Annotated in this window: 53 protein-coding genes (2 of these 53 cut by a window edge); 16 read left to right on the plus strand and 37 right to left on the minus strand. The window is 61.6% G+C overall.

The genetic code is table 11. The annotated features are described in order from the left end of the window. Positions 1-3,101 carry the 5' portion of a transglutaminase family protein gene (locus KHO31_RS28825; RefSeq protein WP_211624660.1) on the minus strand. 382 nt of this gene lie to the left of the window's left edge, so only the first 3,101 of its 3,483 coding nucleotides appear in the window; it begins with the start codon at positions 3,099-3,101; its stop codon lies beyond the left edge, outside the window. A 389-nt stretch (positions 3,102-3,490) separates the two neighbouring features. Here KHO31_RS28825 and KHO31_RS28830 point away from each other — a divergent pair, with 389 nt between their 5' ends. Beyond that, positions 3,491-4,747: a zinc-binding metallopeptidase family protein gene (locus KHO31_RS28830; protein ID WP_211624662.1), complete on the plus strand. Its 1,257-nt coding sequence runs from the start codon at positions 3,491-3,493 to the stop codon at positions 4,745-4,747. 106 nt (positions 4,748-4,853) lie between these two features. Here the strand turns inward: KHO31_RS28830 and KHO31_RS28835 are convergent, their stop codons facing one another. The 4 genes from KHO31_RS28835 to KHO31_RS28850 all read right to left on the minus strand — a co-directional run bounded on the left by KHO31_RS28835 (position 4,854) and on the right by KHO31_RS28850 (position 8,219). Next, positions 4,854-6,131: a DUF3443 domain-containing protein gene (locus tag KHO31_RS28835; protein ID WP_201121710.1), complete on the minus strand. Its 1,278-nt coding sequence runs from the start codon at positions 6,129-6,131 to the stop codon at positions 4,854-4,856. Positions 6,132-6,142: 11 nt separating this feature from the next. Further along, positions 6,143-6,592, minus strand: a complete 450-nt coding sequence (locus KHO31_RS28840) for a DUF2844 domain-containing protein (RefSeq protein ID WP_201077749.1) — start codon at positions 6,590-6,592, stop codon at positions 6,143-6,145. A 603-nt stretch (positions 6,593-7,195) separates the two neighbouring features. Continuing rightward, complete coding sequence (phaP, locus tag KHO31_RS28845) at positions 7,196-7,621, minus strand: phasin family protein (protein ID WP_172169820.1); 426 nt, start codon at positions 7,619-7,621, stop codon at positions 7,196-7,198. A 361-nt stretch (positions 7,622-7,982) separates the two neighbouring features. Then, positions 7,983-8,219, minus strand: a complete 237-nt coding sequence (locus KHO31_RS28850) for a hypothetical protein (RefSeq protein WP_211624664.1) — start codon at positions 8,217-8,219, stop codon at positions 7,983-7,985. A 169-nt stretch (positions 8,220-8,388) separates the two neighbouring features. Here KHO31_RS28850 and KHO31_RS28855 point away from each other — a divergent pair, with 169 nt between their 5' ends. After that, a complete protein-coding gene (locus KHO31_RS28855; protein WP_201077615.1) occupies positions 8,389-9,159 on the plus strand; it encodes a DUF4410 domain-containing protein in 771 nt (256 codons plus the stop codon). Between the two features lie 66 nt (positions 9,160-9,225). Here KHO31_RS28855 and KHO31_RS28860 read toward each other — a convergent pair whose 3' ends face one another. The 17 genes from KHO31_RS28860 to KHO31_RS28940 all read right to left on the minus strand — a co-directional run bounded on the left by KHO31_RS28860 (position 9,226) and on the right by KHO31_RS28940 (position 24,246). Continuing rightward, positions 9,226-9,837, minus strand: a complete 612-nt coding sequence (locus KHO31_RS28860) for a glutathione S-transferase family protein (protein WP_201077613.1) — start codon at positions 9,835-9,837, stop codon at positions 9,226-9,228. A gap of 162 nt (positions 9,838-9,999) precedes the next feature. Beyond that, a complete protein-coding gene (locus tag KHO31_RS28865) occupies positions 10,000-10,977 on the minus strand; it encodes a zinc-binding dehydrogenase (RefSeq protein ID WP_201108155.1) in 978 nt (325 codons plus the stop codon). A gap of 104 nt (positions 10,978-11,081) precedes the next feature. After that, a complete protein-coding gene (locus KHO31_RS28870; protein WP_211624666.1) occupies positions 11,082-11,672 on the minus strand; it encodes a TetR/AcrR family transcriptional regulator in 591 nt (196 codons plus the stop codon). 181 nt (positions 11,673-11,853) lie between these two features. Continuing rightward, positions 11,854-12,561, minus strand: a complete 708-nt coding sequence (locus KHO31_RS28875) for a hypothetical protein (RefSeq protein WP_211624668.1) — start codon at positions 12,559-12,561, stop codon at positions 11,854-11,856. Positions 12,562-12,683: 122 nt separating this feature from the next. Then, a complete protein-coding gene (locus tag KHO31_RS28880) occupies positions 12,684-14,000 on the minus strand; it encodes a vWA domain-containing protein (protein ID WP_211624670.1) in 1,317 nt (438 codons plus the stop codon). 36 nt (positions 14,001-14,036) lie between these two features. After that, complete coding sequence (locus tag KHO31_RS28885; protein WP_211624672.1) at positions 14,037-14,492, minus strand: TadE/TadG family type IV pilus assembly protein; 456 nt, start codon at positions 14,490-14,492, stop codon at positions 14,037-14,039. Positions 14,493-14,568: 76 nt separating this feature from the next. Next, complete coding sequence (locus KHO31_RS28890; protein WP_201077600.1) at positions 14,569-15,021, minus strand: TadE/TadG family type IV pilus assembly protein; 453 nt, start codon at positions 15,019-15,021, stop codon at positions 14,569-14,571. Between the two features lie 102 nt (positions 15,022-15,123). Next, entirely contained in the window at positions 15,124-16,086 is a 963-nt protein-coding gene (locus tag KHO31_RS28895; protein ID WP_201077598.1) for a type II secretion system F family protein, read from the minus strand. 48 nt (positions 16,087-16,134) lie between these two features. Then, a complete protein-coding gene (locus KHO31_RS28900; RefSeq protein WP_201077596.1) occupies positions 16,135-17,112 on the minus strand; it encodes a type II secretion system F family protein in 978 nt (325 codons plus the stop codon). A 52-nt stretch (positions 17,113-17,164) separates the two neighbouring features. Beyond that, positions 17,165-18,532, minus strand: coding sequence for a CpaF family protein (locus tag KHO31_RS28905; protein WP_201077594.1), 1,368 nt, complete (start codon positions 18,530-18,532; stop codon positions 17,165-17,167). 17 nt (positions 18,533-18,549) lie between these two features. Beyond that, on the minus strand, positions 18,550-19,758 hold the full coding sequence (locus KHO31_RS28910; protein ID WP_201077592.1) for an AAA family ATPase: 1,209 nt from the start codon (positions 19,756-19,758) through the stop codon (positions 18,550-18,552). 101 nt (positions 19,759-19,859) lie between these two features. Further along, on the minus strand, positions 19,860-20,174 hold the full coding sequence (locus KHO31_RS28915; protein ID WP_201077590.1) for a hypothetical protein: 315 nt from the start codon (positions 20,172-20,174) through the stop codon (positions 19,860-19,862). Between the two features lie 20 nt (positions 20,175-20,194). Further along, positions 20,195-22,147, minus strand: a complete 1,953-nt coding sequence (locus KHO31_RS28920; RefSeq protein ID WP_211624674.1) for a type II and III secretion system protein family protein — start codon at positions 22,145-22,147, stop codon at positions 20,195-20,197. 102 nt (positions 22,148-22,249) lie between these two features. Beyond that, the gene (cpaB, locus tag KHO31_RS28925) at positions 22,250-23,074 is read right to left on the minus strand and encodes a Flp pilus assembly protein CpaB (protein ID WP_211624676.1); all 825 of its coding nucleotides are present in this window, start codon (positions 23,072-23,074) and stop codon (positions 22,250-22,252) included. Positions 23,075-23,119: 45 nt separating this feature from the next. Continuing rightward, the gene (locus KHO31_RS28930; RefSeq protein WP_201077584.1) at positions 23,120-23,290 is read right to left on the minus strand and encodes a Flp family type IVb pilin; all 171 of its coding nucleotides are present in this window, start codon (positions 23,288-23,290) and stop codon (positions 23,120-23,122) included. 38 nt (positions 23,291-23,328) lie between these two features. Next, positions 23,329-23,871: an A24 family peptidase gene (locus KHO31_RS28935; RefSeq protein ID WP_211624678.1), complete on the minus strand. Its 543-nt coding sequence runs from the start codon at positions 23,869-23,871 to the stop codon at positions 23,329-23,331. Positions 23,872-24,075: 204 nt separating this feature from the next. Next, the gene (locus tag KHO31_RS28940; RefSeq protein ID WP_201077580.1) at positions 24,076-24,246 is read right to left on the minus strand and encodes a Flp family type IVb pilin; all 171 of its coding nucleotides are present in this window, start codon (positions 24,244-24,246) and stop codon (positions 24,076-24,078) included. A gap of 788 nt (positions 24,247-25,034) precedes the next feature. Between KHO31_RS28940 and KHO31_RS28945 the strand changes: the two genes are divergently transcribed. From KHO31_RS28945 to KHO31_RS28970, 6 genes are all read left to right on the plus strand, one after another. Continuing rightward, entirely contained in the window at positions 25,035-26,273 is a 1,239-nt protein-coding gene (locus KHO31_RS28945; protein WP_201138820.1) for a glycosyltransferase family 87 protein, read from the plus strand. Positions 26,274-26,370: 97 nt separating this feature from the next. Further along, entirely contained in the window at positions 26,371-27,432 is a 1,062-nt protein-coding gene (locus tag KHO31_RS28950) for a glycosyltransferase family 2 protein (protein ID WP_201138818.1), read from the plus strand. Positions 27,433-27,471: 39 nt separating this feature from the next. Then, positions 27,472-28,233, plus strand: coding sequence for a class I SAM-dependent methyltransferase (locus KHO31_RS28955; RefSeq protein WP_201138816.1), 762 nt, complete (start codon positions 27,472-27,474; stop codon positions 28,231-28,233). Beyond that, positions 28,226-28,600, plus strand: coding sequence for a GtrA family protein (locus KHO31_RS28960; protein WP_201077572.1), 375 nt, complete (start codon positions 28,226-28,228; stop codon positions 28,598-28,600). Before KHO31_RS28955 ends, KHO31_RS28960 begins: the two co-directional genes overlap by 8 nt. Before the next feature lie 140 nt (positions 28,601-28,740). Next, complete coding sequence (locus tag KHO31_RS28965; RefSeq protein ID WP_201077570.1) at positions 28,741-29,709, plus strand: phosphatase PAP2 family protein; 969 nt, start codon at positions 28,741-28,743, stop codon at positions 29,707-29,709. A 100-nt stretch (positions 29,710-29,809) separates the two neighbouring features. Next, positions 29,810-30,157 (plus strand): cupin domain-containing protein, encoded by a 348-nt coding sequence (locus KHO31_RS28970; protein ID WP_236060760.1) that lies wholly within the window; start codon positions 29,810-29,812, stop codon positions 30,155-30,157. A gap of 427 nt (positions 30,158-30,584) precedes the next feature. Here KHO31_RS28970 and cls read toward each other — a convergent pair whose 3' ends face one another. Continuing rightward, positions 30,585-31,856, minus strand: coding sequence for a cardiolipin synthase (gene cls, locus KHO31_RS28975; protein WP_201138815.1), 1,272 nt, complete (start codon positions 31,854-31,856; stop codon positions 30,585-30,587). A gap of 395 nt (positions 31,857-32,251) precedes the next feature. On the opposite strand from cls, the gene KHO31_RS28980 reads away from it, so the two are divergent. Further along, positions 32,252-33,154 (plus strand): YihY/virulence factor BrkB family protein, encoded by a 903-nt coding sequence (locus KHO31_RS28980; protein WP_201138813.1) that lies wholly within the window; start codon positions 32,252-32,254, stop codon positions 33,152-33,154. 221 nt (positions 33,155-33,375) lie between these two features. Continuing rightward, positions 33,376-35,088, plus strand: coding sequence for a hybrid sensor histidine kinase/response regulator (locus tag KHO31_RS28985; protein WP_201138811.1), 1,713 nt, complete (start codon positions 33,376-33,378; stop codon positions 35,086-35,088). Between the two features lie 236 nt (positions 35,089-35,324). Here KHO31_RS28985 and KHO31_RS28990 read toward each other — a convergent pair whose 3' ends face one another. The 6 genes from KHO31_RS28990 to KHO31_RS40090 form a co-directional block, all read right to left on the minus strand. Continuing rightward, the gene (locus KHO31_RS28990; RefSeq protein ID WP_201077563.1) at positions 35,325-35,984 is read right to left on the minus strand and encodes a glycosyltransferase; all 660 of its coding nucleotides are present in this window, start codon (positions 35,982-35,984) and stop codon (positions 35,325-35,327) included. After that, a complete protein-coding gene (locus KHO31_RS28995; protein ID WP_201077561.1) occupies positions 35,981-36,643 on the minus strand; it encodes an SAM-dependent methyltransferase in 663 nt (220 codons plus the stop codon). The genes KHO31_RS28990 and KHO31_RS28995 overlap by 4 nt, the downstream gene beginning before the upstream one ends. After that, positions 36,631-37,674 (minus strand): acyl-CoA dehydrogenase family protein, encoded by a 1,044-nt coding sequence (locus KHO31_RS29000; RefSeq protein ID WP_201108579.1) that lies wholly within the window; start codon positions 37,672-37,674, stop codon positions 36,631-36,633. Before KHO31_RS29000 ends, KHO31_RS28995 begins: the two co-directional genes overlap by 13 nt. A gap of 44 nt (positions 37,675-37,718) precedes the next feature. Continuing rightward, complete coding sequence (locus KHO31_RS29005) at positions 37,719-38,261, minus strand: cupin domain-containing protein (protein WP_211624680.1); 543 nt, start codon at positions 38,259-38,261, stop codon at positions 37,719-37,721. A gap of 251 nt (positions 38,262-38,512) precedes the next feature. After that, entirely contained in the window at positions 38,513-38,965 is a 453-nt protein-coding gene (locus KHO31_RS29010) for a ferritin-like domain-containing protein (RefSeq protein ID WP_211624682.1), read from the minus strand. Positions 38,966-39,348: 383 nt separating this feature from the next. Next, complete coding sequence (locus KHO31_RS40090; protein ID WP_201077548.1) at positions 39,349-39,501, minus strand: hypothetical protein; 153 nt, start codon at positions 39,499-39,501, stop codon at positions 39,349-39,351. Here KHO31_RS40090 and KHO31_RS40095 point away from each other — a divergent pair. Further along, the gene (locus KHO31_RS40095) at positions 39,488-40,213 is read left to right on the plus strand and encodes a hypothetical protein (RefSeq protein ID WP_211624684.1); all 726 of its coding nucleotides are present in this window, start codon (positions 39,488-39,490) and stop codon (positions 40,211-40,213) included. The two genes, KHO31_RS40090 and KHO31_RS40095, sit on opposite strands and share 14 nt — an antisense overlap. Before the next feature lie 2,110 nt (positions 40,214-42,323). Then, entirely contained in the window at positions 42,324-42,695 is a 372-nt protein-coding gene (locus KHO31_RS29025; RefSeq protein ID WP_211620327.1) for a YciI family protein, read from the plus strand. Between the two features lie 418 nt (positions 42,696-43,113). Here the strand turns inward: KHO31_RS29025 and KHO31_RS29030 are convergent, their stop codons facing one another. The 3 genes from KHO31_RS29030 to KHO31_RS29040 form a co-directional block, all read right to left on the minus strand. Then, positions 43,114-43,812 carry an alpha/beta hydrolase gene (locus tag KHO31_RS29030; RefSeq protein WP_211620325.1) on the minus strand — a complete coding sequence of 233 codons (699 nt, stop codon included), beginning with the start codon at positions 43,810-43,812 and terminating at the stop codon, positions 43,114-43,116. 215 nt (positions 43,813-44,027) lie between these two features. After that, positions 44,028-45,014 carry a zinc-binding dehydrogenase gene (locus KHO31_RS29035; RefSeq protein ID WP_211620323.1) on the minus strand — a complete coding sequence of 329 codons (987 nt, stop codon included), beginning with the start codon at positions 45,012-45,014 and terminating at the stop codon, positions 44,028-44,030. Between the two features lie 10 nt (positions 45,015-45,024). After that, on the minus strand, positions 45,025-45,402 hold the full coding sequence (locus KHO31_RS29040; protein ID WP_211620321.1) for a YybH family protein: 378 nt from the start codon (positions 45,400-45,402) through the stop codon (positions 45,025-45,027). A 127-nt stretch (positions 45,403-45,529) separates the two neighbouring features. Between KHO31_RS29040 and KHO31_RS29045 the strand changes: the two genes are divergently transcribed. Beyond that, on the plus strand, positions 45,530-46,423 hold the full coding sequence (locus KHO31_RS29045; RefSeq protein ID WP_211620319.1) for a LysR family transcriptional regulator: 894 nt from the start codon (positions 45,530-45,532) through the stop codon (positions 46,421-46,423). Positions 46,424-46,899: 476 nt separating this feature from the next. Beyond that, a complete protein-coding gene (locus tag KHO31_RS29050; RefSeq protein ID WP_211620317.1) occupies positions 46,900-47,541 on the plus strand; it encodes a LysE family translocator in 642 nt (213 codons plus the stop codon). A 7-nt stretch (positions 47,542-47,548) separates the two neighbouring features. On the opposite strand, the gene KHO31_RS29055 is transcribed toward KHO31_RS29050, so the two are convergent. Continuing rightward, complete coding sequence (locus tag KHO31_RS29055; protein WP_211620315.1) at positions 47,549-48,964, minus strand: aminotransferase-like domain-containing protein; 1,416 nt, start codon at positions 48,962-48,964, stop codon at positions 47,549-47,551. Between the two features lie 129 nt (positions 48,965-49,093). Here KHO31_RS29055 and KHO31_RS29060 point away from each other — a divergent pair, with 129 nt between their 5' ends. After that, on the plus strand, positions 49,094-50,422 hold the full coding sequence (locus KHO31_RS29060; RefSeq protein WP_201077528.1) for an aspartate aminotransferase family protein: 1,329 nt from the start codon (positions 49,094-49,096) through the stop codon (positions 50,420-50,422). Positions 50,423-50,559: 137 nt separating this feature from the next. Here the strand turns inward: KHO31_RS29060 and KHO31_RS29065 are convergent, their stop codons facing one another. After that, positions 50,560-51,090, minus strand: coding sequence for a DUF6496 domain-containing protein (locus KHO31_RS29065; RefSeq protein ID WP_201140209.1), 531 nt, complete (start codon positions 51,088-51,090; stop codon positions 50,560-50,562). Between the two features lie 295 nt (positions 51,091-51,385). Between KHO31_RS29065 and KHO31_RS29070 the strand changes: the two genes are divergently transcribed. Next, a complete protein-coding gene (locus tag KHO31_RS29070) occupies positions 51,386-51,637 on the plus strand; it encodes a hypothetical protein (RefSeq protein WP_115776711.1) in 252 nt (83 codons plus the stop codon). A gap of 674 nt (positions 51,638-52,311) precedes the next feature. Here KHO31_RS29070 and KHO31_RS29075 read toward each other — a convergent pair. The 3 genes from KHO31_RS29075 to KHO31_RS29085 form a co-directional block, all read right to left on the minus strand. Further along, positions 52,312-53,520 carry an ABC transporter substrate-binding protein gene (locus tag KHO31_RS29075; RefSeq protein ID WP_201084992.1) on the minus strand — a complete coding sequence of 403 codons (1,209 nt, stop codon included), beginning with the start codon at positions 53,518-53,520 and terminating at the stop codon, positions 52,312-52,314. A gap of 143 nt (positions 53,521-53,663) precedes the next feature. After that, a complete protein-coding gene (locus tag KHO31_RS29080; protein WP_211620311.1) occupies positions 53,664-57,275 on the minus strand; it encodes a molybdopterin cofactor-binding domain-containing protein in 3,612 nt (1,203 codons plus the stop codon). Then, positions 57,272-57,671 carry the 3' portion of a (2Fe-2S)-binding protein gene (locus KHO31_RS29085; protein WP_201077514.1) on the minus strand. It continues 107 nt past the right edge of the window, so the window shows 400 of its 507 coding nt (coding positions 108-507); the start codon falls outside the window, past its right edge; its stop codon occupies positions 57,272-57,274. The genes KHO31_RS29080 and KHO31_RS29085 overlap by 4 nt, the downstream gene beginning before the upstream one ends.

Below are 57,671 nucleotides of genomic sequence, written 5' to 3' on the forward strand. Positions count from 1 at the left end.
AAACCGAGCGCGCGCACTTCGAGCCTTTCCACCGACGAATCCACGTAACGCACCGTACCACCAGGCGAGCCCTCCTCCCCCATCACGTGCCAAGGTTCGAGCGCGTGGCGAATGGTCAGCGAAACGCCGTTCACTGTGGTCGCGCCGACCAGCGGGAAGCGGAATTCGAAGTGCGGCGCGAACCAGCTGCTCTCGAAGGCAAAGCCCGCCTGGTTGAGTTCGCCGAGCACGTCCTCGAAATCCATCTTCGCGAAGGTGCCGAGCAGGAAGCGGTCATGCAGTTCCGTGCCCCAGCGCGTGAGCCGCTGCGTGTACGGCGTGTGCCAGAAACGCGCCACCAGCGCGCGCAGCAGCAACTGCTGCACGAGACTCATGCGCGCATGCGGCGGCATTTCGAAACCGCGCAATTCGAGCAGGCCGAGGCGGCCGGTCGGACCATCGGGAGAATAGAGTTTGTCGATGCAGAACTCGGCGCGGTGCGTGTTGCCCGTCACATCGATCAGGATGTTGCGCAACGAGCGGTCGATCATCCACGCCGGCAGATTCGCGCTGTCGCGGCCGCCGAGCAGATCGATCTGCCGCTGCAACTCGCGGAACGCCACTTCGAGTTCATACACCTGATCGTTGCGCGCCTCATCGACGCGCGGCGCCTGGCTCGTGGGGCCGATAAAGAGCCCGGAGAACAGGTACGACAGCGACGGATGGTTGTGCCAGTACGCGATCAGACTCGCGAGCAGATCGGGGCGGCGCAGGAAAGGACTATCAGCAGGCGTCGCGCCGCCGAGCACGAAGTGATTGCCACCGCCGGTCCCCGTATGCCGGCCGTCGGTCATGAACTTCTCGCTGCTGAGATAGCTCTCGGCCGCGGATTGATACAGGTACTCGGTGTTGTCGACCAGTTGCTCCCAGCTCGAAGCCGGATGAATGTTCACCTCGATCACACCCGGGTCCGGCGTCACCTGAAGGATTTTCAGGCGTGCGTCGCGCGGCGGCGGATAGCCTTCGAGCACCACCTTCATCCGCAATTCGGCCGCCGTCGCTTCGACCGCGGCGAGCAGGTCGAGATAGTCGTCGAGTTCGGTGAGCGGCGGCATGAACACATGCAGCAGCGAGCGGCCGCTGCCGAACGCTTCGGTTTCAGCCTTTGGACCGGCGGCACGTTTAGGATCACGCGCTTCGACGCAGATCGCCGTGCGCAGCGTTTCTTTCGACGACTGCCCGCGCGCCGGTGGCTGTTGATCGCCCGGTTGAGGTGCAAAAGCCAGCACGCCGCTGCCCGGCATGCCGCTCAGCAAATCCGCGGCTGACGACGACAACGCCGCCGCGCGCCGCGCATCGGCCTCGTTCAGGGTGCGGCGGGACTCACCATCGCCGTCGTATTGCAGGCGTAACTGCGCGGCCGGGCGCAACGGCACGGGCGGCGCAAACGGGTCATGCGCGTGCTGATACGGATAGTCGGTCTTCGACACCCACGGCAGCGCATCGAGCGGCAAGCGATAACCCATCGGCGAATCGCCGGGAATCAGGAACATGCGATCGTCGCGGAAGAACCACCGGCCGCTGACCCACTTCGGCGCCTCGTTCGGCACGTCGCGTTCGCGCGCGAGCGGCAGGACAAAACCCGTCGCGCCACCCAGGCCCGCATCGAACACGCGCCGCAGACGCACGCGCTCCAGTTCGTCGTCCAGACGCGCGTCGAGCGGGTCGACGTTGACCGGCAGACGGCGCTCGCGCCACAGGTAGTACCAGACGTCTTCGTAACCGGGCTGGATGCAGTCCGTGTCGAGCGCCAGTTTGGTCGCCAGATGAGAGAGGAAACGTTGGGCGTCGCCGGCCGTGTAGGTGCCCGGCTCGCGTTCGTCGGCAAAGAGCTCGGGGTCTTGCCAGCACGGCTCGCCGTCGGCGCGCCAGTAAAGCGACATCGCCCAGCGCGGCAACTGCTCGCCCGGATACCACTTGCCCTGGCCGATATGCAGAAAACCGTTCGCGCCGTAGCGCGAGCGCAGTTTGTCCATCAGCGCGACCGCGTAGCCGCGTTTGGTGGGGCCGAGCGCGTCGGTGTTCCATTCGGCGGCGTCGCGATCGCGCACTGACACAAAGGTCGGCTCGCCGCCCATCGTCAGGCGCACGTCCATCTCGGTGAGGCGCTGGTCGACCTGCTCGCCCATTTTCAGCACGTCGTTCCACACCGCTTCGCTGAACGGCTTGGTGACGCGCGGCGTCTCCAGTACCCGTTCAATCGACATGGTGTGCTCGAACTCGACTTCGGATTCGTCGACGGCGCCTGAGATCGGCGCCGCGCTGCCGGGTTCGGGCGTGCAGGCGACGGGGATATGCCCCTCCCCGGCGAGCAAGCCGGAGGTCGGATCGAGGCCGATCCAGCCCGCGCCCGGCAGGTACACCTCGCACCATGCGTGCAGGTCGGTGAAGTCGACTTCGGTGCCGCTCGGGCCGTCGATGGATTTGACGTCGGGCGCGAGTTGCAGCAGGTAGCCGGAGACGAAGCGCGCCGCCAGCCCCAGTTGCCGGAGTGTCTCGACCAGCAGCCAACCTGAATCGCGGCATGAGCCCGCGGCACTCACCAGGGTTTCCTCGGGCGTCTGCACGCCGGGCTCCATGCGGATCAGGTAGCGGATCTCGCGTTGCAGCCGCTGATTCAGTCCGACGAGGAAGTCGGCGGTGACCATCGGCGTGCGGTCGATGCTCGCGACAAACTCGGCGAAGCGCGGCGTCATCGGTCGCTTGATGCGATACGGGGCGAGTTCCAGCGCAAGGCCCGGCGCATACTCGAACGGAAACTTTTCCGCCGACGGTTCGAGAAAGAAGTCGAACGGGTTATAGACGGCCATTTCGGCGACCAGATCCACGGTCACCTTGAATTCGCGCGTCTTTTCGGGGAATACGAGGCGCGCCTGATAGTTGGCAAACGCGTCCTGCTGCCAGTTGATGAAGTGTTCGGCCGGTTCGACCCGCATCGAATAAGACAGAATCGGGGTCCGGCAGTGCGGCGCAGGCCTGAGACGCACGACCTGGGGCGACAGCGCGACCAGCCTGTCGTAACGGTAATGTGTGACATGATTCAACGCGACGCGTATGGACACACCGGACTCCTGGACAAAGGATGGCAGCCCGCCAAAAAGCAAGCTTCATGCCGTTAATCGAAAAACCGCGTGAACTGCCTGTACTGCCGGAATAGTGCCTGCTGCGAAGTTTGCCGCGCCGGCCGACCGTCCGGCCGATCGATCAGCGCGCCTTTCCATTACCTTTTCGGAACCCGCGCACCAAAGCGGCGCAGCGCCGATGCACGATCATGTACGTAATGTGCGTTAAACCAGTGACGTCTGGCAAATGCGGCATGAAGATTGCGGATCGGCTTCGCTCTTGCAGGCGGTCAAAGATGCGCAGGATGCCCGGCGGCCGGCGGTCTGCCAGCTGACGAAGCGCCCCGCCTGCTGCTCCTTGACGGCCACCCACCACCAGGGCTCGATCGATGAAAACCTTCCACTGCAATCGCTGCTCGCACCTTGTGTTCTATGAAAACGTTCGTTGTGAACGGTGCGAGTCATTGCTCGGATATGTACCCGAACTGGCCGAAATCAGCGCCTTCGAAGACGCCGGTGAAGAACGCTGGCGGAGCCTGCATCCGCGTGCCGAGGGCGCGCTGTTCCGGCAGTGCCACAACTACGCGGTCGAAAACGTCTGCAACTGGATGATCCCCGCCGACTCGCCCGACTCGCTGTGCCGGGCCTGCCAGCTCACGCGCACGATTCCAAATCTGGGCGCGCCGGATAACCGGCTCTACTGGTACCGGCTGGAGATGGCGAAAAGGCGTCTGCTATACACGCTGGCCGGGCTTGGTCTTGACGTCCCCTCGCGCCAGGCTGATCCGGAGCATGGCTTGGCCTTCGAATTCCTCGAGGACGGCGACGATGGTGAGCGAGTCATGACCGGCCACGACAACGGTCTCATCACGCTGAACATCGCCGAAGCCGACGACGCCTACCGCGAAAAGGTGCGCAGCGCGATGGGCGAACCCTACCGCACGCTGCTCGGCCACTTCCGCCATGAGACGGGCCACTACTACTTCAGCCAGTTGATCGAAAACAATCCGCGCTGGCTCGAGCCCTTCCGCAAGCTGTTCGGCGACGAGCGCGCCGACTACGGCGAGGCGCTGACGGCCTACTACCGTGACGGCGCACCCGCAGAGTGGCAGGCTTCGTATATCAGCACCTATGCGACGATGCATCCCTGGGAAGATTGGGCCGAGACGTGGGCGCACTACATGCTGATCGTCGACGTGCTGGATACCTCGACCTCGTACGGTCTCGCCTTGTTGCCCGACGATCCGAACGGGCCAACGCTGACCGACCGCACGCCCGTGGAAGACGCGAGCTTCGAGAATCTGATGAAGCGCTGGTTTCCGCTCACGTATGCGTTGAACAGCCTGAACCGCAGTCTCGGCATGCCCGACGGTTATCCGTTCACGCTGGCCTCGCCGGTGGTGGATAAATTGCGCTTCGTGCATCGGGTGATTGCGGCTGGGGGCGACAAAACACAACCGAGGGAAGTGGCGGCACCGGCGCGTGATGCCGGGGCGGTGCCGGCTGGCGCGTTGCAAGCTGCGGTATCGCAAGAACCCGCACAGGCTCCCGTCATGGAGACAGCCGCGCCGTCAGCGCCGCCGTCGCAGTCCGCGGCCGCCGCCACCAAAGCGGCGCCCGTGAAGCGGACCGCGCGCCGGCGCTAGTCCAGCCGCAGTACCCGCACGTTGAACACTTCACGCACTCGCAAAAAAACCGCTGCCGAATCCATCGGCGGCGGGTTTTTTCTCAACAGGCAAGCCTGGCTATCGCTCAATACGCGACGTAAGGTCCAGTGCCGCCAGGTGTCGCCTGCTGCTCGACAGCGGCATACACGTTACGCCCGTAGAAGAACGGCAAACCCCAGTCGAATATCGACGACGTCACGAAGGCCGGTCCCGCCAGCAGTGGCAACGCTGAATCGCCGCTGTACGTTTGCGAAATCGCCGTGGCATTGCCAACGCTGAAGTTCACCGCGCTCGTCGTGCCGTTTACCCCCTGGATCATCGCACTCAACGACTGAGTCGACACCGGGCAGTAGTACGCGCTATTGGGGCTCGCGCATGCCGGCAACGCGTTGGTCTGGAAGAACAGGCCGGTCGAGCCACTGTCCAGAATACTGTTCGAATACGTTGTACCGTTCTGCACGGTAGTAAAGGTGCCGTTCGACGGGCTCACACCGATCACCTGCGCGCTGCCTAGCGAATTGTTGCTCTGCGTTCCGATGCCGAATACCAGTTGTCCGCTAACCGACTGTGCGCCGCCCGACACCGTCGGCAAACTCAGCATCGAACCGTTGTTGTCGGTCGCGAAGTAAGGAATCGGATTGGCGACCTGCAGCGCTTCAGCGAGTGGAATCGACGTGCAAGCGGTGCCGTTGCAACCGTAATACGTACCGGCCACTGCCTGCTGCACACAATTCGCGCCACAGTCGTGCTTGAACACGCCGATGCCCAGAATGCCATTGGCCTGCAACGTGCCCGGCGTGTTGCGCGACGCACCGTAATTCGCGCAATCGGACGGCAGCGACGCGTAGTTCGGATCGATTACCTGGATCGGCAGCGAGGCCGCTTTTTCACCGGCGATCTGGAGGTCGGCGAGCTTCACCGAACCCCACGTGTAGCCGTCGAAGAACTGCATGCATTCGGCGACCAGATTGCCCGAACCGTCCTTCTGCTGCGGCAGCGTCATCGAAGCAGGCAATTGCGAGGCGAACACGCGCACGCCCCATGAACCGGTATCCACCAGCATGTGATCGATGGTTTGGCACTGGGTGGTGCCGGGCACGCAAATCGTGACGCTGACAAACGGCATGTTCGGCACGTTGCTCACGCCGGAATCGACCGTCACGCGCACTGCATTGGCAGCCACCACTTGCGGCGACGGCGAGGTATTCGTAACGGTGGGACCGGCGGAAAGGCTCGTCGTGCCGCTTGAATTCGCCGCGGAGCCGGAACCGCTGGAACCGCCGCCCCCACCGCCGCAAGCACTGACGAGCAACGCGAGCAGCGCCGCGCACAACAAGGTAACGAACGAAGAGGGTTGTCGCATGATCCGCTCCGTTATTGAATGACGCCGACATCGACGCCCGCGGGCACCGCTTGCGGCAGATAGGCGTAGCCGGCAAACGCGCGCAGATGCCCGCCGGAGTACACGACCAGATCGCTGTTGGACACCGCCAGCGGCGTGCCACGCCGCGTTGCGGTAGCGGCGACGTACTGGTCGAACGAGGTGCCCAGCATGGATTTCAGATCCGGCAGCGTCGGGCCTTGCCACGCGACACCGAACACGATGCCGTTGGGCGCAACGTACTCACGCACCAGCGTGCCGGACGGCATCGTAATCAGGTGTACCGAATACGCGCTTTGCGTAGTGGCCGTATGAGCAACTGCGTGCAGGCGCGTCTGATCGCTGTCGACAGTGCTGACGTTCTGGCCGAGCGTGGCGTGCGCAGCAAACGACAGCGCGCAGCTTGCCCCGAGCATTGCGCGAGCAATGCTTGTAGAGAGCATCGGTTTCAAGAGATTTCCTTCGAGGTGAAACGCTCGTGGCCGGCGGGTGAGCCGATCACGAACGAGAATCCAGGGGCGCACTCCTGACCGGTGGTGCCGGTACTGCATTCACACCGATTGGGTTGCGTGAATGCGTCTACGGAGTGGCGGCGCGAAACTTTAGCCATCGCGAAGCGGCATGGCAATCGTTTGCGGGACGATTTAAACCTTCGGCTGGCGCGGCGCCGTTTGAGGCCGTTTGATATTTGAGGACCGGATCACCAAGGGGCGGCGCTTCGGCGCATATTTTTTCGATTCGACTTGTTTAAAGCGAACACCCTCATAAAGTAACGGGGCCACAGCAGAAAAATATTGATGCGTGCAGCATGCGTCGAGCAATGTAAGCGCACGTTTAATAATTCACGTCTACCGGCCTGTTTCGTCAGATCATTGCGGCACGTGCAGACTGCTTTTGTGTGAAGAGAAAATCGCGCGACGGGCGTGATTCGAGGCGAAAAAAATGCCGCGGACAACTTGATCGTCATCCACGGCACCTGATACTCCGTTGCTACTTCCGCGAGCCGCGCCGAATCCGGATCGAGCGATTCGACGCGGCCGCGTCTGCTACTTTTTCTGCTGCTGCAAGAGCGATTTGAGCTCCTGCACATTTTCTTCCACGCGTTTTGCGATCACCGCATACGACTCAGCCTGCGTTTGATACGCGGCTTGCGCCAACTGCTGCATATCCGCGAGCGACTTGTGCAGACTTTGCTGGATCAGTTCGGCAGCTTTGGCCGGAGGCGCGGCACCGCCTGCCGACAACTGCCCCGTGAGCGACTGCAATTCGCCCAGCGTAGTACGCAGCATCTCGGTCTGCTTCTGTGCGAGCGACTGCATGCCCTGGAAAGCAGTCTGATTCGCCTGAACCAGTGCTTCCATGTCCTTGCGTCGCGCTTCCATGATGGCAGGTACGTCGAAGCCGGGGAGCTTGAACTGCTCCAGCATTTTGGTGAAATCGCCAAACGGATTGGTGGCGTCAGGTCGGTCCATGCGAAATCCTCCTTAACGGTTGAATAGTCGCCCGCGGTGCATGGCCGCGATGTGCTTTTCCGGCATATGCACCAGTGGCGTCGCGTGCGCCGCATCTCCCGCAGGGCTTGCTGCTTCTGGGGTCGGACGGCACATCGCTTCAATCATGCGCCTCCCGGCCACATTGCGCCAGCGGGCACACCCTGATCGTTCACTTCGGGCGCCCTTAATTCCACCCAATAGAGAGGGAAACGGCAACGCGTCCTGATGCAAGATCAGCTGGAAGCGCTCCCGCCCAAAAAGCAGCGCAGCCGTTCGACGCGCTGCGTTGGCTTTCGCACATAGCCGCCTCGCTGCCCACTTTTCATCTTCCCTCAGGTGATTAGGATAAGAGCACCGCAACGCTCGTGCCGAGTGAACCATGCGCTATCCGCTGAATATGGCCGTCGCCGCCGCCCTTCTCGCCTGCATTCTCTTCTGCGTCATCAGGCTCGCCTTGAATTGATGCCCCCTGCCCCGTCGCTTTCACCCCATGCCAAACCCGCTCCGCAGTTGCATGTTTCGCGATGACATAGCGCGAAATAATTGTTGAATGGAGTTCGGGAAGTGACTCGCCCATACTTCGTTTCGCTGCCGGTGCGTACGAAAAAGGACGCATGAGATCAAGGGTGCTAAGCGTGAAAACGCGCGTGCGAATTCGATCCCGATGATTAACGATCCCACGGTTGCCCGATCATCGGAAGATGCGTTCGAACATAACGGCACCGCGTGCCGACGACAGGATGAACATGTTGACTTCAGTGAGTTTCCTCAAAAAGAATGCCGCTCGTTTTGCGTGTGTCGCAATGGTCTGCGGCAGTGCGCTCCTGACCGGCTGCGCCGGCGGCAGCATCAACAACGCGACCCAGACCAGCGCACAACCGCAAGTGCGCCCGGACAACATTTATGTCTACACCTTCGACAGCGATCCGGACCAGGTGAAACTGGACAACGGCGGCATGCTGAAGAAATTGAAGTCGCAACTCGACGGCTCGTCCGCCGCGGAAAAGCAATCAGCCGATGCGATCGCCGTGCGTGAGCAGGTTGCCAACGAAATCGTGCATCAATTGCAATCGATGGGTCTGCGTGCGATTCGTTCGGACATCCCCGCCCCCGCCGACCAGAACGTCCTGCTCGTGCAGGGCAGCTTCGACAAGATCGACGCGGGTAATCGCCGCCGCCGCGTGCTGATCGGCCTCGGCGCTGGTAAAAGCGAGGTGAGCAGCTCCGTGCAGATTCTGTACAAACCGGCGGGCGGCACAGCGCGGCTGGTGCAAAGTTTCAATGCCACCGGCGACAGCGGCAAAGCACCCGGCATGGTAGAAACAGCCGGCGTGGGCGCCGCAGCCGGGAGCATCGCGACCTCTGCAGCAGTGGGCGGCGGCTTGCACGCCGTATCCGAAACGAAGAAGGCTGGTGTTTCAGCGGACGCAAAGCGCCTCGCCGACGCAGTAGCGAAACAGGTGGCGCAGATCGGCGTAAGCGGAGGCTGGCTCTCGACGGCGCACGTCAAAGGTTAAGTGACCCGCAGCAGATGCCAAACCGCGGCGCAGGCGGTGCCCCGATGTAACGCACCGTTGAGCCGCTTACGCGCCGCCCTTTTCCATCGCGCGTTGGTACGCGGGGCGCGCCTCGATGCGATCGACAAACGCCGTGATATTCGGGAATGCATCGCGGCCGCAAAACTTCAGGCACGTCTGAGCCACGAACGAGAGTTGGATATCGACGCCCGTCAATTCATCGCCCATGAAGTAGTCGCGGCCGGCCAATTCCTCATTCAGAAAACCGAGGTGATTCTGCATTTCACTTTCGATTCTCGGTTGCAACGGAGCAGCACCGTCGCCAAGACGTGCCGTGTACACCTTCAACATCAGCGGCAGCATGGCAGAGCCTTCCGCATAGTGCAGAAACTGCGCGTAACGATCGTATTCGTCGGTTCCGTATGCCGGCGCGAGGCGGCCGTTGCCGTGGCGGCGAATCAGATAATCCACGATCGCGCCCGACTCGAAAACCACCTTCTCACCGTCACGAATCACAGGGGCCTTACCCAGTGGATGGATCGCCATCAGTTCCGGTGGCGCGAGACGGGTAGCCGGATTCCGCTGGTACTGAACGAGCTTGTAGTCGAGGCCGAGTTCTTCAAGCAGCCAGGTAATGCGGCGTGAACGGGATTCGTTGAGGTGATGGACTTCGATCATGGATTGGGCTTTTGAGTCGGTGAGAGAAGATGTGGCCAACGTCTACCCCGAACCGCTCGACGATTTGCGTGGGCAGACATTGGAAAGATTTGGCGAACCTGCATCGGCATGGCACTGCACGGCACAACGTTGTGCAGCGATACAGCGAAGCGCCTCTGCTCGTTAGAAACGCAGCAACACCTTGCCCTTGCGCGCGCTCTTCTCGCTCGCCGCTGCCGCTTGCGCCACGTTCCCGATATCGAAGACGGCTTCGACCGGCAGCTTCAACTCGCCCGATACGGCGAGCGTGAGCAGTTCGCCGATCATTCGCGCTTTATCCGCACCCGACGTCACCTCGGAAATCTTGCTCGCCCAAAAACCCTTGACGGTCGCCTGCTTGAAAATTGCATCACCGGAGTTGAGGCGCATCGGCTGGCCGGACATGGCGCCGAACGAAACCAGGGTGCCGTTTTCGCCAAGCAGACCGAAGATATCGCCGCTAGCATCGCCGCCGACCGAATCGACACCCGCCGCGAGCGGCGCATCGCCGACGATGCCACGAACCCGTTCCTTCCAGCCCTCGCTGTCCGTCGACACTGCATTGCCGATGCCCAGCTCGATCAACTCCGCAATGCCCGCTTCGCGCCGGACCAGATTGACCACATTGATGCCGCGTGCGTTGGCCAGCATCGCCAGCGTCTTACCGACCGCACCGTTCGCCGTGTTCTGGATGAACCACTGACCGGGCTCCAGATGCAGATATTCCAGCAACATCACCGCGCTCAACGGCATGGCGATCAACTGACAGCCTGTTTCGTCGCTGATCGCGTCCGGCAGCGGGATGACTGCTGCCGCTGGCGCCAGAACGTAATCGGCCCAGGCTTCGTGAATGCCGGCCACCACCACGCGCTGACCGGGCTTCACGCGTTCGACACCCTCGCCGATCGCGTCGATCACACCGGCAACTTCAGAGCCGCCTATGGCCGGCAGTTGCGGCTTGTAGCCGTATTGACCGCGAATCGTCCACAGGTCGTGATTGTGGATCGGCGACAAGGTCGATTTGATCCGCACCTGCCCCGCACCGGGAATCGGCGTGGGACGTTCCGCGACCTGCAGTACTTCGGCGGGATTGCCGAAAGAGGAATGGATAACGCTACGCACAATCGATCTCCTGGAAGGTGCAACGATGAGGACTCCGCTACGTGCGGCGCCAGTGGTTCTTTTCGAGAGGTATCAATCGCGCCACGGCCCTGGCCGCAGCAATGCTATGCCGCGCGCAGGACGTTCTGCGTGATCGCCATGGCTTGCGCCATCGCGCTTCCATCTTGGCGCAGCTTGGTGACGAGCGCCGCGCCGAGCCACATGTGATAGAGAAGTTCGGCAGCTTCCTTGGCCCTGATCTCCGGCGAAAGCGAGCTGTCTGCTTTGCCCTCTTCGATCACGGACGCCAGACGCGCCATCAAGCGGTCGACGCCGTCGCGCAGCACCACGCGCATCTCATCTGACAGGTCGCCGACTTCCGCGCTCAGCTTCACCACCAGACACTTTTCGTCGCCGTCCTGATCGAGTTGTTCCTGCTGCCACGCGGCCCAATAGCTCAGCAGCTTGTCACGGCCGTTGACACCGGGCTGACCGAACAGTTCGTCAAGGCGCACCGCGTAGTCGGCGACGTACTGCTGCAGCAACTCGCTACCGAACGACTCCTTCGAGCCGAAGTAGTGGTAGAACGACCCCTTCGGGATTTCGGCAGTCGTCAGAATCTCGTTCAGCCCGACCGCGACAAAGCCTTTGCGCGCAATCAGGGCTCGCCCGGCGTCGAGGATGTGCTTGCGGATGTGGGGATGGCTAGCTCTCATAGGTGTCGGATTATGGACTCAATTAGACCAGTCGTCTAGAGAGTCGATAAGCGGGAGAGATTGGCCTGCTACTTGCCACGATTGCGCCCGAGCGAGGCCACCGGCGGCCTCGCGCAAGACGCGAAGCCCGCCTGGCGGGCACGACTTCAGCCCAAGCTTGCGTCGGGCCGTGATACCGGGTTTAGCCCTTTGCGGGACGCCCCGTCTTCACCGTCTCGAGCGACGACACCGCGGCAACCAGGCGCTGCGGCGCTGCCGCCACCAGCATCATCAAGCCTGCTCGCAACAGCTCGCTCTTCTTGACCGACACGCCGGCGTCGAGGCATGTCTGCTTGAGAGACGCGATCTTGTCGTAGTCCGATTTCGGCATGGTGAAGCTGTCGCGCACGACTTTCTCTTTCTTCGGCGGCTTGGCTTTCTTTGCTTCAGGAGCGTCGGCAGGTGCGGCTTCCGCAGTTGCCGCGCGCTTGGGCTTGGTCGCTTTCTTGACGACAGGCGCTGTTTCCGAGGCTACCGCACGCTTCGGCTTGGCGGCCTTCTTGGCAACAGGGGCCGCTTCCACGGTCGCTGAACGCTTCGTTTTGACAGTCTTCTTGGCGGCAGGTGCTGCTTCCGCAGTTGCCGAACGCTTCGCTTTATCCGCCTTCTTGGCGGCAGGTGCTGCTTCGGCGGTTGCCGAGCGCTTTGCTTTGGCTGCCTTCTTGACAACGGCCTTTGCTTCCGCCGCTGCCGAGCGCTTCGACTTGGCAGCCTTCCCGACTAGGGGCGCCGCTTCCGCCAGTTGCTCCGCCGCGACTGCCGGCTCCGCGCCATCTGCCGCGCGCTTGGTCGCGCTCTTCGGGAAATGGAATGCTTTCTTGGTGTGCTCTTTAGTGACAGGTGCCGACATATTTACCTCCGAATTTATAACCGTATAAACAGTATATATCGTTTATTTGTGTCGAAGCCATCGGACGATGTAATTGACAAGGTTGCCGCAGGCGGCCGGCCGCCTGCCTTTGCCGCACCACCTTACGACGCACTCAGCGGAATCAGCCGCGGCTTTGTCAGGCTGTAGGCGATTTGCCCGAACAGCGTATTCAGGCTGTTGGTCCCACCGGCGGCATTCGCACAGGTATCGGAGTAGAAATACGACGAGTTCGTCGCTATCGATGCCATCGTATTGCAGGCAGTGAGCTTGTCATTGCCGTCACCACAACTCGGCGCCGACGCGGCCTCGCCACCTAGATAAGCAACGGTGTAGATCAAGGTGCCGGTGCTGCTCTTGATGGTAGCCGCCGCGTTAATGGCTGCCTGGCACTCGCCTCCATATGTACTGCTATAGGTGCTGCCCAGTTGGCTCGTCGAAGACGTCGCGATACCGTCGCTCAGCAGGATGATCACGTTCTGTCCGGGCGGAGTCTCGGTTGCGGCCGTGGCAGCCAGAGAAGTTTGCGCCGCCGTGAGCGCCTGCGCGTAGAACGTGCCCAACCCGCCCGGCGCCGGGAGACCGCCGCAACTGCCGCCACCGAGCGCCTGCACGATACCGGAACTGGTATTCGCCTGCTGGTTACTGCCAAGATAGCCCGAACTCGGCGAAGCGACCTGATAGCTGGCACCCGATGCCGAATAACTGCTGGCAATGGTCGGCGACTTCCCTGAGCACGTGAAATTGTAAGTTGACGATGTTTGCGGCGGAAATGCCATCAAGCCGACCTTGTCGCCGGCATTGGTCAAGCCGGTCAGCAACTTCAATGCGCCAGCCTGGGCACACTGCAATCGGGTCTGCGCCACGCCTTTTGAATTCAGGCAGTTACTGTCGGTGGTGGTACTCATCGATTTCGTGGTGTCGAGGATGATCATCACGTTGTAGAGCGCGGGCTCAGCCCCGCCCCCGGCACCTGCCTCCGCGGTCGCACTGATCGTCTGCGACTTCATGCCGAAGACGTTGGCGAAAAAAAGCGGCACAGTCGCCTGTTGCGTCACCTTGATGCCGTTGTATCCGGACACCGCCTGTTTGTACGGCAACGTGACGCTGGACAAGGTCAAGCCCGTTACCGTCGCGGTCGCCGGTGTCACGCCGCCTGGCATCGTGTTACCTTGCCCTGCCGTGAACGCCTGTGCGTCGCTGGCGGCGGTAGCCCATGGTTTGGTCCAGAGATCCACCGCGCCGGCGAGTGCCGCGGCATCGGCGGCGCTCTGCAAGCGCCTTTGGCTGTAAGCCAGATAGCCGTAGTCGACGGCAAGCGCCGCGAACCCCAATAGGACGACCAGAGAAAGCGCCACCACAATGGAGACGGCGCCGCGCTGGTTTGCCGGCGCGCCGCGAAGCTTAAGGTTTTTTCTCATGATCTCACGCCCTCCCAAACTATTGACCCGGTCGCCCTATTGCACTCGCTCCGCTGCTGTGGCATTGAGCGCGGATGGCATCATCGTAAAGAGACCGAACAAAGACCCCGTGAACAGGGGCGAAAAATTGCTGTAGGTAACGGTCACAGCCGCGGTTGCTACCGCCGCACCGCTTGCGGCACTGGTCAGATCCGCTGCGCAAGCGGTATCGCTCGTGCAGTTGCCACCGTTTACCGAAACCGTGATCGACAGGTTGCCGGTGTTCAGCACCGCAGCCGACGTTTGCACCTGAGTTTGCGTACCGCTATAGGGTGTCGCCGTGCCGCGCTGCGATGCAAAATAGCGTGCGCCCGCCGATGCGGCGTTGGCGACCATCACGTAATTGCTGAGCAGCCAGCCGAACTGCGCGAGGCCTACCGCGATCAAGAGCAGCACCGGCACGACGACGGCAAACTCGACCGCCGCTACCCCTTTCTGCCTTTTTAGCGACATGGTCGCCCCCCACTCAAAAGATCGCGACGGTTGCCGACCAGACCGGCGCGTTGCCCGAGATAATGTTGGCCGCGGTTCATTGCACTAGCTCAGACATCGTCGCAGTCAAACTCGACGGCATGATGGACTTGAGACTGTATAAAGCACCGGTGAAGAGCGGCAAAAACGTGTAACCGAGCGACACGCTCGCCACCGTTCCGGCTGCCGGTGCCTGGGTGGAGGTTCCCAGCGCGCTTGCGCACGTGCTATCGCTGGTACACGATGTGCCGCCGACGCTCATGCTGATGGTCAGCGCGCTAGTCAACGCCGGCGTCGACGCCAATATGGCCCGCTGTGTATCGGAATAGGGCGTGGCGTAGCCTCGCTCCGATGCGAGCAGGTGAGCGCCCAGCGAGGCCGCATTCGTCAGGGCCAGGTAGTTGTTCATCAACCAGCCGAACTGCACCGTGCCGAACAGCAACGCGAGCAATATCGGGAGCACAAGGGCGAACTCCACGGCTGTCGCCCCACGCTGATTTTTCCGTTTCATATGCCCTCCCTTATCGCACATGTACGCTTAACACATCAGGAATGCGAACTGCTTTCTTTAACGACCCGAACCTTTGGCGCCATCGCGCCGCCGTCATCCGCCCTAGCCAGTCATGCTGGGTAACAGGACCCTGTAGACATGGATCAAGGCCGGCCCCATCAACACCACGAGGAGCGCAGGAAAAATACAAAAGATGAGCGGAAACAGCATTTTCAGTGCGATCTTGGCGGCCTTTTCCTCGGCGCGCATCCGCCGCCGTGTGCGCAGCGTGTCGGAAAGCACCCTCAGCGAAGCACCGATGCCCGTACCAAAGCGTTCCGCCTGAATCAGCATGGAGCTGAACGAATCGATGTCCTCGACGCCCGTGCGAAGCGAAAAATTGCGCAGCGCCGTTTCTTTGGAAAAACCGGATCGCATTTCAAGCAACATCAGTTCAAGCTCGCTCGCGACCACCGGGCTGCGCATCCTGATTTCGTCGCCCACCTTCATGAGCGACGCGTCCAGACCCAACCCCGCCTCGACGCAGACGGTCATCAGGTCGAGCGCGTCGGGAAAGTCTTCCACCAGTACGCGCTTGCGCCAGGTAATGCGTTTTGTCAGCACGAGATTCGGCAAGTAGTAACCTATTGCGCCGAGCGCGGTGAGGAACATCAAGCGCTCATGGGTCGTCGCTGCCACGGACGAACCGACAAGCCAGAGCATCGCCAGCAGCGGTAACGCGATCGCCATGGCAGTCTTGGCAGCGAAATAGATCGGCGCGGCGCTCGGCGAACGCCAGCCGGCATTCATCAGATGCAGGCGCAGGGTGGATTTCTCCCAGCCTTCCTTTGGAAGAGACAACTTCGAAAAGGGCTGGGAAATCTCCGCGAGTTTTTCGAACCAGGCGATCTCCGGCAATTCCGGGCTCTTGTCCGCCCCGAACGCGATATTGGTGCCGCCGGCCTGCTCGATCCGGCGCCGCAAGTCGCGTGGCGCGAAAACATGCATCGCACCGAGCGCGACGGCGAACACAACGGCGAACACGCCGACCAGCAACAGAATCTGCGTGGTGTTTAGCGTCTGCATGACCCCTCCTCGATATTGTGTGGTGCGCTCTACGGTCAACAGGCGCAACTAGACCCGGATTCTGGCGATATGCCGCATCCAGAACATCCCGAACACCATGGACACGAGCATCACTTCGACCATCTTGATCCCCGCAGGGTCTTGCCACAGCACATCCAGGAAGCCAGGATTGCCCAGCATCATCAGCGCCCCCGTGCCGAACGGCAGTAATCCAAGCACCCAGGCGGACATCTTGCCTTCAGCAGAGAGGACGCGAACCTTGTCGAACAGCTTGAATCGCTCGCGAATCAGTAAGGCGATGCCTTCCAGTACCTCCGAAAGGTTACCGCCCGTCTCGCGCTGGATCACCACGGCAATCACGAAATAGCGCAGATCGCGGATCGGCACGCGCGTGGCGAGGTTCGCCAAGGCTTCGCTGATCGAGACGCCGTAGTTGATCTCATCGAACGTGATGCGAAACTCGCCGCTCATCGGCTCCGCGAACTCGGTGCTCACCATGTCGATTGCGCCGGTAAAGGCGTGCCCCGAGCGCAACGCGCGGGCCAGCATGTCGCAGACGTCCGGCAGTTGCCGTTCGAGCGAGCGGATGCGCTTGTTGCGCCGGTGCTGCACATACAGGACCGGCAACATGGCGCAAAACGCGCCGCCAGTTGCCGTGAGAACGAGCGGCACCCTGAACAATGCGCCCACGAGCAATACGATCGGCGGCAAGACGAGGCAGGTTCCAATGAGTCGCGCGACAGTCCATTTCAGGCCCGACTGCTGCAGAAACAGATCGATCGTATGCACGCGCGGCACACTCTGCAGGAACCTCGCCAGCCCCGACGAGCCGGCCAGCATGCGCGACTTGAGAATCGAGAGCTGCTCCTTGCTGACGTGTCCACCTGCGGACACGGCGCGAATCCGCGAATCGACCCGGCGCGCGACCGGTCCGTGCCGGCTGTTCCAGTATTCGTAGGCGCCTTCCAGCGCCAGCGCCACCGCCACGAACAGCAGAATGATCGACGCATAGAAAATCGGTGTCATGCGAGTCTCCTGAAACAGCAGGCAATCGGATTACGCTCCAATGCCGTGCGCATCATGTCGTTTCGAAGTGCCGCGCCGGGTCGTAGACCTGGTCAGGCGGTGCGACACCGAAAGCCTGCAAGCGCTCGGCAAATTTCGGCCGTACGCCAGTCGCACAGAAATGCCCGCGAACGATTCCCTTCGAATCGACACCGGAGCGCTTGAAGACGAAGATCTCCTGCATGTTGATCATGTCGCCTTCCATACCGGTCAATTCCGAAATGCTGACGATCTTGCGCCGGCCGTCGGTCAGTCTCGTGGCCTGCACGACCACCGAGATCGCCGAGGCGATCTGCTGACGCATGGTTTTGGTCGGCAACGAAAGCCCCCCCATGCTGATCATGTTTTCAAGGCGCGTCAGCGCGTCTCGCGGGGTGTTGGCGTGGATCGTCGAGAGCGAGCCCTCGTGCCCGGTGTTCATCGCGTTGAGCATGTCGAGTGCCTCGGCCCCGCGCACTTCGCCGAGAATGATGCGATCGGGACGCATCCGCAGCGCATTGCGCACCAGCGTGCGCTGGGTGATCTCGCCACGCCCTTCGATGTTCGGCGAACGCGTCTCCAGCCGCAGCACATGCTCCTGGCGCAGTTGCAGTTCGGCAGCATCTTCGATCGTGACAATGCGTTCGTCGCCGGGAATGAAGCCCGACAGGACGTTCAGCAGCGTGGTCTTGCCGCTGCCCGTGCCGCCCGACACAAGAATGTTCACCTTGGCACGCGCCAACGCGTCGAGCACTTCCGCCATCGGCGGCGTCAGGCTTTGCAGTTCGACGAGGTCGGACACCTGCAATGGGTTGGCCGCGAAACGCCGTATCGACAGCAGCGGGCCGTCGACTGCGCACGGCCGGATGATCGCGTTGACGCGCGAGCCGTCTGGAAGACGCGCATCGACCATTGGGCTCGATTCGTCGATATGCCGTCCGACGCCGGAGACGATTTTCTCGATCACCTTCATCAGATGCGCGTCGTCATAGAACGTCACATCGGTGGCTTCAAGGCGCCCTCTTCGCTCGACGTACGTATGGCTGTATGTATTCACCAGAATGTCGGACACGGTAGGGTCGCGCAACAGCACCTCCAGCGGTCCGAAACCGAACATCTCGTCATGCACGTCGACGACGAGCTGCCGGCGTTCGAGATCGTTCGCCGGTGCTTTCTGATCCTCGAGGATGCGCCCAATCAACGCGGAGATTTCCTGACGAACCTGCTCAGGAGGCAGCCGCGAAAGGCGTTCCAGCTCGACGCGGTCGAGCACGGCCTGATGAATCTCGCGTTTCAGTTTCTGGTACGCGGCACGCATCATGCCGGCTTGTGGATTCGACTGACCCGAAGACTCGCCCAAAGGCTGGATGCGTTGCGCGGAAATCTGCTCACGAAGCGACATGATGGTCCCCTTTGGCCTTACATCATTTCAAGTTTCGGCTGCGCCTGACGGCCGAGCAGCCGCGAGAACAAGGACGCGCTTCTGACATGCCCCCGGTCCGATTTCGATGCGCCGCTCACGATGTTCTCGGCAAGCGTCTGCAGGCTACGTGAGACACCACTGTTGCGTGCTGTCTTCGAAATCGGCAGCCCCTGGTTCATGGCATCGGACACGGCGACCGGGTCCTCCGGAATGACCTGCCAGGCCTGCATGCCCAGCACCTGCTCGAGCGCCGCCCGGGCGCGTTCGGCGTGGCGCGTGTAGCGGTTCAGCAGCAGCCGCATCTGGTCGGACGCATAACCGAGCGAGCCGAGAATTTCCTGAAGCCTGCGGCCGGCGCGCACATGCGCCATGCTCGCTTGCAGCACGATATGGATCTGGTCGCTGCTGTCGAGCGCCAGCATCGACAGCTGATTGATGGTCTGTCCGAGATCGAAGAGCACGAAGTCGTAACGCGGCACGGCAACGCCCAGAATCCATTCGAGGCGGTCTTCCTTGAGCTCTGCTGCCTTGATCGGATCGCCCGCGCCCGCCAGGATGTCAAAGTTGTCGCTGACGTGCACGAGGCTCGCATCGAAGAACGCGAGATCCATGCGCTCGATCTGCGAACAGATCTGCGGCAACGTCGAGGGCGGCGTCTCGTCGGACACGAGGAAGGCCGCATCGGCGAACTGCTGGTTCAGATCGATCAGCAAAACCCGCTTTTGCGCGAGACTGGCAATCGCGTGCGCGACGTTGCAGGCGATAAAGCTGGTTCCCGCCCCGCCCTTGCTCGACATGAAGGACAGGATCTGCGTGTCGCGCACGTTGCCCGGCACGCACTGGGCCTGGGCGCGCCGCAATGCTTCGCCTAGCGCTCGCTGATCGATGGGCCAGCCGAGCACATCGCGAAAGCCCGCGCGCATCGCCGCAATCAACGTCTGCGACGACGTGTCGGGAATCACGAGTATGCACGTGAGTCGCGGGTGTGCATGGTGGAGCTTTTCGAAAGCGGAGAGCTCGGCGTCATTGAGCGACGCTGCGTCGACGATCAGGACATCGAACGCATCGAGACTATCCCCCCGGTCGCTGAGCAGCGACGGCTTGCCGCTCGCGCGGGTGGTACGGCAATCGCCGCATTCGCCGGTTTGACGCACGATCTGTGCGAGCCGCGTGCCGTCTTCAGAGAGAGCCAGTACATTGATCATGATGTTCTCAACTGGACAAACGAAGGTGACTGAAGGACGTTGCCGTCAGCCGGGAGCGCAAGGTCATCGCGAGGCATGATGGTCTCCCGCACATTGGGCCATCACTGACCACCAGACCCGCCGCCATTGCCACTGCCAATGCCGATCACAAAAGGATTCAAGGTGGTGACAGGCGCCTGGAACGATTTGTCGTACGCGTCCTGTGCGGCGACGGCCGCCTTGCCGTCGACGCCCAGAGTCGACGGCGTATGCTCAGCCGCGTGCGGATCGATGATCTGCATCGCGGCGGCCGTGTGCGCCGCTTCGCCGAAATGCGCGTCCCACACGGGCGTGCTCGTCATGCAACCGCCAAGCGCCGCGCCCAGGGTCAGCACGAGTGCCGCCCGACCCGTCAAAACAAGATGTTCGAGTTTCATGAGATTCCCCTAGCCATGCGTCAATGTTCATCGGCCGGAATGGTCCCGCCCGCTTTGGCGACCATCTGCTGGCTACCCGTTACGGCTTGCTTCGCCGCAGCGGGGCTCACCCCGGCGCTCACGTCGGCACCGGTAACGGAGGGCGCCGCGGCGGCTGGCAGTGGCGTCGCCACGGGTGCCGGCGTACCGTCAGGCGGACCGATCACGACCGGAGCCGGCCGGTCGGCCTGCGTATCGCGCGGCGGCAGCGCAGCCGGCGTGTTCGACCCTGCTGCAGGTGCAGGTGCAGGTGCAGGTGCAGGTGCAGGTGCAGGTGCCGACGGCTGCGTCTGCGGTACGTTCGGCGTCGCGGCGGCCGGTGCGGCGGGATGAGGCTGGCGGCCTTCCATGTTGCCGGTCGCATAGACGGCAGCGTCAGAGGTCGGTCCGAAACTGTCGGTTGGCAGCGGATAGTCGTTGCTCGGCATAGGCTTGACGAGATGCACAGTGATGATGAAAACCAGTTCCGTGCGATCCTGCTGGAACGACGTGCTGCGGAACAGCGCGCCCAGCACCGGCACCTCACCGAGGCCAGGAATTGCCTTGAGCGACCCGGTGATGTTGTTCTGCATCAGCCCGCCGATGGCAAAGCTTTCGCCGTCGTTCATTTGCACCGTGGTCGAGGCGCGGCGTGTCGTGATGAGCGGCAGGATGGCCGCTCCGCTGGTCCCGGTCGCGGTTACCGTGACCCCTGTCGGCGACAGTTCAGACACTTCAGGCGCCACCTTCAGGTTGATCCGGCTGCCCGCCAGCACGGTCGGCGTGAACTTGAGGCCTACGCCGAATTCCTCTTCCTGCAGCGTGATCGTCGAGCCGCCGGTACCGTTGCTTTGCGGCACCGGAATGAAAACCCTGCCACCCGCGAGGAATGAAGCCTCCTGCCCGCTGAGAGTCACGAGGTTAGGCTCGGCGAGAATCTTGCCGAGGCTGTCGGTCTTCTGGGCGTCGACCGCTATATTGAACGGCCGGTTGTTTGCCTTGTTGACGATAACGCCATTGCCCACGCCGGCGAGCAGGCTGCTCACGAGGGCGCCCGTCCATGAGCCGAAGCCACCCTGGATGTTCACCGCTGCGCCGAGCTGGTTGAGCAGGGTCTTCGAGACTTCGGCGACCTTGACTTCGAGCATCACCTGCTGGGGCGAATCGAGCGTCATCATGTTGAGCACTTCGGAAGGCTTACTGACGCTGGAGCTTTGCTGGGTCAGGCTGGAACCGGTGTTACCGAAGTTCGTCGTGCTCGCCTGTTGCTGCTGGGTGGGCTGCGCGCCCGCATACGCGTTCGCAATCGCCATTGCCTGCTGAGCGGCTTGCGCACCGGACACCCGGCCCGCCAGCACGAGGTTGCCGGCGGCGGTCGACACCCTGATGCCGCGCTCGGCGGGCAACAGTTGCTGCAGGGTTCTCTGCAACCCGTCAGCGTCGATATTGACGTTCACGTCGATGATCTGACACTGGCCGCTGCGTCCCTGGACGATCATGTTAGTCGTGCCAACCGTCATCCCGACGAGGTAGAGCGTGCGCGGAGACACCAGCGTAGCTTGCGCGACGGTCGGGTTGCCGAGCGTGCGGTTGCGCGCCGGTTCGGCGAGCGGCACGAGGATCGACTTGCCTACCGCGACGGAGACACTCGACTCATCACGAATCTCCCCGCTGCAGTTAGGTCCGCTCAATGCCACGGAGCCGACCGACTTGGTGCCAGCCCCGGGGCCAGACGGCATCGGCGCCATGCTGATCATCATCGGCACCGGCCCCTGGCCCACCGGCAACGCGGGGTTCGCACCGCCCTTGCCGAGTGCGGGCATGCCGTTGATCTGCTGCGCGACGCCGTTCTGCGTAACGACCATTCCGGCGCACAGCGCCGCCACGAGTACCGTGCTGCTCAGCGAGCGGCGACGCGCGTGGCTGCCCGATGAGAACCCCAGTTCTGTTTTCATGTCTTTATGCCCCCGTTGCTCGATGCGTGTAACCCGAGACTTTGGTTCTTGACTTCGTTGTGTCGGTCGCGGCGCCTTGTTAAAAGGCGCACCATGGCCGACCTAAAAACATTCGACGCTGCCCGTCACGCCCGACAACACGCCGACACAGTCGCGCTTCGGAGCCGGGCGAGCGGCGTATTTCGCACGGACCGGATGGACTGGCTCAGCCACCGGCGCCGAAGCCGGCACGTCGAACAACGTAAGTTTGGTCGCACCATCCGTCGAGGGTGTCTGCTTGTCGACCTGGTTGCGCAGAACCAGCGACAACGTGCCGACGCTGCGCGCGAGATCGAGCTTCTCAGCCTGATCGGGCGTCACTTCGAGCGTGACCGCGTTGACGACTTTCGGCGCTGTGTCGTCGCGGCTCACTTGCTGGGCCACCGCGAGGACGAGGATCTTCTCGAGTACGATCTTCGAGATGCTCTGCTGGGTATCTGTCTTGCCGGCTTGCTGCGTATTCACGATCACGTCGACGTAGTTGCCCGGCAACGCGAAACCGGCGACACCGACCACGTCATTCACGCGCACCGTAATCGCCCGGTGGCCCGAGCCGATCACCGCTGACAGGCCGCCTTTCGTGCCGATCGGCGCAAGCTTCGATTCGAGCACCGGCTCTCCTGGCGCAAGACTCGCCAGCACCACGCGCCCTTCAAGCGCCTTCTCGTCTGTGAAGGCACCGGGAGGCACGCTCCCTGTCGGCCAGTTGATCGTGCGAAGCTGGCCCTGCGTCAGCGGCTCGCCCAGATTGACGGCGCCTGCGGCCACAGCCACCGGCGTGACGGCACTCGACGACGTCTGCAGCAGCCATCGCGAGGCCAGTACCACGGCAGCGAGGCCCGCCAGCAGGGCAAACGCGAGCATGACTAAAGCGCGACTGTTTTTCATGGCAACACTCCTGCGTGGTTCAACATAGACGCCGGTCAAGGCGCGCTAAACAGATCCCGCGACGTTGGTAAAAATAGTACTGAGGTTCGTACCAAGCGTGCCGACGGCCCCAACGATGGCGAGGGCGATTAGCGCGGCGAGAAGACCATATTCGATGGCCGAGATGCCGTCTTCGTCGCGAACGAAACGTGTGGCCTGGGCGATAAACTTTTCCATGACTTCCTCCGTTGCATATCTAGATAAAATCCGCGCGGCTAGACGGTGGCCGCGAACAACACGCCCAGTGTTCCGGCCGCTATTGCGACACCGTAAGGAATCGCCCCAACCGATGCGGGTAACGCGACGCCGCTATCAGATGCCCGTGAAGGTACCGAGCGCCACGAACCCGCGGTCTGCTGCAGATTGGCGATCAGTTGACGGACGCGACCGCGGCTCACCACCAGAGCCAACGACCAGACCCCGCCGATCAGAAAGGTGGCCAGCGCGATGCGGAAAGTCATCGCGGGGCCCACCCATGCACCGATCGTCAACATCAGCTTGACGTCGCCCGCAGCCATGCCGCGCAGCAGATAGAACGGCAACAACAGCGCGAAGCCAAACGCGGCTCCCGCCAGCCACTCGATGCCGCCGTTTAGCGGTCCGTGTAACCACACCTGCACGCAGAGCGCCGCGACGAGGCCGATCGCGAGGATGCGATTCGGAATTCGGCGCGTGGCGATATCGGTGCTCGCAGCCACGATGACCAGCACGATGACGCACAGGGGCACGGGTTGCGGCGGCAGGGGTGGCAGTGTCATGAGAGGCCTCGATCCGTCGGACTAATTTTTCACGCCATGGCGGTAGCAATGCGACCCGCTACACACCGAATAGAGTTCAGTCTTCCGTTGTCGGTGGCAGCGCCTCGCAAGGCGCGCCCCGATCAGAAAGACCATCCCGGGTTCAGAGACACCCGGAAGTCGACGGACGAACCGAAAGCGCACGTTCGTCCGCCGGCGGGTGCACTAGATCGATCCCGCGACTTTGGTGAAAATACCGCTCAGGGTCGTGCCAAGCGTGCCGACAGTCCCGACGATAGCGAGGGCGATTAGCGACGCGAGAAGAGCATATTCGATGGCCGAGATGCCATCTTCGTCGCGGACAAAGCGTGCTGCGTGAGCGATAAATTTCGTCATGACCTACTCCTTCGGATGTCTAAAGAAATGCCCTTAACCAAGATTGGTTTGAGGGAACGTACTGCCGGCACTACGAAAAACTGGCGGTCAGTCGACGACCACCCTGTGTCCTACTTGCGTTCGCGCTGCCGGTTGAGCTCCGCAGCTTCGAACTGAGCGGGACAACCCCGAGGGTTGCTTGCGTGGCGATTCGTTTCCAGTCTGGTTGCTTCTTCGAATCGTCCGGTCGTCACGCCGTCGACTTCCGCACTCTCTCCTTAGCAAGGGTGGGGCCAGCCACACGCAAATGCTGGAAATACAAGGCTCTCAGCCCGATGGCCTGGGCCAGCCCTCCCAGGCTTCCGCACAGAACGTCTCGCGTCCGCGACATTTTTCAGCCTCGCCGGCCGACGGTGGAATCGCCGAAGAGTCCCACGGGATAAGGCTTTGAGCGATTTACTCAGGACATACCCTGATTCATCGCAGGCGTCAATTCCGATGAAAACGGGCACGCCTCGCGAACAGCATCCGCACAAACTGTCGCAGCCCTGAGACCGGAACGTGCGCTTGCGCACATAGGCGCTTCCGTTTTCACCTCATTGAGCAGCCTTTGACACCTATCGCACTTCACGAAGGAAAACGCGACCTTGCAAGTCGATTAATTTTCTTCCAACAATGCGTTAACCGGTCACGCGCGAACGAGGTACTTCACGCAACGTTCTGGACCGACGCTTAGGAATCTGGATCAATGATCAGCATGACTGGATGGTCCACTGGATCACATCCGGATAACAGAGAAGGCAGGGATCATGTACGTTTCACAACCAGACGATCGTAGCGGTGAAAACGGCGTTCACAGCTTCCTCACTCCTGAACGTGTGGTCGTGTACAGCGTCGCGATGCTGGTGCTGTACGCCCTGTTTATGGTGACCTGGGCCAGAGCGAGCAACGGCTTCACCACTGGAGATTTCACGAAGCCGGGCATCGATTTTTCGGTTTTCTGGTCGGCCTCATATGCGGCGCTGCACGGTCCGGCATGGCAGGTCTATGACTTCACCTCCTTCGATAAAATCGAAGAGACGCTATTCCACTTTCCGCGTGGCAGTTTTCTGCCGTGGCTGTATCCGCCGACGTTCCTCGTGCTCGTCAAGCCACTCGCCCTGGTGCCGCCTGTCGTCGCCTTTTTTCTATTTGTCGGTGTCAGCGCATTACTGTTCGTCTTCGCCACGCTTGCCGTTTCCCGGCTCGCTCCCACTATGGGCAGTTCACGCCTTGGCTGGCTGCTCGTTGCAGCCTGTCCGTGTGTCTTCGTCCCAGCCGTCTTCGGGCAAAACTCGCTCCTGACCGCAGCGCTTGCTGCGCTCGCCGTCCACTGGATCGGCCGCCACCCGGTTCGCGCCGGACTGTGTATCGGCTTGCTGGCCATCAAGCCGCAAATGGCACTTCTGTTGCCGTTCGTGTTGATCGCGGCGCGCGCGTGGCGCACCTTTGGCGTCGCCGCGCTGAGCGCGTCGCTGTTCGGTGCGTTTAGCGTAATGATCTGCGGCGCGCAGTCGCTGCCACTGTTCCTTGCAAGCACCAGACTCGCTCGCGAACTGATACTCGAACATGGGCGTCATTACTGGCTCTCCTCGCCCACCACGTTCGCGGTTCTGCGCGAAGGCGGCGTGCCCCTCGCTCCGGCTTATGGGGCGCAAGCATGCGTTGCGCTGATTGCAGCGGCGGCGGCATGTCACATCTGGAGGTCCACACACGACGCCCGCCTGCGCGGCGCGGCTCTGACCGTCGCCACTCTGCTCGCGAACCCCTACGTGTGGCACTACGAACTGGCATGGCTCGGCATCGCCGTCATCTGTCTCACGGCAATCGGATTCGATAAGGGATGGCGACGTGGTGAACAGGCGGTACTGGTACTCGCCTGGCTGCTGCCTGTCTATGAGTTCTTCAACCGCCTGACCGAATTGCCGCAAATCGGACCAGTCGTCCTGCTACTGATGCTGCTGCTTACTCTGCGTCGCGCGCGAATCGCCGAGGAGGTGCCGTCATGAACCTGCCGTCGTCGCACAAGCTGCCGCAACCAGGACCATGCAATGCCGACGCATTGCATCACATACGAAAGACAAAAGGGATAAACGGGGAAATGTCATGTCCACACCTATCAGCAAACCATTGATTTCGCTCGTCGTGCCGTTCTACAACGAGCATCAGGCAGTCGACCGGTTCTTCGCCGCCGTCGTGCCGATACTCGAATCGATCGAAGACTCGCGTTTCGAAATCGTCTGCGTCAACGACGGCAGCAACGACGGGACACTCGACAAGCTAGTCGCCGCCAGCATTCAGGACAGGCGCATCCGGGTCATCGACCTGACGCGCAACTTCGGCAAGGAAGCTGCCTTGACGGCCGGCATCGACGAGGCGGTCGGCGACGCCGTGATCCCGATCGATGCGGACCTGCAGGATCCCCCGAGCCTGATCCCCGTGATGGTGGAACACTGGCGCGCGGGCGCCGAGGTCGTGGCCGCCAAACGATCCAACCGGGCCTGTGACACGTTCGCCAAACGCACTGCCGCGGCGCTCTATTACCGCGTGCACAACGCGCTCTCCGAGGTCAAGCTGCCAGAAAACGTCGGCGACTTTCGCCTGATCGATCGCCAGGTCGTCAACGCGCTGCGCAGCCTGCCTGAACGTCGACGGTTCATGAAAGGCCTGTTTGCATGGGTCGGCTATCGGACTGTCATCGTCGAATACGAACGCGAGCCGCGCAGCGCCGGGCACTCGAAGTTCTCCGGATGGAAGCTGTGGAATTTTGCGCTCGAAGGCATCACGAGCTTTAGCACCGTGCCGTTGCGGAGCTGGACTTATATCGGCCTGGTGATTGCCACGCTGGCCTTTATATACGGTGGCGTTATCGTCGGCCGTACGCTGTGGTCGGGCAATCCGGTACCCGGCTACGCATCCACGATCTCCCTGATGCTGTTCATGGGCGGAATCGAACTCATCGGTATCGGTGTGGTGGGCGAATACGTCGGCCGCATCTATTACGAGTCGAAAAAGCGCCCGGTCTATCTCGTGCGCCGCCGCTATCAGGCCAAGAGCAAGGTCAGCGTCCTGCATCGCGACCGCATCCCGACACGCATGACACATGCGCCGCGTCCCGAAGTCGTCCGCAGGCGCGTGATACCGAGCGTGCGGATCGTCGGTCAATGAGTTGGCAATGCGCCGGCCAATCAACGCGAGGAGTTCGTGATGTCCCCTGATGCCTATCTGGAAATGGCCGAAACCGAAGCCGAACACTGGTGGTTCCGTGGCCGGCGCGACGTGTTGCAGGCCGTTCTGCGCCGTCTGGCCCTGCCGCCCAAAGCGCGCGTGCTCGAAGTGGGTTCCGGCACGGGTGGCAACCTCGACATGCTGACCGAATTCGGTACCGTAAGCGGCCTCGAGATGGACAGCACGGCGCGCATGTTGTGCTCGCAAAAGACCAGCGGCCGCTTCAACATTCGCGCCGGGCGTTGCCCTGATGATGTGCCCTTTGGCAGCGACAGCAGCGAGCGCTTCGACCTGATCTGCTTCTTCGACTGTCTCGAACATATCGCCGACGACGTCGGCTCGCTGGCACGCATGCAATCGTTGCTGGCGCCAGGCGGCGTCATCGTCGTGACGGTGCCTGCCTGCCAGAGTCTGTGGAGCGCTCACGATGTGTTTCTGCGGCACTACCGGCGCTACAGCCGCGGCTCGCTGACGCAATGTATCGCTGCGGCCGGTTATGAAGCTGAACGCGTGACGTATTTCAACACGTTGCTGTTCCCCCTGGCCGTGGCCGCGCGTTGGTTCGATCGCCGTCTTGGGCGCAGCAGATCGACAGGCGACGCCATTCCGATCCAGCCGCTCAACGCCGCGCTCTACCGGATATTCAGTGCTGAACGCCACTGGCTTGCACATGGCACGCTGCCCTACGGGGTGTCCTTGCTCGCCATTCTCCGCAAGCCTCGGGAGGACGCAGGTGAATAGGGCCGAACGGATCAAGCTGCTGCGATTTGGCGCGTCCGGCCTGCTTGTCACCGGTCTGCACGTCACCGTCGCCATGACGTTGATCGAATACGCCGGTACCGGGCCGGCGCTAGCGAACGCGCTCGCCTTTGCGTGTTCGACCGGAGGCTCTTATCTGCTGAACACCTTCTGGAGCTTTTCGTCTTCTCCTGCTCTGGCGAATGCCTGGCGCTTCGCGACTGTTTCCCTAGGCGGCCTTACGCTGACTGCGCTGGTATCTCATGCCACGGCAGTCGCGGGAGGCGGTCCGGGACTGGGCATCGCGATGGTGGTCTGCGTCGTCCCCCCTGTTACGTTCATCGCGCATCGGCGGTGGACGTATCGGTGACGCTGTCTTTGTGCCGACGCGATTGCTGATTGCTTGCGACAACTGCGGGTCTCACGCGATGGATCGCTATAGCTGCTTTCGATAGCGCGCGTCATATCGCGGCGAGTTTGAACAACCGAATATTTACGCAAAAATCTGCTATGACAGACAAGCGCTTTCAGATCGCGTCGGCGAAACCTCACACGGTACTGCTGGCCGCTACGTTATTCCTCCTGGCTCTCGATGTCGTCTGGTGCCTGATGGGACATTGGACCGTAGGTTCGCGCGGACTTGTGATCCGCGTTTCTGTGGCGCTAGGGGTCCTGATCCCCCTCATAGTGGCGAGGTATCGACGCGACGAGAGACTAAAAACCGTGATCGTCTGCTCCTCCATTTTACTTTTGTTTTCTCTGACGGCTGCAGTTTTTAGCTATCTGATCGTTAGCACCAACGCAGAGTTAGTCGATACTTCGCTGGCCAGATGGGATCGCGCGCTTGGCTTCGACTGGCCGCAGGTGTTTCTCTGGTTGCAGCAGAAGCCAACGTTGGATTGGATCCTGGCGGTTGCCTACGCCAGCGTCATTCCGCAGATCATCGTGGTCATCGTGCATCTCTCATTGACCAATCGACGAAAAACGCTTGCCGAGTTCAATGGTGCATTCGTTGTATCGTTCCTGATCATTGAGATCGTCTCGGCTTTCTTCCCGGCAGCGGGACCATTCAAGTATTACGCAGGCGTCGTGCACGCTGACGCCTCGATGCTTTCGCATTTCGAACCGCTGAGATCAGGTGCACTCAGGACAATTGATCTTTTTGCAACGCAAGGGCTGGTTTCGATTCCATCTTTCCATGCAATTCTGGCGATTCTGCTGATCTATGCGATGCGCGAGACACGTATTAGGATGTTGTTTCTTTTAGTCAATATCGTCGTCCTTGTGTCGACGCCGACAAGGGGTGGTCACTACCTCGTCGATTTGATCGCTGGCGCATTCACTGTCTTAACGGTCATCGGGATGTGGAATGGCCGCATTCCAGGATTGGTAGCCAAAGTCGTAAGCGGCGTGCAAACGGCTGGCGTGAGCGATCAACCCGCGCCGGATTTCACGGGGAATCCCATCTCATCTCGTTAGACCATCGCGACAACGTCGGCATTTCGTCTTGGCGAAATCGCATACACGGCCCCTCGCGTAGGCAAAAAGGCGACACGATATGACTAATGATCCATCACCAATGCCACAATTTCGCTGGGGCGATTCGAACGATGTCCCCTGGATACCGTCAAGGCTCGCGAAGGGCGTCGAAGTGAAAAACCTGGGCAAGGCGAACGGCCGCGCCATCCAGCTCGTGAGGTTCTCACCCGGAGCGGCGTTTCCCGATCACCTTCACACTGGCCCTGAGTTCATCTATGTCCTGGAAGGCGAAGTGACCTGGAACGGTCGAACGTTAGGACGAGGATGCGTAGGGGTAGCGGAAGCGGGGACGATCGAGCGAGGTTTTCACAGCATGACGGGGTGCTTGTTCCTGCTGGCGTACGACCTGGGTCAGCTTTTCGATTCGGTGGAGCCGAGGTCGGGTTGATAAGGGGCGCACCGCGCGCATCGTTGAGTACGCCCGTCGCGCGTCAATCCGAACCTTTGACGGTCGGGCGCCCCCTTTTCTTGAGGTTTATTCAACGCCTGCCCGCACGCGCCGTCGCGCGCCCCCGAGCCCGCGGACATGGGCAGGCGTCGAACAAACCTCAAGACCAGAGGTCCTCCGAAATCTTATTAGCCGTGGCCTGTTCGTTGCACAATCGCGCCAACGGCGCTTGGGGCGCCCTGCCCCACAACGCCTTGGCGAGCTTTGCCGCGATAACCCAGGGGATTGTTGCCAGATTCGGATGTCCGGTTTCAGAGTTGGTTCTGCTGCCCCGTGCGTCCCGGCCAATGTTCCAGCTGAGTTCGAGCCGGGCGGCATCTTCCTTGAGTGCCCCCATACTTGACCGCATTCGTCGCGAGTTCATGCGTCAAAGTTGCGGGTCGAGCAGCGCGACAGCGCGTTCCAACAGCTTTTCGAGGAGCGGACGGCGGCGCCAGTCGCCAAGCATGATGCGTTTCGCGTAAACAACGTCGTTGTCGAAAATTGCCGTCTGCTGGCGCGCGAAATCGCGGTCGTAGATGTTGAGATTGGCCTCGTCGTTAAGCTTGAACGAGCGGCTGTCGAAGTTAGTCGAGCCGACCGACACCAGATACTCGTCGACGACAATCAGTTTGCAGTGGAACATCGTCGGCTGATACTCGTACATCTCAACGCCTGCCGCGAGCAGGTCACCCCAGCACGCGCGCGACGCCTCGCGCACCGTGTGGGTGTCGATGCGCTTGCCGGGCATGATGATGCGCACCTTCACCCCGCGCTTCGCCGCCTCGACGATCGCGTTGATCGTCAGCTTGTCCGGCACAAAGTACGCGCTCGACAAGTGGATGGAATGCGTTGCAGCGGTGATCGCCATGAGGTACATCAGCTGCATGTCGTCGCTGCCGCCCGAGGGTGAACTGCTGAACATGTGCGCGAGGCCGTCGCCCGCGGCGTCGATCTCCGGAAAATATTGCCGGCCGTGAAGCACATTTCCCGTCGCCTTGACCCAGTTGTCCATGAAGACCGCCTGCATCTGTCCGACCGCCGGGCCTTCGACGCGAAAGTGCGTGTCGCGCCAGTGCTTCTCGTCCTGCGCGTGCCCGGTCCATTCGTCGGCGATACCCACGCCGCCCGTAAAGCCGATGCATCCGTCGATCACGAGCAGCTTGCGGTGCGTGCGGTTGTTCATGCGACCGAGACCGGTCCAGTGCGGCTTGTGATACTGGATGACTTCCGCACCCGCCTCGCGCAGCATCCGCAGATAGCGCGTGTCCATCTTCGACGAGCCGACCCAGTCGAGCAGTACATGCACCGCGATACCCGCGCGCGCCTTGTCGGATAGCGCACGCGCGATTTCCTCGCCGATTGCGCCGGACCAGTAAATGAAGGTTTCGAAGGTGATCGTGTGCCGCGCCGAACCGATGCCCTCCAGGATCGACGGAAAGATCTCGTCGCCGTTCAGGAGCACATCGAAGCGGTTGCCCCCGACGACGGGCGGTCCGAGCAGCAGCCCCATCGAGCGGGTGAACTGCGGATCGTTGCTTGCGTACAGCCGTTCGATCTTGTGCTCGATCTTCTTCTCGCCGCTCGTCAGGTTCGCGATCACCAGCACGACGACGAGCGTCATCACGACCGTCAAAACAATAAGGGCAATCGTCGGCATGCGCGGCCTCGCGTGGCGGACATTCGTCCGGAACCAATAGTGTACGGGCGTTTAAGAGCGCCCAGACGTCAACACCTGAGCCATTCCCTCACCATTCAGCTTGTGCATGACGGATGGCATCGTGCGCGAGAGCGGCCCATTCTCCGTGTGCGGGCTCGCGGCACGAGTTTTGCGTCTCTCAATTCACATATCCTTCAAGAGAAGGCGAAAACCATGATCCAACAAACGATCACGCTTGTTTGCGCGGGAATGCTCGCCACAATTAGCGGTGCCGTTTCCCGATCTGAGAATCGACCGCCCGCAACTCATCCTGCCGGACGCAGCGCAGTCGTCCATCGAGGCGCTGCCCGAATTCACGTACCCGCGTGAGTAGGCGCGAGGTCGGCACCGCAGCCATGAACGTCGACACACTGCACCGCGCGCGCAGCATTGCACGCCATCCGGGCGCTTTCCTGCTGCAGTCTCTGAAGGCCTTTCGCGCCAATCAGGGCATGCTGCTCGCGGGCGCGGTAGCCTATTACGCTCTCCTCTCGATTGTTCCGCTTCTGATCCTGATCGTCATTGTGCTGTCGCATGTGGTGGACCCGCACCTTCTGCTCGACACGCTTGCGCGTTTGCTACGCTGGCTGGTTCCGGGTCAGGCCGACGCGCTCGTTCATGAACTTGCGAATTTTCTCGCGCACCGCGCAGCGATTGGTTGGGTACTGCTCGTGACAATGTTCTTCTTCAGCTCGCTTGCCTTCACCGTGCTCGAGAACGCGATGTCGGTGATCTTCGTGCACCGGGTGGCGATCCGCCGGCGTCATTTCATGCTGTCGGCGCTGCTGCCGTACTGCTACATCCTCTGTCTCGGCGTCGGCCTGCTGATCGTCACCTTCGTCTCCACCGGTTTGCAGGCGGTCGGCGCGCAAGGCGTCGAGCTGTTCGGGCACCACGTTTCGCTGCAGGGTTTTTCGCGCACGCTGCTGTATCTGCTCGGTCTGGCCGGCGAGATCTTCGTGCTGACCTCCATTTATCTCGTGATGCCGGTTGGCCGCCCCGTCCTGCGGCACGCACTGTTCGGCGGCGTGACCGCGGCCCTGCTGTGGGAAATCACGCGTCATGTGCTGGTCTGGTATTTCGCCACGCTGTCACAGGTCAGCGTGGTCTATGGCTCATTGACGACTGCCATCGTGATCCTCTTTAGTCTCGAATGGCTCGCCACATTGCTGCTGTTTGGCGCCCAGGTGATCTCTCAGTATGAATGTTCAGACATTGATGCCGGGTCACCGCCCAGGCACGGACTCGCAACCGATTGAATTGCGCCAGAACGAGAGTCAGAAGGTGGGAATCCACACCTTTCTGGATCGAGGCCGCCGTTGCCAACAGGCAAGCAGGTACGAACCCTCGTTGACTTTGCACCGCGCCTCCCGTAACGTGAAATTCGCCGCTGCAAAAAAGGTCGCTCTGGCCCCGTCTGCCGAGCCAGCAACATTCTGCCCTTCGAATTTTCTCTATTTTTCCAGTCATTCTGTCAATCATGGAAAGCAATCGCGTGCCCGGTCAAACGGATGAGCTCGCCCGCAGGCCGGCTCGCGCCGCAGATTATGCGGCCGAGAACCGTGCGCTTGTGGCACTCGCTCGAGCTCAGGCCGGCCCGCGCTCGGAATTCCTGCAGGCCATTGCGGATATGGCCCTGTCTCTTTGTCATGCTGGTAGCGCCGGCATCAGTCTTGTCGAAGGACCTGACGATAATCGGGTCTTTCGATGGTTTGCCGTCGCCGGACTTTGCGCCGACCTGCGCGGCAAAACAACCACTTGGGATGAGTGTCCGTGTGGCGTGACGCTGGCGTCGCGCGCCCCGCAACTTTTCATTCACCCGCAGGTTCAGTTCCCCTGCCTCCAGTTTCCCGGCGTGGATGTGCCTGAAGGTATTGTCGTCCCCATTCCGGCTGATAACGGAGCGCTAGGCGCCATTTGGGTCATGTCTCACTCAAAGGCGTGCAGATTCGACCTCGAAGACGTCAGACTGCTCTCGAATCTCGCCATTTTCGCGGGTTCCGGCCTGACAATTGTCAACGCGCGCGACAGTGGTGAAGAGAGCGACCGACGGCACAACGAATTCATCGCCATGCTCAGTCACGAGCTGCGAAATCCCATGACGCCAATCGATGGCGCCATCAGCGCAGCAAAACGACTCTGTGCCGAAGATGAACGAGCCGTTGAAATGTTGACTGTCGCACAACGCCAGATGAGGCACCTGCGCACGCTGGTCGATGACCTGCTCGACGCCGCCCGTCTGAAGCATGGCAAGCTGACTATCAAGCACAGTGACACGTCGCTCAGCGAGATTGCGTTTGATGCGGTAACAACCATCAGACACCACATCGTATCCCGCCGGCATACGCTGAAAATCACCGGGCTGGACGAGCCCATCCACGTGCGCGCTGACCATGTCCGTTTGAGCCAGGTGCTGGGCAACCTCCTGTCGAACGCGGCGAAATATACGCCCGTGGGAGGGACTATCGAGCTTAGTGTGCGCGTCGAGGCAAACAATTCGAGCGACGAAGCAGACGGGCTGATTGTCATCGAGATCGCAGACAACGGCATAGGAATTGATAGCGCAGTTCAGCCACACGTCTTCGACCTGTTCGCACAATCCGCCCGTGGTCGAGCACGCGCCGAGGGAGGATTGGGAATAGGCCTCGCCGTGGCGAAGCGGATGGTCGAGTTGCACCACGGAACCATCTCGCTCAGGAGCGAAGGTTCGGGCAAAGGTACGGTTGTGACGCTCCGCCTGCCGATACTCCAGAAGCTTGCGGACACGGGAGACGTAGCAGCCCACCAGGTGCCCAGCGCGGCGCCCGGGCCAGCGCGTCTGCTGCTGGTCGACGACAATCAGGATGCACTCCTGGCGCTGAGCACATTGCTCGAACTTGAAGGTCACGAGGTGACCACGTCGGACAACGGACGCAATGCCATACGGCTGATGTCTGAAAAGCACCCTGAGGTTGCAATCGTCGACGTGGGCATGCCCGAGATGGATGGCTTCGAGGTGGCACGCACGGTTCGCCTGAATCACGGACTCGACGACGTCCTACTCGTCGCGCTCACGGGCTATGCATCCGAATCCGACAAGTCGAGGGCACTGGCGGCCGGCTTCGATTTCCATCTGACCAAGCCACTTTCGCTCGATAAGTTGCAGTACATCCTGGCAAATCGTACCGATGGCACGTTGCGGGGCATTGTCTAAGGCCACGGAGGGCGTGGCCGCGGGCCTCACCGTTAGCAAGGAACGCCGGATTATCCTGGCGAGCGCGGTTATAACGTACTCCCCTCTGAAAGCGGGGAGGCAGTCCCTGACACGGTAGCGCGATACCTTCCTGATTTGATTGTCACTGACTGGAACATGCCGGGTATGGACAGAATCGTCGCGTCAAGGTTTGCGATGCCGCCGCCTGTGCCCCGCGCTATCGCGAAGGAGGTCGCTTAAAGCGTCTGCGTCGCCCAGCCGGCGAGCGTATCGCCGAAGCCGCCGCGCACGCGCGCCAGAACGCGCGCACTCGTGACGACGCGGGGCGCGGCGCTCCAGGCGATGTTGGCGCCGATCTCAATCAGCCGTTCAACAAGCGCTACATCTTCCCGGCACGTGAGCGGCGGGAAGCCGCCGGCTCGCCGGTACGCGAATGCGCACACGCCGAGATTCGCCCCGTGCACGTGACGGTGGCCGTCCCTATCGCGATAGACGCTGGCGAAGACCTCGCGCACCGCGGGCGGATGCGCGTCCCAATCGTCGACGCAGATCGAACCGCACACCGCGTCGACGCCGAGCGAAAGCTGCACGGCAAGCCAGTCCGGCGAAACGCGGCTGTCAGCGTCGGTAAAGGCAAGCCAGCGAGCGCCGTCCGCGATCAGGAGCGCCGCGCCGGCTGCTCGCGCGACGCCGACATTGCGTGCCGCAACGGTCAGGATTTCGACGCCCGCCGCGCATGCAATCGCTTCACTGCGATCCGTGCAGGTGTCCAGCACGACGACGATGCGCACGGTCTCGCCGGCGAGCGCGGCATGCCTGGCGGCGACGGTAAGCGCGGCAAGGCAGCAGCCGAGGAGCGCCTCTTCGTTATGCACGGGAACAATAGCGCCGATCATGCAAGCGACTCGCTTTGTGCAACGGAGCGCCCGTCGCGGGTCCAGACCTCGATCAGCACGTCAGCTTCCACATGGCGCGCCACGCCCAGGACGCCGCAGCGCGAAGCGAACGAGGCGTGCACCGCCTCGGCTGAAGCCTGCCGCCCGGCAAACGCATGCCGCCAATCGCAGGCGACCAGGCAGCCGTCATCGGCGAGCGTTTCGTCAATGCGGCCGGCCAGCTGTTGCAGATCCTCCGGGCCGAGGTAGTAGGCGAACTCGCTGACGACGATCAGATCGAACGGTGCGTCGCCCATGGGCCATTCCCGAGGCAGCGTGCGTTGCTCGACGCGTGCATGAGGCCATGGCGCCAGCCGCGCCCGCGCCGCCCGCACCGCGCTCTCATGCAGGTCGGCGGCGAGCAAGGCGTCGCAACGCTGCGCGAGCACGGCACTCAACTCGCCGTTCGCGCAGCCGGGTTCAAGGGCGTTGCGGTAGCGTTCGCGCGGCAGCATTGCCGCCGTCAAGGCGCGCTTGCGCCGCTCGTACCAGCGCTCGCGTAAGCGCCAGGGATCGTCGCTGTGGGCGTACAACGCGTCGAAATAGCGCTGTTGTTCGCTCCGGTCCGGTGTGTCGGCAATGTGTGGCAGCGCGCCGGCGTGCCCCGTCAAAGTGTCCATCGATCCTCCCCAAGGGTTGATGCAGCCGGTTGCGCGACGGCCTCGCCGAGCGCCGCCAGATCACGTTCGGCATGGCTTTGCCTGACGAACACGGGAAGGTCGGCGAGTGCGCGCGCGAACGCCGCATCGCGGCAATACGGCGCCGCCCCGAGCGCGCGCCCTACCGCGTCGAGCACGGTATTGACCGCGGCTTCGACGTTGAGCCGGGCTCGCAACGCTGCGGCGTGCAGGCCGACATTCGGGTTGACATCAATGAGTCGCGCCGTCTCGCGCAGGAGCGCCGCTGCACCCGCCAGGGCGACGTCGACCGTGCCCAGATGCATGAGCCGATAAGGATCGGGGCGCGCCGCCGTCGCCTCGCGCAAACGCTCCGCGAGTCCGGCGGCGGCGCCGAACCAGCAGGCGGCGATGCCCGCGCTGCCCTGCCAGAACCCCGGGCGGCGGACATAGTCGTGTGGCGCGCCAACCAGCACGGCCGATGCGTTCTCGAATCGCACATCGCCGCTTGCGGTGGCCCGCATGCCCACCGCTTGCCACCGCTCAGTGCTCAACACCGTCTGCGGACCGCCTATCGGCACAGCCGCAAGTACCGGTTCGTCGTCGAGCCACGCCACAACGAGTGCATCGGTCACGGCGTGCGCGCCGGAGCACCACGCCTGCACGCCGGAAAGCCGTACGAGCCGGCCTTCGACATGCACCGCTTCCACGCGCGCATCGGGCGCCTGAGCGGCCCATACGGCCCAGCGGCTGCCCGGGCGCGCCGGCGGCTCGTGCAGTTCGGCGAGGATCGCAAGCGCATCGGTATGCCCTTCGAACAGCTTGACGAGACTCAGATCGCGCGCCGCGACGGCGGCGAGCGAACGCCAGCGTTCGACCGTGTCGCCATGGCCCGGCAGCGGCAGACGATCGAACCCACCGTCGACCAACACGGCAAAGGCCTCGCCTAGCGAGCGGGGATCGTCAGGAATGAAGCGCAGGTCGGCGAGACGGGCATCGAATGCGTGCCGGACGCGGTGGACGGATTCTGGCATCGATTCTCCTTGTCGGCGGCCTTGGACAACCGGCCCTCGCCGTGTCAAGCCATGCCGAGCCATTGCTCGATGACAGGACCTCGCTCGCCAAGCACCGGATCGCTCGGGGGAAACGGCAGCGACTCCATTGCAACGAGCGCTTCCGGCGTCAGTCCACTGCGCCGAATGTCCCATTGTTGCCCCGCCGGGTAGGCGCCCACCACGCGCAGACTGCCGGTGAACGCCTGCAGGCAATGTCCAGTGCCCGCAGGCAGCAGCAGCGCGTCGCCCGGACGCAACGTGACCACGCATCCACCGGCGCCGCCAAGGATGACTTCAGCCGAGCCCGAGGCGATGCCCAACACCTCGTGCGCAGTCGAATGAAAATGGTGATAGTCGAAGATGCCGTTGCGCCATTGCGGCGGCCATTGGTTATGTTCGAAAAGCGCTTCGAATTCGGTGGCCAGATCGTTGTCTGTGCTTGGCATCGCCGTTCGGTAAATCGCCACGGCGAGCTTGCGGTTGTTCGGCACCCAGTCGCGCGGTGCCAGTGTGAATGCTTCGTAGCGTCCCTGTTCTATCTTCTGCTCGTATCGCATATCGGCCATCCCTTCCTGATTTGTGCCCGCAGCGTCGCCTTGCGCGGCGCGGCACGACGAATCTCAGCGGAAAACCTTGCATCGCTCCGGGTACCATTTACAACGCTGGCGTGCTGCGTGCTGCGGGCACCGGCTCCTCAACGAAACCATGCCGTCACCGCCCGGACCTGACCATGGCCACCATCACCCTTACGAGCACTCAGTGTGAGCCTCCCCTGCGGCTCACTGCCAATCGATATCGGCTGACGCCTGCTAACCTGTCAACGTCCGGTAGTTGCATACTGATCGCGTAGATCGCGCACACGGTCATGGTTTTGCAGCACGCCCTCATACTGACGCTCGACGATGGTACGCACATCAAGCGGCAAGCCCTTTTCGAGCGCGTCGTGATAGCGCTTCTTTGCCACATCCTCGCCTTTTTCGCATTCCGCAAGGATTTCGTGGTCGCTGCGACTCGTCACCGCCGACTTCACGTCGACCCAGCCGCGATGCAATGCGCCGCTCATGCTGCCACCCGATTCAGGTTTGCCGCCCAGACCTTGAACCACGTCCTGGAGCTCACGGGCACCGCGCGCGCAGTCTTGCGCACGCGATAGAAACATCGCCTTCAGTTGCGCATCATGCGCATCCTCGGCGGCTTTGCGAAAACCCTTCTCGCCATCCTTCGACGTTTCGATCAGGTCGTTGAGCACGGAAACAACGTTCGTAGCCATTCGATACCTCCAGCGGTTTCGTCAATAAAGGAATCTGCAGCCGCATACTTTCAGGCGGCAGCAGAACTCATAGAGCCATCCGCATGGGGCGTGCCTGAAACTCGCCGTCCTGAATGCAAACCGGCTGGGTCCATGATGCCGGGCCGCGTTTATCTCCTGCCTCGCGAAAAATCCACGCGAACAGCCTCATGCCACGATGGGGTTTCAATTGCACTTCGCTTAGATAGCCTTGCGGTTCGACAATTGCGCAATTCGCGGGCGAAACAGTCAGTGGACTTGAGCGATGGGTGGAAAAATCGCGTGCGCTCGCAGGACGTTTTTACAACCAGGACACATCGCGCCACCAATGACTGCGTCCGAAACATACCGATCGAAACTGGCGGCTAAGTGACCAACGCCGACTCACTTTGATCAACCAGAACACACCTGTTCTTGCCCTGTCGTTTAGCGTCGTAGAGCCCGCTATCAGCAAGCCTGAATGTTTCCGGCACATTGATTCCTTCCGCGATTCTCGAAATGCCGATGCTCACCGTCACGGCATGTCCAGAAGTCCGAAGGGTCGCGGCACTCGTCGATCGACAGCATGAAGCTTCGACGATTGTGAATCTCGGTCAGCGCGTCCCTGAACGCGAGCCTCGCCAGTTCCTGCTGCACGAGGAATGTCTTTTTCCGCTCCTGTATGAAAAGAAGATTGAGCAGCAGCCCGAGCGCCACACCCGACAGCACGAAAAGCACGATCCAGTTCGCGTCCTGCGCGTGTATCAGCAAGCTCGCCTCACCGTAGGAGATGACAAACCAGACAGCAAACGCGCTCGCCAGATAGTTGCGGTACCCGGAGAATACCGGCGCCATGCTGACATTGATTGCAATGCTCATGGGGAGCACCCAGAACGCCGGAGTCTGCGTGCCGGCCACGTTGGCATGAAACGCAAGCGCCGTGAATACGGCACACGCGAAACGACCGATGGTATCCATCATCGATCCGCGGAATGCGTAAGTCATGCCGATAGCCGTCAGCATGCCCGCGATTGCTACCACTGTGGCCGGTTCGTTGAATGTGACATGTGGATTTGCCAACGCTCGAGACATCAGCCACGCGACGAGCCCGAAAATCTGGACGGAAACGGCGAGGTGGCGTGTGTTTTTCGCCGCACTCTTCCAGAAAAGCTGCGTTTCCGCCGGATCTCGAAAGCTGCTCCGCTTCTCGAGCAATCCTATTCTTCGTGCGTACAAAATGCCTGCCCCTAACACCTTTCGAGAGCATAGTTATCTATCACGGTGCAACCGGCGCGCTGCGCCTGGCTGACACCAGGTTCGCCGCCGGTGCCCTTGTAAGGTTGTCGGAACTCGAGCGTCACGCAAGTCCCCGAGCCTCGCGTGAGCCCTAATCGTCCGCTTGGATTTGCGACAATACACCAGCATATCGACACGCATTGAAGCGAACTTTAGCGGGTTCCGGTAAACCAACAATCGCGCACGCGTTCTGGCGCCAATAAACGAGCCGTCGAAGATACTGATTCTGCCGCGTTAGCCCCGTTTCCACCCAATCCACGAGCCTGGGATACCTGTATTGCCATTTGCTAATCCACGCGCTCGGGTCACATTAATCGACATCATGGTCGCGATTCGAATTCGCGGCATTCTGGCCGCACTGGTCGTCTCAAAGATGATGAACAATCCGGATGAGGCTAGGCGCGTCGGACGTCGGCGCGAACTTCCCTTGTCGACCCCTATGCGGCCGCCCATAGTCACCGGGAACGGCCGTTCAAGCTAGGCAATCCCTAAGACAATCTGAAGGTGTCGCGTGGAACGCCCGCATTCTTTCCCATGCCGAAGGTGGCATGGCTAGCAGCGGGCGTTAATTCGACTTGGAGGGTCCAAATCAGCTGAGTTTCTGCCGTGGTTGAAATGGGCAGACGTGCCGATACCCTGCCTTGTTCTGTTCTCAAGCTATTCGACTCCGGCGAGGTGGGTGCCCTCCTGCTCCTAGCGCACTGTAAAGGCAGTGCAAGATTAGATTACCCAGGCGATCACTTGCACGTCCATCCCCCACCACTTCCGTCCTTTGCCTCCCAAATTGCTATGTGTTTTCCCTTCGGGCATGTGACGGTTGCGCCCTCCCCCTTCGCCTCCTCATCAAGAGGCACCGTTGGTTTCGCCTTCGACAAGGCCGGGGTCGGAGCAGCCGCTGTTTGAGATAACGCTGGCTTGCTAAAAGAAAAGAGAATCGTCGAGCCTATAACAACGTAAGCAAACTTTTTAGCAACATTCATATTATCCTCGCTGGCTAATTTGAAGTGCAGTAGAACTCTAGCTGCACCAATATAGTGTGCTTTCAGGGGTGCTGCCACTTGCAGGGATTGTTTTTTGTTGGTATCCGCGCGGACAGTGGGGAATGACTCTTTCGGGGACTGAGATAGGTGGTCCGCCCGTCAGAGACATTACGGTCTTTTGTGGGTCAACCGGAGCAGTTGACGGAGTTGTCCCTTTGGTATCCGTTTGAGGGTAGGAAGGGGAGACTTGAGACATTGCTAATACCCCTATTACAGCAACATAGAATCGCAATTTATACGACTTCATAGTTTTCTCCGAATAAAAGCCGATGACTAACACGGAACCCCAGGATCGGGGCTCTCGGGGTTATATGGCAGTGTTGTCGGATACGTGAACAGACAATTCTGTCCCGGCATGCAACGATAGCTCTTTGGGAACCCCTGCCGCGATGTGCTCTTCTGTTTGCATCAATGCTTCTGGACGAGGTTGCAGAGCTCGGAGCGGTAAAACTCACTGAAGCAGTTCGCGAAAACGTCACGCCAACCCTCAATAATCGGAACGCGACGAGCGAAGAAGATAGTGCACTGCGTGTCCTTCGATGATCGCGTTAGTTTTCCGCGAACCAAAGTAGCTTCACCTCTTCAAAAATCCCCAGCCTGCAGACGACGAATGCCCTATGAGTTACCAGCAAGTTAGTTGATTCTTGATCAGGAGGAAAACTGGCGCCAGCCACATTTGTAGGCGATGGATAGGTAGCACCTGTGAAATATGTAGGCGGCTCTAGTGTTCGATGCGATACATTTGTAGATGATCGCACCGACTATGAACTGGAAAAGAGTCGGCCAAGATTGCCGAATCGCTCTTCCGATTACGATTGGCAACGATCTGGGTGGACCTCTCGAATGTCTCAAAATGGCCGACCCCTGCCTCACGCGATCCGCATGTGCAGCACGAGCCCGGCGGTCGACACCGCGCGACCCCAAAAGCGGACAGTCTGGCGAGACCCGCTACAAACTTTTCAGAAGATTGTCGATTTTCGATCATCAGCTTCGTCGTCAGGTTATTCACACCCAAAGGATCTCCCATGAAATACCTCGGCTTGGCCTACTTCACCCCCGAAAAATTCGCCGCGATGGCGCCAGAAGACGTCAAGAAATTGGTGAGCCAATGCCCTGCATTGGACGACAAGATGCGGGCTACCGGCAAGGTACTGATTTCCGCATCGCTTGGCGATCTGGACAACTGGAGGACGCTCCGCCCGCGCAGTGGCAAGACGCACGTCACCGATGGGCCCTATACCGAGTCGAAGGAAGTCGTGGGCGGCCTGTTCATCATCGAGGCGGATACCCATGACGAGGCGTTGCGCATCGCCTCCATACACCCGGCGGCCACGCTGGGCGAAGAAGGTGGATGGGTCGTCGAGCTTATCCCCGTGGATTTCTACTGGACCCGATGAGGGCTTGGACGCGTGTCTCAAATATGCGTTGGCGCTCTGTTCTCCTCAAACACCTTCACGGCTTCGTGAGTCATCGCGGCGATGCTACTTCTGGGCCGAGCGGCGACGCCTGTGATCGACCCATCTCAGCCGGTCGCGAATGGCCGCTTTCGGAATGGCCCGTTTTTCAACGCTGCGCGTGAGTGCGCATACCAATGAAGTTGATCACCTGAACCGATCATTTGCGATCAGCTCGCCGATACGCTGATCAGCTTCGCACCCAGTGACTGCATCGGCCAAAAGCGATCATCAACTTAGTTGGGTTGCACTGGGCGTTCCAAGCTGCACGCGATCATTGGGTTGGCGCGCCGATGGGTTGTTGTGGCCACGTTTGGCCACATGCCCCCAGCCTCCGAGCGATCGGCGCGCCTTGGCACATCTAGCCCTTTGCAAGCTCAGTAGCTGCCTCGTGGACGAGTGCGGATACCTCCGCTGGCATGGATGCCAGCGAAGCATGACTCGCCGCCAGCGTGATGGTCTTTCTCGTGTTCATCCTTGCCGACATCATCGCCTCATTGTTCGGATGGATCATCCGATCCTCGCTGGAGATCTGGTACCAGGTGGGTTTCTTTTTCCATGCCGGGGCCGTAATGGCATTGCCAAAGGTGCTGGCCAGCGGCGCTTTCTGCGTCACGGCCATCACCATGGCTTCGTCCGCCGTCAGATCCTGGCAGAAGCTCTCGTGGAATTTCTCGGGTTTGATCCAGAGGTAGCCGTCACTGTCGGGAGCGAGATTAGGCGCCGCCACGGGCAGGTGCTCCTGTGTGATGCCACCGGGGCTTTCACCGGCATCAGGGGCGAACGCTGCGATGTAGACGAGCCCGACCACGTTGGGCTGATCACCGGCTTCGGTAATGACCGCACCGCCGTAGGAGTGACCCACCAACAAGACCGGGCCCTTCACCTGCGCCACCATCTTGCGGGTGCGTTCGGCATCATCGGCCAGTGATGTCAATGGGAGTTCAACAGCACGAATGGCCCCATAACCCTTGCGTGTCAGGTCAACAATGACCTTGCTCCAGTGGGCGGCTCCGCCCCAGAAACCATGCACTAATACGATGGTGATTTCGCTGTTCATTGTCGGACTCCTAATGTGGAAGACTCGCCGACTGTTGGAGATGCAGATAGTCCGTCGGCATTTGGCTATTCTCCTACGAGCAGCCCGTGCACGGTAGCCAGCATCCATGCCTCATGCTGCGCCGTTCCTCGTTCTGGCAACTGCATGGGCGACCAGGCAGATACCCGTCTCGCGTCCACGCTGGATAAGCCCTGCCCAACACTGGCTCGCCATGATTAGAGCCTGACAACGAGCTTGCCGAGCGCACGATCGCTTTCCATCACGCTGTGCGCGCGGCGTACATCATCGAAGTCGAAAGTCTGAGTGCGAAGGGAGGGCATGCGTTGTGCGGCGATTTCCTGTGCAATCCACGGCAGCGGAGATTCCTGCAACGACATGGCTGGGGTGCCTAGCAAACCGCTGGGGAAGAAGCTCAGCCGCGTCGCCGCCGGCAGATCCTGCATGAGGTGGAACTGCTCCAGGATCGGCGGACCGCCGAGCAGGCCGATGACGCTCACGGCACCGAAGGGCCGCAACGCCTTGATCGTGTCGCGCAGCGTCGCCGCACCAACCACTTCAAGCGCGGCATCGACGCCCACAGGGACGATCTGACGAACGGCTGCGGCAATCTCGCCGTTGTCGACGATCACGTCATCCGCGCCCATCTTGCGTAACCGATCGGCGTTCGCCGGTGAGCGTGTGGTCGCGATCACCTTCAGGCCGCGGGTCTTGGCGTAGGTGATGGCAGCCAAGCCGACCGACGAGGTTGCTCCCCGAACCAACAGGGTCTGGCCCGACTGGATCGCCAGGCTCTTGTCCAAGGCACCCCAGATGGTGAGATAGGCTTCCGGCAGAGCAGCGAGTTCCTCCCACGGCAGCGAAGTGTCGCCCAGTGCAAGCACGTTGCTGCGCAACACGGTCACCTGCTCGGCATAGCTGCCGTTGCGGCCGAACTGCATGCCGCCCATCGCCGTGGCCACGCGTTGGCCAGTGCGGAACACCCCGGCAGGATCGTGAATGACCTCACCGACGGCTTCGATGCCGGGCACACGCGGCGTAGTGATGGCGCCCATCTTGCCGGCGCGCAAATAGGTTTCCGCACGGTTGAGGCCGAATGCGCGCACGCGGATCTGTACTTCATCGGCTGTGGGTTCCTGCGAAGGGATATCGCGCAGCTGGAGCACTTCCGGGCCGCCGGTCTGTTCGATCACATAGGCTTTCATGGCAATGACCTCAGGCGCGCGGCTGGCTGGTGGCGAACAGATAGCGGTGGATCTTCCACGCGTCGTTTTCCCGCTGGAATACGAACAACTCGTTGTTGCCTTCCTCCACCTCGATGCCGGCGGCGAGGATGCGGGTGCGGCCGGCCGAGCTGGTGCGTACCCAGGCCCAGTCACCGGCTTCCTCGACTTCATGGATGTCGAAGCGGACGTTGAGCTTGATCGTTGCGAAAACCTGCTCATAACCGGCACGGACCGCGGCGCGGCCGACCAGCGCAGGTGCGTGCTGGGGCATGAACACCGGATCGCGGCCGTACAGGTCAAGAATGGTGTCGATGTCGTTATTGTTGAGCGCTGTTTCGTAGCGCTGCAGGACGGCTTGGATAGACATGGGTTGGGCTCCGTGGTGGTCGAGTACCGGGCATGTGCCAGCGGGTAGAGATAGTTTGGTCCTCCCATACCTTGCAGGGAATCCATATCGGTTGTAGTGTTCCTTTCAAATTTGAGAGGAATGCCCTATGGATCTCAATGCCGCCCAGATGTTTGTCAGTGTGGTGCAGACCGGCAGTCTGTCGGCCGCGGCCGACCGTCTCGGTATTCCCCTGCCGACACTGAGCCGGCGGGTTCGCGAGCTGGAGCGACAGTTGAAGGTGCAACTGTTGGAGCGTTCCGTGCGAGGTACCAAACTCACCGATGCCGGCACGCGGCTGTACGAGCACGCCAGTCGCGGCATCGAAGCACTGGCCGAGGGCGAACAGGCGGTGATAAGCGATCAGGCGCGGCTCAAAGGGCGATTGCGGGTATCGCTACCGCCGACGTTTGAACCATGGTGGGAATTGCTGGCGACTTTCCAGCAGCGCTATCCCGATATCCGTGTGCACGTCTACACCACTGAGCGGCGCGTCGACCTCGTCGAGGACGGCATTGACGTTGCGCTGCGCGTGGGCACGATCACCCACGAAACCATGGTGGCGCGACATCTGCTGACTTATCGCCACGTCCTCGTGGCCAGTCCGTCCCTGGTTGAACGACTGGGTGTGCCGGATACACCCGATGCCCTGCATCGGTTTCCCTGTGCGGTCTGGAGCGCGGGTGCCCATGCCGACGGTACATGGCGCCTCGGCGACCAGCTGTTTGAACCCAAAGCGCTGCTGACCACGAATGATTACGCACATCTGCGAAGTCGCGCGCTCGCCGGCGAAGCCGTTACCGAACTTCCCCCGTTTCTTGCTGCCAGCGCGATTCGTGAGCGACGGCTCATCGCACTGTTGCCAGAACATCCCATGCCCGAGCAGCAAATCCATCTGCTCTATCCCTCGCATCGTCACCCTTCCGCGATCGTCCGGGCGTACCTGGATTTCTGTCAGCGGTACGTGTCGAGGATGGTTGATGCAGTAGTGACGGGCACATAAGGGCTGGCTTTGGTTTGGAAGCCAAGCCGGCCTTCAGCGGCGGCTATTCGGTAGCCTCATGTGGACTGCGACAGGCGGCTGTTGGCCGACTACCGCCGGAGTTGGTAGGCCAGCAGCGATCCAACGCCAACAGCCGAATTCGCGAGAACGGACGTCAACGCGAAGTCTTACCGCTCATCATCGTTCAGTGGTCACCCCGTCACCGATGATCGAACAGCCGTGCCACCGCAACTACGAGGCGCAGCCATCCAATTAGCAGTGGCAAAGTCTTGGGGCTCATCAGGACTTGCCTAAGCGTTCCCAAGTTATGCCGCCAAGATTCTTCCTCTGACTACCGTCCCTGGGCTTTACGCCGCTCGCGTCGCACTTGAGCCCCCACCTGTACCGGGCACCATTTCTCAAACCGTACAGGTACTGTACCGGCATGGTTCGCTAGAATGCTCCAAAGGTCTCGTCGACCGACACCGGAGCCACTCATGTCTTACCTCAGCCTCAGCCTCAGCCTCAGCCTCAGCGCGCTGCCCGCCGGCATTCTGTTCGCGCTCGTCACCACCATCACGCCCGGTCCGAACAACACCATGTTGCTGGCCTCGGGTGTCAATTTCGGTTTTCGCCGCACGCTGCCGCATCTTTCCGGCATCAGTCTCGGCGTCGTGCTGTTGATGCTGTCGGTCGGGATTGGTCTGGGCGAAGCCTTCGTGCACTTCCCGGTGCTGTACACGGTGCTTGAAGTCGCGAGCGTCGCGTACCTGCTATATCTCGCGTGGAAAATCGGCACGTCCGGCGAACTGAAGGTCAAGAAAGGCGAACGCCGGCCCATGAAGTTTCATGAAGCCATTGCGTTCCAGTGGGTCAATCCGAAGGCGTGGATGATGGTGCTGACCGCCGCCACGACGATCCACCTTAGCGAGAGCTACAGCATGAACGCCGTCGCGATGGCGGTGATCTTCTACGTGATCGGGTTTCCGTGCATCTGCCTGTGGGCCGGTTTCGGCACCGCGATGCGCAGCGTGCTGTCGGACCCGAAACGGCTGCGCATTTTCAACGTGGTGATGGCGCTGCTGCTGGTGCTCACGCTGTATCCGATCGCGCTGAAGGTGCTCGGCCAGGCCGCGTGATGACAGCCTAGATCGCGCCCTGCCCGACTCGCTCGATGAAGCGCCACAACGCGTCATCGGTCGAGTACGGCGCGTTGAAACGGAACCAGGCGCTCGGGGCATCGTCGGGACGGAAGTAGGAGCCCGGCGCGAGCCAGATGCCGTGCGCGAGCGCTGCCGTCGCTACTTCACCCGCGCGCTCGGCTTCAATCGGCAGGCGAGCCCACAGGAACAGGCCGGCTCGCGGCCGATGAAACAGTTCGAGGCCGAGCGAATCGAGCCGCTCTTCGACGGTCGCATGCGCGAGCTTGAGCCGCTCGTTCACGGCTTCTACGTGACGCGCATAGCGTCCTTCGAGCAACACCTTGTCGACGATCCGCTCGATCGCTTCCGACGAGGTCAATCCCACCGCCATCTTCGTGCGCGCCAATTCGCGCAACACCGCCCGCTCGGCGACCACGTAGCCGCAGCGCAGCCCCGGCGTCACCGTCTTCGAAAAACCGCCGACGTAGAGCACGCGCTGCAAGCCTTCCATTGCGGCAAACAAAGGCGCGCCGGGCAGCGCCAGTTCGCGGCTGACATCGTCTTCGATCACCCACATGCGCTGACGCTCCGCGATCTGCAATAGACGGAACGCCGCCGACATGCCGAAAGTCGCGCCGGTCGGATTCTGCAGCGTGGTGTTGACGAAAATCGCCTTCGGCTTGTGCTGCGCGACCAGCGCTTCGAGCACGTCGGTATCGACGCCGGCCGGTGTGCGCGGCACCCCATGCACCACCAGCCCCGCCAGCTTGAGAATCTGCAGCAGATTGCAGTAGCCAGGATCTTCGACGATGACGGCGTCGCCCGCGCGCAGCAGCGTGCGGACGATCAGATCCAGCCCTTGCGTTGCGCCCTGCGTGAGCAGTACGTTGGAGACGTCGACCGGCAAACCGCGCCGGTCGAGTTGCTCGGCGATCCGCTCGCGCAGCGGTGCGAAGCCGTACGGATGCCCGTAGTCACCGAGGCGCGCGGCCGGCACTCGGCTCATCGCACGCAGCGCATGCTGCAACCCCGTCTCGTTGATCCACTCGTTCGGCAGCCAGCCGCCGCCCGCCTTGATCGGCACCGAATGGTCGGCGAACACGTCGGACAAGAGCCAGGTCGCGGTCAGGCTCGGCGGCTGCCAGTCGGTCGGCGCGACCCGCGCTGACTGCGCGCGCGCCGCCACGCGATAACCGGATCCACGCCGCGCCACCACAAGACCCATCGAAACAAGACGGTTGTAGGCCTCGGTGACCGTGAAGGTGCTCAGTTCGTGGCTTTGCGCCAACTGCCGCACCGACGGCAACAGCGCGCCGGCACGCAGCGACTGCGCCTCGATAGCGCGCGCAAAGCCCTGCACTACCTGCTCGACGAGCGTGGGAGCGGCGCGTCGGTCGCGCTCAAGTTGTAGTTCGATCATGGTCAGGACGAGGAGTCGGCACAGTTGACGCAATTTCACCAGCACAGTTAGCACCACACTGAGTCAACTGTTTATGCCGCCATTAAACCGCGGACGCTACAGTTTCGCTACCACTTCGAGGAGAAAACCATGACTTCGCGCCCCGTCATCGACGACCTGTCGTCTTTCTGGATGCCCTTCACCGCCAACCGTCAGTTCAAGGCCGCGCCGCGCCTGCTGGAATCGGCCAAGGGTATGTACTACCGCACCACGGACGGGCGTGAAGTGCTCGACGGCTGCGCCGGCCTCTGGTGCGTGAACGCCGGCCACGGCCGCGACGAAATCGTCGCCGCGATCACCCAGCAACTGTCCACGCTCGATTTCGCGCCGACCTTCCAGATGGGCCACCCGTTGGCATTCGAAGCGGCCACGAAAGTCGCCGAATTGATGCCGGACGGCCTCGACCGCATCTTCTTCACGAACTCCGGCTCGGAATCGGTCGACACCGCCCTGAAAATCGCGCTGGCGTATCACCGTTCGCGCGGCGAAGGCCAGCGTACGCGTCTGATCGGCCGCGAGCGCGGCTATCACGGCGTGGGCTTCGGCGGCATCTCGGTCGGCGGCATCGCACCGAACCGCAAGACGTTCTCCGGCGCGCTGCTGCCGGCGGTCGATCATCTGCCGCACACGCATAACCTCGAACACAACGCGTTTACGAAGGGCCAGCCCGCCTGGGGCGCGCATCTCGCCGACGAACTCGAGCGCATCGTCGCGCTGCACGACGCGTCGACGATCGCCGCCGTGATCGTCGAACCGGTGGCCGGCTCGACGGGCGTGCTGATTCCGCCGCAAGGCTATCTGCAGAAGCTGCGTGAGATCTGCACGAAGCACGGCATCCTGCTGATTTTCGACGAAGTGATTACCGCTTTCGGCCGCATCGGCAAGGCGACGGCGAGCGAATACTTCGGCGTGACGCCGGACCTGATCACGATGGCCAAGGCCATCAACAACGCTGCGATCCCGATGGGCGCAGTGGCCGCCAGCCGCACGATCCACGACACGATTGTCAACAGCGGCGCACAGGGCGCGATCGAGCTGTTCCACGGCTACACGTATACGGCCCACCCGGCTGCGGCCGCTGCCGCGGTTGCGACGCTCGATCTGTATCGCCGCGAAGGCCTGTTCGAGCGCGCGGCGACGATGGCGCCGAAGTTCGAAGCCGCCGCCCACTCGCTGCGCGGCGCGAAGCATGTGAAGGACGTTCGCAACCTCGGCATGATTGCCGGGGTCGAACTCGAGTCGCGCGACGGCGCGCCGGGCGCGCGTGCTTACGAAGCGTTCGTGAAGTGCTTCGAGGCGGGCGTGCTGGTGCGCTTTACCGGCGACATCCTCGCGTTCTCGCCGCCGCTCATCATCGACGAAGAGCAGATTGCGCACATCTTCAAGACCGTGGGCGACGTGCTGGCGACGGTGCAGTAAAACTGTCGGAAAAATGCGGCGTGCATCGATTATGCGCACCGCATTTCCACCCACGCGAATGGAGCGGCAGCGCCCGCCGTCCCGCTCGCGCGTGGTCAGCGTGCGCCGCGCTCAGTTTCCTGCGCCCCTCTTGAGCGCTAGCGTTGGTGATGCGAGCGCGAGGCCCTCGTGTGCGCGGCCTTCTTCGCTGCGGCCGAGCGGCCTGAAGCTCCCTTCGTCGCAGCGGCCTTTTTCGCTGCTGCCGAGCGGCTGGCCGCCGGACGCTTGGCCGCTGCCGACTTCGCCTGCTTCGACATTGCGGTGCGCGATACACCGGCGGTGCTTTCACGCTTCAACGCATTGGTTGCGGCGCGCGAGCGCTTAGCTGTCGACTCGCTGCTCGTACTCTTCTTTGCCGTGCTCTTGTGTTGGCCCGCGGCATTGTCCTCCTCCGCTTTCTTCCGCATTGCCTCGCTCGCTGCGCCCTTCTTCGGCGACTTCACGGCAACGCCTGCGCGACGCGCTTCCGACAGGCCGATTGCAATCGCCTGCTTGGCCGATCTGACGCCGTGCTTGCCGGCGCGCACCTTATCGACCTGTTCCTTGACGAATTCCCCGGCCTGGGTACTCGGTGCCTTGCCGGCACGCTTGTCGGCTTGGGCTCGCTTGATCGTTTTCTGTTCGGGCATGACGGTTCTCCGGATAGCTGTTGGCTTTGTGCATGCAGCAACGCGTGTGCCGGAGGTGTTCGTCGCGAGGGCGGACGTGGCCAGATAGGCCGTCTACCAGCGATGTCGGCATTCTTTTTGATGTGGCGCGGGCGTTTGCGAGGGCACTGCCGATGGCATGGCCGAACTTCAGGCGCGCTCGTTGCGGCGCAGCGAAACTTCAGGAAATTGCCCTACAACGCTCGCGCCGGGCGTGTGGACGGCGTATGGTGATGGCAAGGGTTGGCGCCGTGGTCCGACCTGACGGGAGACGTCCATGAAGATACCTACCGTTCGCGCGGGCGCGCATATCGAAGGCGTGCATTGGATTGCCGAATACGCCGAAGACGTTCACGAGATTCGCGTGTTTCGCGAAGGCCAGGAAGTGGATGTGCATAATGCGCCGTCCACGTTGTTTGGCGATGAGGAGAATTCGGGGTCGAAGAGTACTGCGGATCATCGGGCTGTTGAAGCCGCTGTGCTGGCTTATTTGAGGCGGTTTGTGATTGAGCATGATGCGGAGGAGTAGGTTTTTTTGCCTGCGTGGCGCTTGTTGTCTGTGCGCCTGGGGTGTTGGCCTTTCCTTGATTTGTTATTGGTTTATTAGCGTTGCCCCTGTGCGGGGCAGGCACCTACTTTTCTTTGCCTGCTGCAAAGAAAAGTAGGCAAAAGAAAGCAGCTCAAACCGCCAGCTCATAAGTGGGTCCCCCGCACAGTTACGGTAGTGGTGCATCTGGAATCGGTGCCCTCGCACCTTCAGCATTAGTGACAAGGGGCTCATCAGCGCCCACTCCGCACTGCGTGCGTCGCGGACGGGTCTGCGAGGGAAACCAGGGGGCTTCGCTTGCCGGCGGTGGGGGCCAGGCGAAGCGCCGAATGGAGCGCGAGCGCGAACCGTAGTGCCCGGTTTTATGAAATGCCCGTCGGCGCGCGCAGCGCCGTCGGAAGTATGACTGCCTTGTCACTCACGCCGAATGTGCGAGGACACCGATTCCAGATGTTCCACTACCGTGGCTGTGCGGGGGACCCACTTAAGAATTAGCGGTTTGAGCTGCTTTCTCTTGCCTACTTCTCTTTGCAGCAGCAAAGAGAAGTAGGTGCCGCCCCGCACAGGGGCAACGCTAATAAACCAATAACAAATCAAGGAAAGGCCAACACCCCAGGCGCACAGACAACAAGCGCCGAGCAGGCAAAAACCGCACTTTATTCAGCAGGCCTCAACTTCTGAACCTCCGCATCAGACGGCTGCACACTAGCGCCGTCAATATACCGATAGGAAGTCATCACACCCTTGCCGTCCTTGAGGCCAGTCACACCAACAAAGGCCCCCATCGTCGACTGATTGTCCTGAGCCCGATAAGTAATCGGCCCGAAGGGCGTCTCCACCCCAAGTCCCTTGAACGCAGCAGCGAGCTTATCCGGATCCGTAGACCCTGCCTTCTTGATCCCAGCCGCAATCGACATCAACGCCGAATACCCAACCACCGATCCAAGCCGCGGATAGTCGTGATACTTCGCCTGGTACGCATCGACAAACTTCTTGTTCGCCGCCGTATCGATCGAATACCACGGGTAGCCCGTCACGATCCAGCCAGTCGGCGCCTCCGCCCCCAACGGATCGAGATAATCCGGCTCGCCCGTCAACAACGAGACCACGCTGCGGTCCTTGAACAAACCGCGCGTATTGCCCTCGCGCACAAACTTGCCAAGATCGGCGCCGAACAGCACGTTGAAAATCGCATCCGGCTTCGCGTCGGCAATCGCCTGCGATACTGCGCCCGCATCGACATTGCCCAGCGGCGTCGCCTGTTCGGCAACAAACTGCACGTCGGGTTGCGCCGCCATCATCAGCTTCTTGAACGTCGCCACCGCCGATTGTCCGTACTCGTAGTTCGGATACACGAGCGCCCAGCGCTTCTTCTTCAGCTTCACCGCCTCCGGCACCAGCATCGCCACCTGCATATACGTCGAAGGACGCAGACGGTACGTGTATTTGTTGCCATCCGCCCAAACGATCTTGTCAGTCAACGGCTCGGCCGCGAGGAAGAAAATCTTCTTCTGCTTCGCGAAGTCGGTCAGCGCAAGACCTGTGTTCGACAGGAAACCGCCGAATAGCAGTTGCACCTGCTCGCGTGCAATCAACTCCTGCGCGACGCGGATCGTGTCGCCCGGATTGCCGTTGTCATCGCGCGACACCACTTCGAGCTGTTTGCCAAGCACGCCGCCCGACGCATTCACCTGCTCAAGCGCGAGATTCCAGCCGTTCTTGTAAGGCCCGAGAAAGGCGGGCTGCGCCTTATAGCTGTTGATTTCGCCGATCTTGATGGTCTGCTGTGCGCTCGCGCCAAAGGCAGCAAGCGACAGAACCGTTGAAACCGTAAGGCGAGAGATCCATCCTGCGCGCGGGGTCATGCGTTTCTCCGTTATCAAAAGGATTGCGGGAATGCGGTCGTTCTTATCAAGCGTTCAAGCGTCTCGCGGTTCGTTCAGCGAGCCGTGTTGCGAGTGGTCCTGCGAGTGATGCTGCAAACCGTGCTGCAATGCGATTGGCGATTTCACTCTGCCCGCGGCGTCGCGCGGATTCTGGCGACGCTCGCCGTGACGTCCTGCCATGCCGGCTTGCCGCCGGCAAATTGCTGACGCAGGTATGACACGAGCTCGGCGACCTGGGCATCATTGAAACTGTCCCGGTAAGCCGGCATCGTACCGAGTTCGGGGCGCGCAGGCGAGCCGATACCATCGAGAATCACGCGAATCAGATTATCAGGCGTCGTGCTGTGCAGATTCGTGTTAAGCGCCAGTGACGGATGCGCACCGAACAATTGCGGCCCGCTGCCAGTGTGATGGCAGGCAGCACACGCGCCGTCGAAGAGACGTGCACCGAGGCCTGTTGTCGTAGTCGTAATGGTGCTGGCCTGCTCGTATTGACGCGCCATCGCCGCAGGATCCGCGTTGGGTTCCTGGGGATTCAAAGACGCCAGATACGTGGCCATCGCGCGAATGTCGCTGTCGGGCAGCGCCGCCAGATCGCTGACGACGGGCGCCATTGGCCCGGCCGCGACACCATGCAGCGGCGCGTGACCGTAGCGCAAATAGCTGAACAATTCGTCTTCGCTCCAGGGCACGGGTGCGTTGGAAAGCGTCGACAACGCGGGCGCCTCCCACCCTTCCGCCATACCGCCGCCCATGAATGCGGTACCGGTTTTCTCGGCGCCGAATGCATTGCGCGGGGTATGGCATGCGCTGCAATGGCCGAGGCCGTTCACGAGATACGCCCCCCGATTCCATTGCTCACTTTGCGTCGCGCTGGCGGTGAACGTATTGCGTCCGAGGAAGAGCCCGTTCCATGCGGCCATCAACGGACGCACGCTGAACGGATAGGCCAGCTTCGTTTCCGGCGGCCTGGAACGCACCGGTGTTTGCGCCATCAGGTACGCGTAGAGCGCTTTCAGATCGTCGTCGGACGTGTTCCTGAACGACGTGTAGGGAAACACAGGATACAGACGATGCCCGTCGCGGCTAATACCCTGGCGCATCGCCCGCACGAATGCTTCGAGCGACCATGTGCCGATGCCCGTCTGTCCATCGGGCGTGATGTTGGTGCTGTAGACGGTGCCGAACGGCGTATCGAGCGGTTTGCCGCCCGCATTCGGTACGCCGTTTTGCGCGGTATGGCAAACCGCGCAATTGCCCAGCGACGCCAGCAGTTTGCCGCGCGCCACCAGATCGGGCGCGAACGCGCTCGCAAGCGGTGGCGTGATCGGTGCAATGGCTTGTGGCGTCAAAGCCAACGCGCCTAGCCAGCCGGCCGCACCCGCGGCGAAAACGCCGAGAAAGCCGAGCCGCCAGCGCCTCTTTTTGCGCGCCGCCGCTTCTTCCGCTTGCGCATCGGCGAGCGCGGCGCGAATCGTCTCCGGCGTGAACGGCGGCCTGCGAAAACGCACACCTGTCGCGTCATACAGCGCGTTGGCAATCGCCGCGGCGCCAGGCAGCGACGCCGATTCGCCAGTGCCCATCGGTGGCTCGCCGTGACGCGGCATCATCACTACTTCGATCACCGGCACTTCACGGAACGTCAGGATCGGATACGCGCCCCACTCCTGACTCGTGACCGCGTTCTCGCCGAACGTCACGCGCTCTTTCAGAGCACGGCTGGTCGCCTGAATCACATTGCCGTGAATTTGATGACGTACGCCGTCAGGATTCACCATCGTGCCGGTGTCCTGGCCGACCACCACGCGCGTCACGGCAAGCTCGCCACTTCTGCGGTTGACCTCGACGTCGGCCACCCACGCGGACCATGCGGCGCCGAAGCCGGGAAATTTGCTGTGCACGTAACGGGCGTAGGCGAAGCCTCTTCCGCGCAGAATATCGCCCTCATCCTCAGCATCCTTCAATGCAATATTGCGAGGCTCCCAGCCCGCTTTCTCAGCCACTGCCTTGACGAGATCGATCGCACGCGGGTCAGTGAGATGCTTCAGCCGAAACTCAATGGGATCGACGCCCGCTTCCGCCGCGAGTTCGTCGATGAAGGACTCGTGCGCGAAGGTGTTCGGCAACGCCGACACGCCCCGTAACCACGATGCGCGCACGATCGGCGGCGTGTCGTCGCAGACAATGCGCATGGTCCGGTAGTCGTACGGCGGTACGGACGTGCGGTCGCCCATTTCGAATACTTGCGGCTGCGCAGAGATGGTGTCGGTGAGCAGCAGCGCTAACGTGGGGGCGTCGTTCGATGGATAGCGCGTTGTGAAATCGTACGCCGCGAGCTCGCCCTCCACGCCTAAAGCGCCTCGCACATCCATCAATTGCGCGGCGCCCTTGGGCTCCCATGCATGCTCGTCTTCGCGCGATAGTTGCACGCGCACTGGACTGCCGGTTGCGCGCGATAGCAGTGCAGCGTCGGCGGCGACATCGTCCGCGCAATTGCGGCCATAGCACCCCGCCGCCTCCATACGCACGATTTCGATGTGTGCTTCATCCAGTGCCATCAGCAAGGCGAGATCGGCACGCAACGAATGCGGATTCTGCGTGCCCGACCAGACTTTCAGTTTCGCATCCCGGTAGTCGGCCACTGCGCACGACGGCCCGATCGACGCATGCATCTGAAACGGCCATACGTAGGTGCGTTCCAGCGTTCGAGCAGGGTCTTGCGCGAGTGCGGCGTCGATATCGCCCTCGATCACCAGATCGCGTCGTTTGGCCGGATTGGCTCTTAGCGCGGCTTCCACCTCCTCGCTGGTCTCGAGCGGCGGCAAACCCTCCACGGCTTTCCACTGCACATTCAAGCGCTTCACCGCCTGCTGTGCGATCTCTTCGCGCTCAGCCACGATGCCGACGAAATCGCGAATCACCACCACCTTGACGATGCCGGGCAAATCGCTGATCGAAGCTTCATCGACATGCAGCAGACTGTTGCCCATGAAGTCGCCCTGCGCCACACCGGCATACGGTGGACGGACGACGCGCCCGTGCAGCATGCCCGGCACACGTACGTCATGCACAAAGCTCAATTCCGCGGTTGCTTTGCCCGGGATATCGACGCGCGGCGCGCTCCTGCCGACAATCCTGTATGCGTCTGGCGATTTCAAAGGAGCATCGGTGGAGAGCGTCAATTCGATGCGCCGCCCGGTGATCAATTCACCGTAGCTAATGCTTTTTTCCGTCCCGCCGTCTCGCGCAAAAACCACGCCGTCTCGCACATCGAGTTGCCCTGCGCTTACGTTCAATCGCACCGCCGCTTCCGCCAGCAGAAATTGGCGCGCTTGCGCCGCTGCATGCCGTAACGGCACTGCCGATATCTGAATCGTTGCGCTTGCAATCGTCGGCCCTTGATTCGGCGCTTCACTGGTGTGGCCGAGCACGACCGACACGCGCGTCAACGGCACATCCAGTTCCTCCGCGACGATCTGCGCGAGCGCCGTGCCGATGCCGGTTCCGAGATCGACGTGACCGTTGAACGCCACCACCCCACCGTCGTCGCGCACCACGAGAAACATGTCCGCCTCGGTCGGCACAAACGACGAGCGCGATCCCGGCTGACCGATCGCCGGCGTCACCGGCGCTTGCGGCGGCCGCGTGATGATGAGCACATTCTGCGCGTCATAGAGCTGCTGCCGCGACTGCGGCGCGGAACGTCGATCGACGCTGAAATCCGGCCCCGTCATACGCGCACTCCTGGGTGCAAGGATGTTTGCGCGGCAAGCAATTCAGCCGCGCGCTGCACCGCCCGCACGATCTCGACATGCGTGCCGCAACGGCAGAGATTGCGCGACAACTCCCGCCGAATCGTCTCGACACTCGGATGCGGATCGCGATCGAGCAACGCTTTGGCGGTCATGATCATGCCATTCAGGCAATAGCCGCACTGCGCGGCCTGTTCTTCGATAAAGGCTTGCTGCACGGGATGCAGCGCGTTACGCGTGCCCAGTCCTTCGAGCGTGGTGATCTCACGCCCCAATGCAACCTGCGCGGTCGTGACGCACGAACGTGTCGGCATGCCGTCGAGCAACACCGTACATGCGCCGCATTCGCCGAGGCCACAGCCGAATTTCGGACCGTTC

This window comes from Paraburkholderia domus, assembly GCF_905220705.1.
GTDB classification, from domain to species: domain Bacteria; phylum Pseudomonadota; class Gammaproteobacteria; order Burkholderiales; family Burkholderiaceae; genus Paraburkholderia; species Paraburkholderia domus.

Bases quoted from the DNA above. Each gene is read 5' to 3' on its own strand.
- KHO31_RS28830 (WP_211624662.1), top strand. From the start codon at position 3,491: ATGAAAACCTTCCACTGCAATCGCTGCTCGCACCTTGTGTTCTATGAA.
- KHO31_RS28835 (WP_201121710.1), bottom strand. From the start codon at position 6,131: ATGCGACAACCCTCTTCGTTCGTTACCTTGTTGTGCGCGGCGCTGCTC.
- KHO31_RS28840 (WP_201077749.1), bottom strand. From the start codon at position 6,592: ATGCTCTCTACAAGCATTGCTCGCGCAATGCTCGGGGCAAGCTGCGCG.
- phaP (WP_172169820.1), bottom strand. From the start codon at position 7,621: ATGGACCGACCTGACGCCACCAATCCGTTTGGCGATTTCACCAAAATG.
- KHO31_RS28850 (WP_211624664.1), bottom strand. From the start codon at position 8,219: ATGGGCGAGTCACTTCCCGAACTCCATTCAACAATTATTTCGCGCTAT.
- KHO31_RS28855 (WP_201077615.1), top strand. From the start codon at position 8,389: ATGTTGACTTCAGTGAGTTTCCTCAAAAAGAATGCCGCTCGTTTTGCG.
- KHO31_RS28860 (WP_201077613.1), bottom strand. From the start codon at position 9,837: ATGATCGAAGTCCATCACCTCAACGAATCCCGTTCACGCCGCATTACC.
- KHO31_RS28870 (WP_211624666.1), bottom strand. From the start codon at position 11,672: ATGAGAGCTAGCCATCCCCACATCCGCAAGCACATCCTCGACGCCGGG.
- KHO31_RS28875 (WP_211624668.1), bottom strand. From the start codon at position 12,561: ATGTCGGCACCTGTCACTAAAGAGCACACCAAGAAAGCATTCCATTTC.
- KHO31_RS28880 (WP_211624670.1), bottom strand. From the start codon at position 14,000: ATGAGAAAAAACCTTAAGCTTCGCGGCGCGCCGGCAAACCAGCGCGGC.
- KHO31_RS28885 (WP_211624672.1), bottom strand. From the start codon at position 14,492: ATGTCGCTAAAAAGGCAGAAAGGGGTAGCGGCGGTCGAGTTTGCCGTC.
- KHO31_RS28890 (WP_201077600.1), bottom strand. From the start codon at position 15,021: ATGAAACGGAAAAATCAGCGTGGGGCGACAGCCGTGGAGTTCGCCCTT.
- KHO31_RS28895 (WP_201077598.1), bottom strand. From the start codon at position 16,086: ATGCAGACGCTAAACACCACGCAGATTCTGTTGCTGGTCGGCGTGTTC.
- KHO31_RS28900 (WP_201077596.1), bottom strand. From the start codon at position 17,112: ATGACACCGATTTTCTATGCGTCGATCATTCTGCTGTTCGTGGCGGTG.
- KHO31_RS28905 (WP_201077594.1), bottom strand. From the start codon at position 18,532: ATGTCGCTTCGTGAGCAGATTTCCGCGCAACGCATCCAGCCTTTGGGC.
- KHO31_RS28910 (WP_201077592.1), bottom strand. From the start codon at position 19,758: ATGATCAATGTACTGGCTCTCTCTGAAGACGGCACGCGGCTCGCACAG.
- KHO31_RS28915 (WP_201077590.1), bottom strand. From the start codon at position 20,174: ATGAAACTCGAACATCTTGTTTTGACGGGTCGGGCGGCACTCGTGCTG.
- KHO31_RS28920 (WP_211624674.1), bottom strand. From the start codon at position 22,147: ATGAAAACAGAACTGGGGTTCTCATCGGGCAGCCACGCGCGTCGCCGC.
- cpaB (WP_211624676.1), bottom strand. From the start codon at position 23,074: ATGAAAAACAGTCGCGCTTTAGTCATGCTCGCGTTTGCCCTGCTGGCG.
- KHO31_RS28930 (WP_201077584.1), bottom strand. From the start codon at position 23,290: ATGGAAAAGTTTATCGCCCAGGCCACACGTTTCGTTCGCGACGAAGAC.
- KHO31_RS28935 (WP_211624678.1), bottom strand. From the start codon at position 23,871: ATGACACTGCCACCCCTGCCGCCGCAACCCGTGCCCCTGTGCGTCATC.
- KHO31_RS28940 (WP_201077580.1), bottom strand. From the start codon at position 24,246: ATGACGAAATTTATCGCTCACGCAGCACGCTTTGTCCGCGACGAAGAT.
- KHO31_RS28945 (WP_201138820.1), top strand. From the start codon at position 25,035: ATGTACGTTTCACAACCAGACGATCGTAGCGGTGAAAACGGCGTTCAC.
- KHO31_RS28950 (WP_201138818.1), top strand. From the start codon at position 26,371: ATGTCCACACCTATCAGCAAACCATTGATTTCGCTCGTCGTGCCGTTC.
- KHO31_RS28955 (WP_201138816.1), top strand. From the start codon at position 27,472: ATGTCCCCTGATGCCTATCTGGAAATGGCCGAAACCGAAGCCGAACAC.
- KHO31_RS28965 (WP_201077570.1), top strand. From the start codon at position 28,741: ATGACAGACAAGCGCTTTCAGATCGCGTCGGCGAAACCTCACACGGTA.
- KHO31_RS28970 (WP_236060760.1), top strand. From the start codon at position 29,810: ATGCCACAATTTCGCTGGGGCGATTCGAACGATGTCCCCTGGATACCG.
- cls (WP_201138815.1), bottom strand. From the start codon at position 31,856: ATGCCGACGATTGCCCTTATTGTTTTGACGGTCGTGATGACGCTCGTC.
- KHO31_RS28980 (WP_201138813.1), top strand. From the start codon at position 32,252: ATGAACGTCGACACACTGCACCGCGCGCGCAGCATTGCACGCCATCCG.
- KHO31_RS28985 (WP_201138811.1), top strand. From the start codon at position 33,376: ATGGAAAGCAATCGCGTGCCCGGTCAAACGGATGAGCTCGCCCGCAGG.
- KHO31_RS28990 (WP_201077563.1), bottom strand. From the start codon at position 35,984: ATGATCGGCGCTATTGTTCCCGTGCATAACGAAGAGGCGCTCCTCGGC.
- KHO31_RS28995 (WP_201077561.1), bottom strand. From the start codon at position 36,643: ATGGACACTTTGACGGGGCACGCCGGCGCGCTGCCACACATTGCCGAC.
- KHO31_RS29000 (WP_201108579.1), bottom strand. From the start codon at position 37,674: ATGCCAGAATCCGTCCACCGCGTCCGGCACGCATTCGATGCCCGTCTC.
- KHO31_RS29005 (WP_211624680.1), bottom strand. From the start codon at position 38,261: ATGGCCGATATGCGATACGAGCAGAAGATAGAACAGGGACGCTACGAA.
- KHO31_RS29010 (WP_211624682.1), bottom strand. From the start codon at position 38,965: ATGGCTACGAACGTTGTTTCCGTGCTCAACGACCTGATCGAAACGTCG.
- KHO31_RS40095 (WP_211624684.1), top strand. From the start codon at position 39,488: ATGCTCACCGTCACGGCATGTCCAGAAGTCCGAAGGGTCGCGGCACTC.
- KHO31_RS29025 (WP_211620327.1), top strand. From the start codon at position 42,324: ATGAAATACCTCGGCTTGGCCTACTTCACCCCCGAAAAATTCGCCGCG.
- KHO31_RS29030 (WP_211620325.1), bottom strand. From the start codon at position 43,812: ATGAACAGCGAAATCACCATCGTATTAGTGCATGGTTTCTGGGGCGGA.
- KHO31_RS29035 (WP_211620323.1), bottom strand. From the start codon at position 45,014: ATGAAAGCCTATGTGATCGAACAGACCGGCGGCCCGGAAGTGCTCCAG.
- KHO31_RS29040 (WP_211620321.1), bottom strand. From the start codon at position 45,402: ATGTCTATCCAAGCCGTCCTGCAGCGCTACGAAACAGCGCTCAACAAT.
- KHO31_RS29045 (WP_211620319.1), top strand. From the start codon at position 45,530: ATGGATCTCAATGCCGCCCAGATGTTTGTCAGTGTGGTGCAGACCGGC.
- KHO31_RS29050 (WP_211620317.1), top strand. From the start codon at position 46,900: ATGTCTTACCTCAGCCTCAGCCTCAGCCTCAGCCTCAGCGCGCTGCCC.
- KHO31_RS29055 (WP_211620315.1), bottom strand. From the start codon at position 48,964: ATGATCGAACTACAACTTGAGCGCGACCGACGCGCCGCTCCCACGCTC.
- KHO31_RS29060 (WP_201077528.1), top strand. From the start codon at position 49,094: ATGACTTCGCGCCCCGTCATCGACGACCTGTCGTCTTTCTGGATGCCC.
- KHO31_RS29065 (WP_201140209.1), bottom strand. From the start codon at position 51,090: ATGCCCGAACAGAAAACGATCAAGCGAGCCCAAGCCGACAAGCGTGCC.
- KHO31_RS29070 (WP_115776711.1), top strand. From the start codon at position 51,386: ATGAAGATACCTACCGTTCGCGCGGGCGCGCATATCGAAGGCGTGCAT.
- KHO31_RS29075 (WP_201084992.1), bottom strand. From the start codon at position 53,520: ATGACCCCGCGCGCAGGATGGATCTCTCGCCTTACGGTTTCAACGGTT.
- KHO31_RS29080 (WP_211620311.1), bottom strand. From the start codon at position 57,275: ATGACGGGGCCGGATTTCAGCGTCGATCGACGTTCCGCGCCGCAGTCG.